At 64.0% G+C, this 55,782-nt stretch carries 55 protein-coding genes and 1 pseudogene (1 of these 56 only partly in view); 32 read left to right on the top strand and 24 right to left on the bottom strand.

Annotation, left to right across the window (positions count from 1 at the left end; genetic code table 11):
- Positions 1-533: 533 nt before the first annotated feature.
- Entirely contained in the window at positions 534-3,344 is a 2,811-nt protein-coding gene (locus tag AB4136_RS10880) for an Rne/Rng family ribonuclease (RefSeq protein ID WP_137900469.1), read from the top strand.
- A gap of 118 nt (positions 3,345-3,462) precedes the next feature.
- Here the strand turns inward: AB4136_RS10880 and AB4136_RS10875 are convergent, their stop codons facing one another.
- Together AB4136_RS10875 and AB4136_RS10870 are read right to left on the bottom strand one after the other, a co-directional pair.
- Entirely contained in the window at positions 3,463-3,690 is a 228-nt protein-coding gene (locus AB4136_RS10875; RefSeq protein WP_373426398.1) for a DUF378 domain-containing protein, read from the bottom strand.
- A 112-nt stretch (positions 3,691-3,802) separates the two neighbouring features.
- The gene (locus AB4136_RS10870) at positions 3,803-4,951 is read right to left on the bottom strand and encodes a pyridoxal phosphate-dependent aminotransferase (RefSeq protein WP_024926534.1); all 1,149 of its coding nucleotides are present in this window, start codon (positions 4,949-4,951) and stop codon (positions 3,803-3,805) included.
- 210 nt (positions 4,952-5,161) lie between these two features.
- Here AB4136_RS10870 and AB4136_RS10865 point away from each other — a divergent pair, with 210 nt between their 5' ends.
- From AB4136_RS10865 to AB4136_RS10835, 7 genes are all read left to right on the top strand, one after another.
- The gene (locus AB4136_RS10865; RefSeq protein WP_244431210.1) at positions 5,162-6,511 is read left to right on the top strand and encodes a M48 family metalloprotease; all 1,350 of its coding nucleotides are present in this window, start codon (positions 5,162-5,164) and stop codon (positions 6,509-6,511) included.
- 62 nt (positions 6,512-6,573) lie between these two features.
- Entirely contained in the window at positions 6,574-7,344 is a 771-nt protein-coding gene (locus AB4136_RS10860; protein WP_024926536.1) for a DsbA family protein, read from the top strand.
- 163 nt (positions 7,345-7,507) lie between these two features.
- Positions 7,508-7,942 carry a type II 3-dehydroquinate dehydratase gene (gene aroQ / locus AB4136_RS10855; protein ID WP_024926537.1) on the top strand — a complete coding sequence of 145 codons (435 nt, stop codon included), beginning with the start codon at positions 7,508-7,510 and terminating at the stop codon, positions 7,940-7,942.
- Positions 7,943-7,968: 26 nt separating this feature from the next.
- Positions 7,969-8,433, top strand: a complete 465-nt coding sequence (accB, locus tag AB4136_RS10850; RefSeq protein WP_024926538.1) for an acetyl-CoA carboxylase biotin carboxyl carrier protein — start codon at positions 7,969-7,971, stop codon at positions 8,431-8,433.
- Between the two features lie 18 nt (positions 8,434-8,451).
- Positions 8,452-9,798: an acetyl-CoA carboxylase biotin carboxylase subunit gene (gene accC, locus AB4136_RS10845; protein ID WP_024926539.1), complete on the top strand. Its 1,347-nt coding sequence runs from the start codon at positions 8,452-8,454 to the stop codon at positions 9,796-9,798.
- Positions 9,799-9,914: 116 nt separating this feature from the next.
- Positions 9,915-10,526, top strand: coding sequence for a leucyl/phenylalanyl-tRNA--protein transferase (aat, locus tag AB4136_RS10840; protein ID WP_137900468.1), 612 nt, complete (start codon positions 9,915-9,917; stop codon positions 10,524-10,526).
- 205 nt (positions 10,527-10,731) lie between these two features.
- Entirely contained in the window at positions 10,732-13,743 is a 3,012-nt protein-coding gene (locus AB4136_RS10835; RefSeq protein ID WP_137900467.1) for an autotransporter domain-containing protein, read from the top strand.
- Positions 13,744-13,844: 101 nt separating this feature from the next.
- Here AB4136_RS10835 and AB4136_RS10830 read toward each other — a convergent pair whose 3' ends face one another.
- Entirely contained in the window at positions 13,845-14,240 is a 396-nt protein-coding gene (locus AB4136_RS10830; protein WP_024926542.1) for a rhodanese-like domain-containing protein, read from the bottom strand.
- 82 nt (positions 14,241-14,322) lie between these two features.
- Between AB4136_RS10830 and ftrA the strand changes: the two genes are divergently transcribed.
- A complete protein-coding gene (gene ftrA, locus AB4136_RS10825; RefSeq protein WP_036253300.1) occupies positions 14,323-15,291 on the top strand; it encodes a transcriptional regulator FtrA in 969 nt (322 codons plus the stop codon).
- Positions 15,292-15,327: 36 nt separating this feature from the next.
- Here ftrA and AB4136_RS10820 read toward each other — a convergent pair.
- Positions 15,328-15,756 (bottom strand): annotated as a pseudogene (locus AB4136_RS10820) (DUF2155 domain-containing protein); the annotation flags it as partial.
- Positions 15,757-16,159: 403 nt separating this feature from the next.
- Positions 16,160-16,558 (bottom strand): NADH:ubiquinone oxidoreductase subunit NDUFA12, encoded by a 399-nt coding sequence (locus AB4136_RS10815; protein ID WP_024926545.1) that lies wholly within the window; start codon positions 16,556-16,558, stop codon positions 16,160-16,162.
- Between the two features lie 240 nt (positions 16,559-16,798).
- On the opposite strand from AB4136_RS10815, the gene panB reads away from it, so the two are divergent.
- Both panB and panC read left to right on the top strand, forming a co-directional pair.
- Positions 16,799-17,638, top strand: coding sequence for a 3-methyl-2-oxobutanoate hydroxymethyltransferase (gene panB, locus AB4136_RS10810; RefSeq protein ID WP_024926546.1), 840 nt, complete (start codon positions 16,799-16,801; stop codon positions 17,636-17,638).
- Positions 17,635-18,486, top strand: coding sequence for a pantoate--beta-alanine ligase (gene panC, locus AB4136_RS10805; RefSeq protein WP_024926547.1), 852 nt, complete (start codon positions 17,635-17,637; stop codon positions 18,484-18,486). Before panB ends, panC begins: the two co-directional genes overlap by 4 nt.
- 22 nt (positions 18,487-18,508) lie before the next feature.
- On the opposite strand, the gene AB4136_RS10800 is transcribed toward panC, so the two are convergent.
- A complete protein-coding gene (locus tag AB4136_RS10800; RefSeq protein ID WP_137900466.1) occupies positions 18,509-19,030 on the bottom strand; it encodes a hypothetical protein in 522 nt (173 codons plus the stop codon).
- 102 nt (positions 19,031-19,132) lie between these two features.
- Here AB4136_RS10800 and AB4136_RS10795 point away from each other — a divergent pair, with 102 nt between their 5' ends.
- A complete protein-coding gene (locus tag AB4136_RS10795; protein ID WP_051504842.1) occupies positions 19,133-19,756 on the top strand; it encodes a TetR/AcrR family transcriptional regulator in 624 nt (207 codons plus the stop codon).
- 54 nt (positions 19,757-19,810) lie between these two features.
- Here the strand turns inward: AB4136_RS10795 and AB4136_RS10790 are convergent, their stop codons facing one another.
- Both AB4136_RS10790 and gatB read right to left on the bottom strand, forming a co-directional pair.
- Entirely contained in the window at positions 19,811-20,293 is a 483-nt protein-coding gene (locus AB4136_RS10790; RefSeq protein ID WP_024926549.1) for a GNAT family N-acetyltransferase, read from the bottom strand.
- 5 nt (positions 20,294-20,298) lie between these two features.
- Entirely contained in the window at positions 20,299-21,801 is a 1,503-nt protein-coding gene (gene gatB, locus AB4136_RS10785; protein WP_024926550.1) for an Asp-tRNA(Asn)/Glu-tRNA(Gln) amidotransferase subunit GatB, read from the bottom strand.
- A 318-nt stretch (positions 21,802-22,119) separates the two neighbouring features.
- Here gatB and AB4136_RS10780 point away from each other — a divergent pair, with 318 nt between their 5' ends.
- The 4 genes from AB4136_RS10780 (at position 22,120) to AB4136_RS10765 (ending at position 25,388) form a co-directional block, all read left to right on the top strand.
- Positions 22,120-22,974, top strand: a complete 855-nt coding sequence (locus tag AB4136_RS10780) for a MetQ/NlpA family lipoprotein (RefSeq protein ID WP_137900465.1) — start codon at positions 22,120-22,122, stop codon at positions 22,972-22,974.
- Between the two features lie 119 nt (positions 22,975-23,093).
- A complete protein-coding gene (locus tag AB4136_RS10775) occupies positions 23,094-24,200 on the top strand; it encodes a methionine ABC transporter ATP-binding protein (protein WP_373426397.1) in 1,107 nt (368 codons plus the stop codon).
- A complete protein-coding gene (locus tag AB4136_RS10770) occupies positions 24,193-24,849 on the top strand; it encodes a methionine ABC transporter permease (RefSeq protein WP_024926553.1) in 657 nt (218 codons plus the stop codon). Before AB4136_RS10775 ends, AB4136_RS10770 begins: the two co-directional genes overlap by 8 nt.
- A 281-nt stretch (positions 24,850-25,130) precedes the next feature.
- Positions 25,131-25,388, top strand: coding sequence for a YjhX family toxin (locus AB4136_RS10765; protein ID WP_024926554.1), 258 nt, complete (start codon positions 25,131-25,133; stop codon positions 25,386-25,388).
- Positions 25,389-25,474: 86 nt separating this feature from the next.
- Here the strand turns inward: AB4136_RS10765 and AB4136_RS10760 are convergent, their stop codons facing one another.
- Together AB4136_RS10760 and AB4136_RS10755 are read right to left on the bottom strand one after the other, a co-directional pair.
- Positions 25,475-25,906, bottom strand: coding sequence for a CBS domain-containing protein (locus AB4136_RS10760; protein WP_024926555.1), 432 nt, complete (start codon positions 25,904-25,906; stop codon positions 25,475-25,477).
- Positions 25,907-26,010: 104 nt separating this feature from the next.
- Positions 26,011-26,733, bottom strand: coding sequence for a rhomboid family intramembrane serine protease (locus tag AB4136_RS10755; RefSeq protein ID WP_137900464.1), 723 nt, complete (start codon positions 26,731-26,733; stop codon positions 26,011-26,013).
- A gap of 395 nt (positions 26,734-27,128) precedes the next feature.
- On the opposite strand from AB4136_RS10755, the gene AB4136_RS10750 reads away from it, so the two are divergent.
- Together AB4136_RS10750 and AB4136_RS10745 are read left to right on the top strand one after the other, a co-directional pair.
- On the top strand, positions 27,129-27,770 hold the full coding sequence (locus AB4136_RS10750) for a PAS domain-containing protein (protein WP_137900463.1): 642 nt from the start codon (positions 27,129-27,131) through the stop codon (positions 27,768-27,770).
- 110 nt (positions 27,771-27,880) lie between these two features.
- Positions 27,881-28,498, top strand: a complete 618-nt coding sequence (locus AB4136_RS10745; RefSeq protein WP_024926558.1) for a PilZ domain-containing protein — start codon at positions 27,881-27,883, stop codon at positions 28,496-28,498.
- A gap of 94 nt (positions 28,499-28,592) precedes the next feature.
- Here the strand turns inward: AB4136_RS10745 and AB4136_RS10740 are convergent, their stop codons facing one another.
- Entirely contained in the window at positions 28,593-32,981 is a 4,389-nt protein-coding gene (locus tag AB4136_RS10740) for a PAS domain-containing protein (protein ID WP_137900462.1), read from the bottom strand.
- A gap of 434 nt (positions 32,982-33,415) precedes the next feature.
- Between AB4136_RS10740 and AB4136_RS10735 the strand changes: the two genes are divergently transcribed.
- Entirely contained in the window at positions 33,416-34,018 is a 603-nt protein-coding gene (locus tag AB4136_RS10735) for a transglutaminase-like cysteine peptidase (protein ID WP_024926560.1), read from the top strand.
- A 159-nt stretch (positions 34,019-34,177) separates the two neighbouring features.
- Here AB4136_RS10735 and AB4136_RS10730 read toward each other — a convergent pair whose 3' ends face one another.
- Entirely contained in the window at positions 34,178-34,705 is a 528-nt protein-coding gene (locus AB4136_RS10730; RefSeq protein ID WP_024926561.1) for a gamma carbonic anhydrase family protein, read from the bottom strand.
- A gap of 181 nt (positions 34,706-34,886) precedes the next feature.
- On the opposite strand from AB4136_RS10730, the gene AB4136_RS10725 reads away from it, so the two are divergent.
- Positions 34,887-35,627: a hypothetical protein gene (locus AB4136_RS10725; RefSeq protein WP_024926562.1), complete on the top strand. Its 741-nt coding sequence runs from the start codon at positions 34,887-34,889 to the stop codon at positions 35,625-35,627.
- A gap of 85 nt (positions 35,628-35,712) precedes the next feature.
- On the opposite strand, the gene AB4136_RS10720 is transcribed toward AB4136_RS10725, so the two are convergent.
- Complete coding sequence (locus tag AB4136_RS10720) at positions 35,713-35,916, bottom strand: DUF3126 family protein (RefSeq protein ID WP_024926563.1); 204 nt, start codon at positions 35,914-35,916, stop codon at positions 35,713-35,715.
- Between the two features lie 246 nt (positions 35,917-36,162).
- On the bottom strand, positions 36,163-37,011 hold the full coding sequence (gene cysE, locus AB4136_RS10715; protein WP_024926564.1) for a serine O-acetyltransferase: 849 nt from the start codon (positions 37,009-37,011) through the stop codon (positions 36,163-36,165).
- Positions 37,012-37,136: 125 nt separating this feature from the next.
- Here cysE and AB4136_RS10710 point away from each other — a divergent pair, with 125 nt between their 5' ends.
- Complete coding sequence (locus AB4136_RS10710) at positions 37,137-37,916, top strand: enoyl-CoA hydratase-related protein (RefSeq protein WP_024927652.1); 780 nt, start codon at positions 37,137-37,139, stop codon at positions 37,914-37,916.
- Positions 37,913-38,521: an HD domain-containing protein gene (locus AB4136_RS10705; RefSeq protein WP_024926566.1), complete on the top strand. Its 609-nt coding sequence runs from the start codon at positions 37,913-37,915 to the stop codon at positions 38,519-38,521. The genes AB4136_RS10710 and AB4136_RS10705 overlap by 4 nt, the downstream gene beginning before the upstream one ends.
- On the opposite strand, the gene AB4136_RS10700 is transcribed toward AB4136_RS10705, so the two are convergent.
- The 4 genes from AB4136_RS10700 to AB4136_RS10685 all read right to left on the bottom strand — a co-directional run bounded on the left by AB4136_RS10700 (position 38,518) and on the right by AB4136_RS10685 (position 41,351).
- Positions 38,518-39,018, bottom strand: coding sequence for a GNAT family N-acetyltransferase (locus tag AB4136_RS10700; protein ID WP_024926567.1), 501 nt, complete (start codon positions 39,016-39,018; stop codon positions 38,518-38,520). The two genes, AB4136_RS10705 and AB4136_RS10700, sit on opposite strands and share 4 nt — an antisense overlap.
- Before the next feature lie 16 nt (positions 39,019-39,034).
- Entirely contained in the window at positions 39,035-39,802 is a 768-nt protein-coding gene (locus AB4136_RS10695; RefSeq protein WP_024926568.1) for an alpha/beta fold hydrolase, read from the bottom strand.
- An 18-nt stretch (positions 39,803-39,820) separates the two neighbouring features.
- A complete protein-coding gene (locus AB4136_RS10690; protein WP_024926569.1) occupies positions 39,821-40,351 on the bottom strand; it encodes a DUF192 domain-containing protein in 531 nt (176 codons plus the stop codon).
- A gap of 103 nt (positions 40,352-40,454) precedes the next feature.
- Positions 40,455-41,351: a LysR family transcriptional regulator gene (locus tag AB4136_RS10685; protein WP_307419330.1), complete on the bottom strand. Its 897-nt coding sequence runs from the start codon at positions 41,349-41,351 to the stop codon at positions 40,455-40,457.
- Positions 41,352-41,490: 139 nt separating this feature from the next.
- Between AB4136_RS10685 and AB4136_RS10680 the strand changes: the two genes are divergently transcribed.
- On the top strand, positions 41,491-42,060 hold the full coding sequence (locus AB4136_RS10680) for a class I SAM-dependent methyltransferase (RefSeq protein WP_024926571.1): 570 nt from the start codon (positions 41,491-41,493) through the stop codon (positions 42,058-42,060).
- 237 nt (positions 42,061-42,297) lie between these two features.
- Positions 42,298-43,230, top strand: a complete 933-nt coding sequence (locus tag AB4136_RS10675) for an SDR family NAD(P)-dependent oxidoreductase (protein ID WP_024926572.1) — start codon at positions 42,298-42,300, stop codon at positions 43,228-43,230.
- A 63-nt stretch (positions 43,231-43,293) separates the two neighbouring features.
- Here AB4136_RS10675 and AB4136_RS10670 read toward each other — a convergent pair whose 3' ends face one another.
- Positions 43,294-43,890, bottom strand: coding sequence for a cold-shock protein (locus AB4136_RS10670; RefSeq protein WP_024926573.1), 597 nt, complete (start codon positions 43,888-43,890; stop codon positions 43,294-43,296).
- Positions 43,891-44,109: 219 nt separating this feature from the next.
- On the opposite strand from AB4136_RS10670, the gene gloA reads away from it, so the two are divergent.
- Positions 44,110-44,550, top strand: a complete 441-nt coding sequence (gloA, locus tag AB4136_RS10665; RefSeq protein WP_024926574.1) for a lactoylglutathione lyase — start codon at positions 44,110-44,112, stop codon at positions 44,548-44,550.
- 100 nt (positions 44,551-44,650) lie between these two features.
- Complete coding sequence (locus AB4136_RS10660; protein ID WP_024926575.1) at positions 44,651-44,941, top strand: DUF2218 domain-containing protein; 291 nt, start codon at positions 44,651-44,653, stop codon at positions 44,939-44,941.
- Positions 44,942-44,953: 12 nt separating this feature from the next.
- Here the strand turns inward: AB4136_RS10660 and AB4136_RS10655 are convergent, their stop codons facing one another.
- Both AB4136_RS10655 and ilvA read right to left on the bottom strand, forming a co-directional pair.
- The gene (locus tag AB4136_RS10655) at positions 44,954-45,505 is read right to left on the bottom strand and encodes a DUF1697 domain-containing protein (protein WP_024926576.1); all 552 of its coding nucleotides are present in this window, start codon (positions 45,503-45,505) and stop codon (positions 44,954-44,956) included.
- Entirely contained in the window at positions 45,502-46,758 is a 1,257-nt protein-coding gene (gene ilvA, locus AB4136_RS10650; protein WP_024926577.1) for a threonine ammonia-lyase IlvA, read from the bottom strand. Before ilvA ends, AB4136_RS10655 begins: the two co-directional genes overlap by 4 nt.
- A 199-nt stretch (positions 46,759-46,957) precedes the next feature.
- Between ilvA and AB4136_RS10645 the strand changes: the two genes are divergently transcribed.
- The 5 genes from AB4136_RS10645 to chrA all read left to right on the top strand — a co-directional run bounded on the left by AB4136_RS10645 (position 46,958) and on the right by chrA (position 52,190).
- Positions 46,958-48,034 (top strand): alpha/beta hydrolase, encoded by a 1,077-nt coding sequence (locus AB4136_RS10645; protein WP_024926578.1) that lies wholly within the window; start codon positions 46,958-46,960, stop codon positions 48,032-48,034.
- A 91-nt stretch (positions 48,035-48,125) separates the two neighbouring features.
- On the top strand, positions 48,126-49,289 hold the full coding sequence (locus tag AB4136_RS10640; protein WP_137900461.1) for an alpha/beta hydrolase: 1,164 nt from the start codon (positions 48,126-48,128) through the stop codon (positions 49,287-49,289).
- A 62-nt stretch (positions 49,290-49,351) separates the two neighbouring features.
- Positions 49,352-49,753 carry a VOC family protein gene (locus AB4136_RS10635; protein WP_137900460.1) on the top strand — a complete coding sequence of 134 codons (402 nt, stop codon included), beginning with the start codon at positions 49,352-49,354 and terminating at the stop codon, positions 49,751-49,753.
- A gap of 203 nt (positions 49,754-49,956) precedes the next feature.
- Positions 49,957-50,781: a sulfurtransferase/chromate resistance protein gene (locus AB4136_RS10630; protein ID WP_137900459.1), complete on the top strand. Its 825-nt coding sequence runs from the start codon at positions 49,957-49,959 to the stop codon at positions 50,779-50,781.
- Entirely contained in the window at positions 50,778-52,190 is a 1,413-nt protein-coding gene (gene chrA, locus AB4136_RS10625) for a chromate efflux transporter (RefSeq protein ID WP_137900458.1), read from the top strand. The genes AB4136_RS10630 and chrA overlap by 4 nt, the downstream gene beginning before the upstream one ends.
- A 143-nt stretch (positions 52,191-52,333) precedes the next feature.
- Here chrA and AB4136_RS10620 read toward each other — a convergent pair whose 3' ends face one another.
- Positions 52,334-52,984, bottom strand: a complete 651-nt coding sequence (locus AB4136_RS10620; protein WP_137900457.1) for a glutathione S-transferase family protein — start codon at positions 52,982-52,984, stop codon at positions 52,334-52,336.
- A gap of 45 nt (positions 52,985-53,029) precedes the next feature.
- Here AB4136_RS10620 and AB4136_RS10615 point away from each other — a divergent pair, with 45 nt between their 5' ends.
- Positions 53,030-53,914, top strand: coding sequence for an alpha/beta fold hydrolase (locus tag AB4136_RS10615; RefSeq protein ID WP_441931211.1), 885 nt, complete (start codon positions 53,030-53,032; stop codon positions 53,912-53,914).
- A 65-nt stretch (positions 53,915-53,979) separates the two neighbouring features.
- Here AB4136_RS10615 and plsY read toward each other — a convergent pair whose 3' ends face one another.
- Positions 53,980-54,642, bottom strand: coding sequence for a glycerol-3-phosphate 1-O-acyltransferase PlsY (gene plsY / locus AB4136_RS10610; protein ID WP_137900456.1), 663 nt, complete (start codon positions 54,640-54,642; stop codon positions 53,980-53,982).
- A 6-nt stretch (positions 54,643-54,648) separates the two neighbouring features.
- Positions 54,649-55,782, bottom strand: partial view of an adenine deaminase gene (ade, locus tag AB4136_RS10605; RefSeq protein ID WP_024926586.1) — the 3' portion only. Its footprint extends 678 nt past the window's final position; the window shows 1,134 of its 1,812 coding nt (coding positions 679-1,812); the start codon falls outside the window, past its right edge; its stop codon occupies positions 54,649-54,651.

Raw genomic sequence — 55,782 nt, 5'->3', positions numbered from 1 at the left:
CAAGCCTTTTCGCGGGCGTTTTCCGTTCCGCCCCGGCTTTTTGCCGGCATGGAAATCGGGGTTGCCTTCGACCGCTCCAAATCATAAAAGCGACAGTGGGTCTCTGCAATCCCGGAGCCTCCTCGCCGCGCAGCATTCCGCTGCAATCCACAGGCAGGATGGCTCTTTCGCTCAAAGCGACAGGATGGCAGTCGATCGCGACGATTTTCGCAGGTGCCCACCCAAGGCGGGGGAAGCAGCTGCGGCAGGAAAACGGCATGGGTTGTCCCGCGCCGGCTCGACATGAGCAAACAAGCTGGTCCGGTTTTCCGGGCTTTGGTTCAAAAAGGTCCGTTCGGTTTTGACGGTTTCAGGCACTATATTGGAAAGGTCCGCATTCAACCGCGCCATCATGGCTGCGGGCGGCACCGCCATCACCCTGAAGCGGCCCACTGCGGACGATCAAATATCCGGCACGCACGCAAACGCAGCATCACGGCAGTGGACATCGTTCCGCTCGCCGCCGCTGGCGGCTGCCGGGAGGAAACACAATAATGCCCAACAAGATGCTAATCGATGCCTCCCACCCGGAGGAAACACGCGTCGTCGTCATTCGCGGTAACCGCATTGAAGAATTTGACTTCGAATCGCAAGACAAGAAGCAGCTCAAAGGAAACATCTACCTCGCCCGCGTAACGCGTGTAGAGCCATCGCTTCAGGCGGCTTTCGTCGAATATGGCGGCAACCGCCACGGCTTCCTCGCCTTCTCCGAAATCCATCCCGACTATTACCAGATCCCGGTCGCCGACCGTCAGGCGCTGCTGCGCGCCGAGGCCGAGCAGGCCGAGGACGAGGAAGACGACGAGAATGGCGACGGCGACGAGCGCCAGGACCGCAACCGCGGACGTCGCGGCAGACGTCGCGGCCGCAACCGCGAGCGCGGCGAACGCAAGCGCGACGCCTCGACCGGCGAAAACGGTGAAAACGGCGACGACAGCGTCGCCGAGGCCTCTGATGACGCCCATGAAGGCGTCGAGACCAATGGCGACGGCGAGAACGAGAGCGCCAAGGGCGGCTCGATCGCGGCCAGCGTCGAAGTCGACGTGATTTCGGAAACCGTCGAGGTGGTGGAAACCATCGGCGACGAGGCCCATCACAGCGAAGAACACGCGACCGAAGACCACGCGCCCGCCGCCGATTCGGATCGCGGCATGCTGGAAGAGGTTCCGATCGCCCATTCCGACGAACACGAGATCGAATCGGTTGGTGCCGAGGATGCACTCGAGGAAATCCGCAACCGCCGCAAGCCGGTGCGCAAGCAGTACAAGATCCAGGAAGTCATCAAGCGCCGCCAGATCCTGCTGGTGCAGGTCGTCAAGGAAGAGCGCGGCAACAAGGGCGCGGCGCTGACCACCTATCTGTCGCTCGCCGGCCGCTACTCGGTGCTGATGCCGAATACGGCGCGTGGCGGCGGTATCTCGCGCAAGATCACCAACGCCCAGGACCGCAAGCGGCTGAAGGAAGTCGTCACCGACCTCGAAGTGCCGCAGGGCATGGGCGTCATCCTGCGCACCGCCGGCGAAAGCCGCACCAAGGCGGAGATCAAGCGCGACTACGAATATCTGATGCGGCTGTGGGAAAACGTCCGCAACCTGACCCTGCAGTCGACGGCCCCTGCCCTCGTCTATGAGGAAGGCTCGCTGATCAAGCGCTCGGTGCGCGACCTCTACAACAAGGAGATCGACGAGATCCTTGTGGCCGGCGAGGACGGCTATCGCGAGGCCAAGGACTTCATGCGCATGCTGATGCCCAGCCATGCCAAGATGGTCCAGCCCTATCGCGACACATCGCCGATTTTCGCCCGCAACGGCATCGAGGCGCAACTCGACAAGATGCTGCAGCCACAGGTGACGCTGAAGAGCGGCGGCTACATCATCATCAACCAGACCGAAGCTCTCGTCTCCATCGACGTGAACTCCGGCCGCTCGACGCGCGAACATTCCATCGAGGATACCGCGCTCCAGACCAATCTGGAGGCGGCCGATGAAGTGGCGCGCCAGCTCAGGCTGCGCGATCTCGCCGGCCTGATCGTCATCGACTTCATCGACATGGAAGAGAACCGGAACAACCGGGCCGTCGAAAAGAAGATCAAGGATTGCCTGAAGAACGACCGCGCGCGCATCCAGGTCGGACGCATCTCGCATTTCGGCCTTCTGGAAATGAGCCGCCAGCGCATTCGCGCCTCGGTTCTGGAATCGACCATGAAGCCGTGCCCGCATTGCGGCGGCACCGGCCATGTGCGGTCCGATTCGTCGGTGGCACTGCTGGTCGTGCGTGCGATCGAGGAATTCCTGCTCAAGGATTCGCGCAGCCACATTACCGTGCGCACCCCGGCGGCCACCGCGCTCTATGTTCTCAACCATAAACGCGCGACGCTGGTGGAGCTGGAAAGCCGCTTCGGCCTGACCATCACCGTCGAGGCCGACGAGACGGTCGGCTCACAGCATTACCAGATCACGCGCGGCGCGCTGGCCGAGAAGCCGGAAGGTTTCGTCGAAGTGCGCCAACAGCCGATCCCGATCGAGATCGAGGAGCCGGAAGACGACATCGTCGTCGAGGAAGAGGACGAAGCCGAGGCCGAGAGCGAACAGCCGCAGGCGAGCCAGCAGGCCCGCGACGGCGACAGCCAGCGCGACCGCAAGCGTCGTCGTCGCCGCCGGCGTCGTGGCGGCAAGGATCGCGATCACGCCGCACCGGCTTCGGCTGACGACGGAAACGCCGTCTCGGCTGATGGCGAAGACGAAGCCGACGACGAGGTTGAGGTCGTTGCGGCCGAGGCTGCGAGCGCCGATGCCGAGGCAAGCGCTGCTGCCGAGGCCGACGACGATGGCGCGGCTAAGAAGCGCCGGCGCGGCAAGCGCGGCGGCAAGCGCAACCGCAAGGAAGACGGCGAGGCCGGCGACGAGACGGCTGAAGCCGTAGCGGCCGACGAAAAGGCCGAGGCTGTCGCCGAGGCACCCGTGGCCGAGGTGGTCGCCGAACCAGCGCCCGTGGTCGAGGAAGCACCAGCCGAAAAGCCGAAGAAACCGCGCCGTACCGCGAAGTCGAAGAAGGCCGAGGCGGAAGCCGCAGCAGCTGAGGCGGCCGCCGCTGCCGAAGCGCCCGCCGCGATCGTCGTCGAGCCGGCGCCGGCAGCACCGGAAGCTCCGGCCGAAAAGAAGCCACGCGCGACGCGCCGCAAGGCGGCCGCCACCGAGGCTCCCGCCGCGCCGGTGGTTTCCTCGGTCGTCACGACCGAGACCGAAGGCGCGGGCGAGGAAAAGCCGAAGCGCGGCGGCTGGTGGCAGCGCAAGGGTTTCTTCTAGCCCCGGGCAAGGCTAGCGTGACGGAAGCCAGCCGCTTCCGTCGATCGCGGCTTTGAGACATGAACAGCAAAAGGGCGACGGCACGAATGCCGTCGCCCTTTTTCGTCGTCGCACACTGTCAGTGATGGCGGATATGGCGCTCCGCCGAAACCTCGCCCTCGCTGAAGGCCTGCACGAACGGCATCAGCTGCCACACGGCCGACAGGCCTACGATCACGTAAGCCAGACGGGCCGCAGCGCCGCCGCTACCTCCGAACAGCGTACCGAGAACGTCGTAGCCAACGACGCCCACGGCCAGCCAGTTCAGGCCGCCGAGAATGACCAGGATGAGGGTTATAAGGTTCATGGCGCGCATTTGTGCCTCCATGAGTTGTTGCCTGCATAACAACGCGCAAGTGCACCGGCCGTTCCCGCCCAGTCGCGAAATCGTGAACGAAGACGGCGAAGAGCCCCCTTGCCTATTTCAACCAGCGCTCTAGCCGACTGACCGCCTCGACGATCTCGTCATGGCTTCCCGCATAGGAAAAGCGCATGGTGCGGTGTCCCTGCAAGAGGTCGAAATCGCGGCCAGGCGTTGCGGCGACATGGGCCTCTCCCAGCATGCGCCCGGCGAACGCCATGCTGTCGTTGGTCAGCCGCGAGACATCGCAGAAGGCATAGAAGGCACCGTCCATGGGCGCCGCCAGCGCAAAGCCGAGTTCCGGCAGCCGCTTCATCAGCAATTCGCGGTTCCAGGCATAGCGGGCCTTGACCGCCTCCAGATCCGCCGTCGCCTTGAACGCCTCGATGGCGGCAACCTGCGACAGTTCGGGCGCCGAGATGTAGAGGCTCTGGGCGATGCGCTCGACCGGCCTGACCAGTGGCTGCGGCAGCACCATCCAGCCGATGCGCCAGCCGGTCATGCAATAATATTTGGAAAAGGAGTTGATCACGGTGACGTCGCGGCCGAATGCCAGCGCCGTGGTGTCGGGCGCATTATAGGCAAGCCGATGATAGATCTCGTCGGAAATTACCGCGATGCCGAGCGTGTCGGCCGTCTCGACCAGCTCCTTCAGCGCGTCGGCCGGGATGACGGCGCCGGTCGGGTTGGCCGGACTGGCGAACAGCACGCCTTTCAAGGGCTTGTCGGCGTGCGCGGCGCGCAGATGCTCGGCGTGCAGATAAGCGGCGCCCTCCAGCTCGATCTCCACCACCTCGATGCCGAGTGCCGCCATGATGTTGCGATAAGCCGGATAGCCAGGCGCGGCGATGGCGACGCGGTCGCCGGCATCGAACATCGCCAGGAATGCCAGGTTGAAGGCGGCCGAGGAACCGGTGGTGACGGCAATGCGTTCCGGCGCCACGTCGAGCCCGTAATGCTCACCATAATGCGCTGCGATCGCACGGCGCAGCGCGGCGAGGCCAAGCGCGTCGGTATAGCCGATGCGACCCGCTTTAAGGGCCGCGGCCGCCGCTTCGCGCACGATTGCCGGGGCGGGATCGGACGGTTGGCCGACAGCCATCGAGATGACATCCTTGCCCTGCGCGATCAGCCGATTGGCACCGGCGAGGACGTCCATGGCGTGGAAAGGCTCGACGTCACCGCGCCGCGAAAGCGAAACTACCATTGTTAACGACAACTCCCGGCGGCAGTCGCTGCAGTACACGTCGGACTGGCCGAGCGTACGCCGCACAATTGCCCGATTGATGGGGATCACAAGTTCGGTAAGTTTTCGCCCGCCGCCTTTTCATCGTCAACTGCCTCGTCTACCAGTGTACACATCATGCTGAGCCTTTCACGACCGGGACCGAGGATCGCCAGGACTGCGCGTGCCCTGATGACGCTGGCGCTCGGCACGGCGGTGGCCTTGACCGGCACCGTCTCCGCCTTCGCCCAGAACGTGCCGGTGGTGCGCGACGCCGAGATCGAAGCGCTGGTTCGCGACTATGCCAAGCCGATCTTCAAGGCGGCGGGGCTCTCCAATGCCGGCCTGCAGATCGTGCTGGTCAACGATCCGAGCTTCAACGCCTTCGTCGCCGGCCGCCGCGTCTTCATCAACACCGGCACGCTGATGCAGGCGGAGACGCCGAACGAGGTGATCGGCGTTCTGGCGCACGAAACTGGACACATCGCGGGCGGCCACCAGCAGCGGCTGCGCGACCAGCTCGAACGCGCCAAGACCATGGCGATTGTCGCCGGCCTGCTCGGCGCCGGCGCGCTGGTTGCCGGTGCCGCCACCGACAGCCGCGGCCTGGCGGGCGCCGGCATGGGCCTCGCCACCGGCGGCACCGAGATGGCGCAGCGTTCGCTGCTTGCCTATCAGCGCAGCGAGGAGATAACCGCCGACCGCTCCGCCATCACCTACCTCAACGCCACCGGCCAGTCCGGCGCCGGCATGCTGAAGACCTTCAAGCGCTTCCAGAGCGCGCTGTCGCTCTCCGGCGCGCGCGTCGACCCTTACCGCATCAGCCACCCGATGCCGCAGGAACGCATCGCCAACCTGCAGGAACTGGTCGCCAAGAGCCCCTATCTGGACAAGAAGGACGCGCCGGGCCTGCAGCAGCGTCATGACATGATGCGGGTCAAGATCGCCGCCTTCACCCAGGGCCAGGCAGCAACGTCGCGGCTTCTGCGCAAGAACCCGGACACGGTCGCCATCCAGTATGGCGACGCCATTACCACCTATCTGACCGGCAATCCGAATTCGGCTCTGTCGAAGACCGACGCCCTGCTCAAGGGCCAGCCGAAGAACCCGTATCTCTACGAATTGCGCGGCGACATATTGATGAAGGCCAACCGGGCGAAGGAAGCGGCGGCGGCCTATTCCAAGGCGGTCAGCCTCGACCCGGCTAAATCGGGCCTGCTGTCGGTCTCCTACGGCCAGGCGCTGCTTGCGCAACGCACGCCCGAAACCCTGAAACAGGCCGTCGCGCAGATTTCCAGCGGCCTCGAACGCGACCGCGAGAACGCCGCCGGCTACCGCTTCCTGGCGCAGGCCTATGGCGAGCTCGGCGAAGTGGGCCGGGCCGAACTGGCGACCGCCGAAGGCTATTATTACCAAGGCGCCAGCAAGGACGCCAAGATCTTCGCCATGCGAGCACAGAAGCTGCTCAAGCCCGGCGAACCGGCCTGGGTGCGTGCCCAGGACATCATCGGCGCCAAGGCGCTGCCAAAGGATTCCAACTGAAGCGCCCACCATATCCTGAACAGGACCGGCGCAAGCCAAGACAGGCGAGAGGAAAGACGACCATGAACAAGACCCATTTGCTCGGCACCGTCGGGGCGGTTGCCGCCTTCGCCGCCCTTGCCGTCGGCTTCACCGCCAGCGCCACCCGCCCGGCCCTTGCCGACACCAAACTCGACAAGGCTCAGGTCGAGGAGATCGTGCGCGACTACCTCCTGAAGAACCCGGAAATCCTGCTCGAAGTGCAGGACGCGCTGGAGGCCAAGCAGAAGGACGAGCAGAAGCTCGCGGCGCTCGGCGTCATCAAGGAAAACAAGGACGCGATCTTCAATTCGGCCTTCGACACCGTCGTCGGCAATCCGAAGGGCAAGGTGACGATCGTCGAGTTCTACGACTACAATTGCGGCTTCTGCAAACGCGCCATGTCCGACATGGCTGCGCTCACCAAGACCAATCCGGACCTGCGTTTCGTGCTCAAGGAATTCCCGATCCTCGGCCCGGATTCGCAGAAGGCGCACGTCGTTTCGCAGGCTTTCCAGAAGCTGATGCCGCAAAAGGCCGGCGAATTCCATTTGGAGCTGCTCGGCGGCCAGACCCGCGCCACCGAGGACGTCGCCATCAAGGTCGCGGTTTCGCTGGGCGCCGACGAGGCCAAGCTGCGCGAAGCGATGAAGGACCCGGCGATCATCGAGCGCTTCGCCAAGACCTATGATCTCGCCAACAAGCTGGCGATCACCGGCACGCCTTCCTATGTCATCGGCAACGAGGTCGTGTTCGGCGCGCTCGGTGCCGATGTTCTGGAGCAGAAGATCAAGACGGCCAAGCCGACGCTGTAGAGCGTCTCCGCGCCGTAGCCGGGCGGGCCAGTCCGTCCGGAAGCGGCGCGTTCGCGCTGTGGACAGGGCAAGAACGCACTTGCGCTCTTTTCGCGGCCGGTTATGCCCATTATAGAGGTCCGGCGCGCCGGCTACGTTCGGCGCGGGGAAAGGTGCCATTTTTTTGAAAACGGTTTTCGTCCTCAACGGTCCCAACCTCAACATGCTCGGCAAACGCGAGCCGTCCATCTATGGCGACAAGACACTGGACGACATCGCCGCCGATTGCGTGAAGGTAGGAACCGAACTCGGGCTGACCGTCGACTTCCGCCAGTCGAATCATGAAGGCCATCTGGTCGACTGGATCCAGGAAGCGGGCGAGCTTGCGGCCGGCGTCGTCATCAATGCCGGCGCCTACACTCACACCTCGATCGCCATCCACGACGCCATCAGGGGCGTTGCCCCGTTGCCCGTCGTGGAAGTGCATCTCTCGAACATCCACGCGCGCGAGCCGTTCCGGCATGTGTCCAGGATCGCCCCGCACGCCGTGGGCATGATCTGCGGCTTCGGGCCGCTTGGCTACACGCTGGCGCTGCAGGCGCTTGCCGCTCGCATATGAGCGGAAAGACAAAAGAAGGGTCGGACATGACGACGAAGAAAACCGGTGTTGATCAGCAACTGATCCGCGATCTCGCGGGCATCCTGAACGACACCAATCTAACCGAGATCGAAGTCGAGCTCGGCGATCTGAAGCTGCGCGTCTCGCGCCATGCACCGGCGGTTCACGCCATCGCGGCGCCGGCGCCCATGATTGCCCAGCAGGCCGCGGCAACCGCCGCTGCGCCGGCGGCAGCGGCAAGCCCGGCCGATGTTTCCAAGAACGCGGTCCCCTCGCCCATGGTCGGCACCGCCTATCTCGCCCCCTCGCCCGACGCCAAGCCCTTCGTCGAGATCGGCCAGAAGGTGAAGGAAGGCCAGACGCTGTTGATCATCGAAGCCATGAAGACCATGAACCAGATCCCGTCGCCGCGCGGCGGCACGGTGACGGCGATCCTGATCGAGGACGCGCAGCCGGTCGAATACGGAATGCCGCTCGTCGTGATCGAGTAAGGCGCGGGGACGGACGGAATGATCCAGAAGATCCTGATCGCCAATCGCGGCGAAATCGCACTGAGGGTCCTGCGCGCCTGCAAGGAACTCGGCATCCAGACCGTTGTCGTGCACTCCACTGCCGACGCCGACGCCATGCATGTGCGCCTTGCCGACGAGAGCGTGTGCATCGGCCCGCCGCCGTCGCGCGACAGCTACCTCAACATCCATCAGATCGTCGCCGCCTGCGAGATCACCGGTGCGGATGCCGTGCATCCGGGCTATGGCTTCCTGTCGGAGAACGCCAAGTTCGCCGACATCCTGGCGGCGCACAACATCACCTTCATCGGCCCCTCGGGCGACCATATCCGCATCATGGGCGACAAGATCGAGGCCAAGCGCACTGCCAAGCGCCTCGGCATCCCGGTCGTTCCAGGTTCGGAAGGCGCGGTCACCGACGAAAAGGAAGCCAAGCGCGTGGCCGCCGAGATCGGCTACCCGGTCATCATCAAGGCCTCAGCCGGCGGTGGTGGACGCGGCATGAAGGTGGCGCGCACGGAAGACGATCTGGAAGTGGCGCTTGCCACGGCCCGCTCGGAAGCCGGCGCCGCCTTCGGCGACGATGCGGTCTATATCGAGAAATATCTCGAGAAGCCGCGCCATATCGAATTGCAGGTGTTCGGCGACGGTTTTGGCAATGGCGTGCATTTCGGCGAGCGCGACTGTTCGCTGCAGCGCCGCCACCAGAAGGTCTGGGAAGAAGCGAACTCGCCGGCCCTCAACGAGGAAGCCCGCGCCCGCATCGGCGGCATCTGCGCCAAGGCGGTCGCCGATCTCGGCTATTCGGGTGCCGGCACCATCGAATTCCTCTACGAGAACGGCGAATTCTACTTCATCGAGATGAACACCCGCCTGCAGGTGGAGCATCCGGTAACGGAAGCGATCACCGGCATCGATCTCGTGCACGAGCAGATCCGCGTCGCTTCCGGCGGCGGGCTTTCGGTGCGGCAGGAGGACATCAAGTTCAACGGCCACGCCATCGAGTGCCGCATCAACGCCGAGGACCCGCGCACCTTCACGCCGTCGCCCGGCACGATCACGCATTTCCATACGCCCGGCGGCCTGGGCATCCGCGTCGATTCCGGCGTCTATTCGGGCTACAAGATCCCGCCCTACTACGACAGCCTGATCGGCAAGCTGATCGTGCACGGCCGCAACCGCGTCGAATGCATGATGCGTCTGCGGCGCGCGCTCGACGAATTCGTGGTCGACGGCATCAAGACGACGCTGCCGCTGTTCCGCGACCTGGTCGGCAATGCCGACATCGCCAATGGCGACTACGACATCCACTGGCTGGAAAAGTACCTGGCGGCCACCGCCGAGTAAAAAATGGCAAGCCCTTCTCCTTCACGGGAGAAGGGCACCTTGCTTCCGGCGAGACTGACGGCATCGCACTTTTCGACATCTCGAAGGCCATGCACCAGGCGCGCTATAAAGGCCCCATGACTCGCCCCTTTGCGCCCGGCTATCGCATCCCGACCGACCTTTTGCTCAAGGCGTATGCCTCGGGCGTCTTCCCGATGGCCGAGAGTGCCGACGATCCGGAGGTGTTCTGGGTGCGGCCGGAAACGCGCGGCATCATTCCGCTCGACGATTTCCATGTGCCGAAAAGCCTTGCCAAGACGATACGCAAGGCACCCTTCGACATCCGCTTCGACCACGACCTGGCCGCGACCATCGATGCCTGCGCCGAACAGCGCCAGGTGCGCCAATCGACCTGGATCAACGCGCCGATCCGCGAAGCCTATGTGAAACTGCACGAGATGGGGCATTGCCATTCGGTCGAGGCCTGGCAGGGAGACCGAATGGTCGGCGGGCTCTATGGCGTGTCGCTGGGACGCGTCTTCTTCGGCGAGAGCATGTTTTCGCGCGAGACCGACGCCTCGAAAATCTGCCTTGTCCATCTGGTGCAAAGGCTGAACGCGCGCGGTTTTGCCTTACTCGACACCCAGTTCACCACCGAGCACCTGAAGCGCTTCGGCGCCGTCGACGTGCCACGCGCCCGCTACGAGAAGATGCTGGCCGCCGCCTTGCAGGGTCGCGCCGACTTCTAGCACCTGGCATTTCGGCTGGTTCGATTGATGCCCCGATGTTGGACCAAATCAAAAAAGCCGGGCATTTCAAGCGGATGGGCTATCTTTTTAGCACATGCTTACCTATGGTCACGGGACTGGGTGGGTTTCAAACAACAATCGGAATTCGGGCGTCGGTGGATTGAATACACCGGCTGGTGACCCGTAAATTCCGGCAGGGGGCATTTTGCAGTACAAAGCATTTGGGCGATCAGGCCTGATCGCAACGGCGTCCGTTGTCGCCATTTCCACCGCCTTGTGGGCTTCCCAAGCAGCAGCACAATTCACGCTTTCAGTGCCGCGGACGGTGCCCATTCTGTTGTCCGGCCCGACCGGAACCCTCCACGTTACAAACAGCGGTTCCATCACTCTCAACAACAACAACGCCATCTGGACAGGCAGTGTCGCTCCGTTCGGCACATGGACAATCAACGTCGATGGCAGCCTGAAGGTTCTCCCCGGCGCCGACACGTACAACGCCATTCAGCTTCTCGGTGGCGGAACGGTCAACGTCTCGTCCACCGGCCAGGTCGAAGGCACGCAAACCGGAATAGAAATCCGGAGCAGCCTCGGCAATGTCCAGAATGACGGCATAATCCGTGGACAGAAAGGCGCCGCCATCTACATCGATGCGGGAGGTGTCGCCGAAAATCGAGGCACAATCGTAGGCGGCGTGGCCTTCGGCAACGCGCCCGGCACTTTTATCAACAAGAGCTCGATCTCAGGCAATGGTAACGACTACGGCTACCCGTACGGCATCACCATGAGCAAAGGCGGTTCCGCCAACAATTCCGGAACCATCGAATTCACCAATGTAGGCCAGACATTCTATAGCGCCGGAGATATCAACTTCATAAACTCCGGCACCTATAGCGCTGTCGGCGCCACGAGCCAGACTTCCTCCGTGATGATGGTGAACGGCGCAGTCGTCGCCGACAATTCGGGCCTCATCAAGGGGCGAGATCTCGGCATGTTCGTTTCCGGCGGAACCGCCGATGTCACCAACTCCGGCACGATACAAGGCACCACGCTTCACGCGGTTGCGTTGCATACGGGGACAGGCGTCGCCTCCTTCAAGCAGACTGCCGGCAAGCTCGAAGGTGGACGGCACGGCCTTTCGGTCCTGACCAAGGGCGATACCACCGTGGCCGTGAGCGGCGGCTCGATCACCGGCGGCATGACCGACGCCACCGGCGTCGGCGTCATATTCCGAGACAGTGGCAAGACCACCATGACGGTCAGCAACGCCACGATTTCGGGCCGCGCGGCCGCCATCCAGGGCGGCTCGGGAACATTCGACCTCAAGCTTGGCCAGGGCAGCAACATTCAGGGCGATATCAAGCTCGGCTCCGGCGATTCCAAACTCGAGATCGCGACGGGCGTGATCGTCAATGGCAAGATAGACGGCGAAGCGGGCGTCAACACCTTGCGGCTCACCGGTGCGGGCAGCAGCACGCTTTCCAGCGATATCCTCAACATTGCCGCGCTTGAGGTCGATTCCAGCGGTGGCGTCTGGAAACTGACGGGCAGCGGAACGTTTGCCGATGGCATAAAGATCGTCGCGGGCGAGCTTTCCGTGAATGGCAATTTCAACGCGGCGACCACCGTCGGCGCCGGCGCCTTGCTGGAAGGCAACGGCACGCTAGGCACCACCATCGTCACCAGCGGCGCGACCGTGGCACCCGGCAATTCCATCGGAACGCTACACGTAGCCGGCGATCTCACGCTGGGAAGCGGATCGGTCTATGCCGTCGAAATCGGCGGGGGCGGCGCAGCGGACCTGTTGAGCATCACCGGCAAGGCGATATTGCAGGGCGGCACCGTTTCCGTGACCGCGCTCGATCCCGAGGCCAGCTACCGGAATGGCCAGAGCTACACGATCCTGACCGCGGCAGGCGGCGTAGTCGGAACATTCGACCCGACGGTTCTGTCGAAATCCGCGTTTCTCCAGGCTGATCTCAACCACACCGCCAACGCCGTGGCCCTCGTGATCGCGACGAAAACACCTCCTGTCGTGGTAGTGCCGCCGATCGTCAAACCCAAGCCCGAGGCGCCGCCGCTTTTCACTACGGTGACGCAGACGCAGAACCAATACGCCACGGCAGGCGCCCTGGACAGGCTTGAGCAGAAGGGAGCCTCATTGGCGCTCTACAACCGCCTGCTGGTGCTGGATGCGGGTTCGGCGCGCAGCGCATTCGATCTCTTGTCCGGCGAGATGCACGCCTCGATCAAAGGCATGCTCCTGGAGGACAGCCACGCCATGCGTGACGCGGTGTTGGCCCGGCTGCGCGCAACATCCCGCGATGCAGGCTCGACCGCCTTGCCGATCATGTCTTTCGGCCCCGGTGGCACGGACATTGCCATTGAGGATCCCGACAAGCTCGCCCTCTGGGCGGACGCCTTCGGTTCCTGGGGACGATGGGACGGCGGCGCCAATGCAGCAAGGTTCGATCGCTCCACCGGAGGGCTGCTGATGGGCGGCGATGCCGCGATCGGCGATCATTGGCGCGCCGGCCTGGTTGCCGGCTTCAGCCACACCAGCTTCGACTTGGATGCCCGTGCATCGTCCGGTAATAGCGACAACTACCATCTCGGCGTCTTTGGCGGCGGCCAGTGGGGGGCGTTTGGCCTACGCGCCGGCGGCGCCTACACCTGGCATAAGCTGGAAACAGCCCGCACCGTCGACTTTAGCGGGTTCTCGGACGCCCTTGCCGCCGACTACGATGCCGCAACCGCGCAGGTCTTCGGCGAGGCCGGCTACCGCTTCGATACGGATGCGCTCCATTTCGAACCTTTTGTCGGCCTCGCTTATGTCAGCGTCAGAAACGACGGCTTTACCGAAAAAGGCAATGCCGCGGCACTCACCGCCAGCTCAGCCGCGTCCGATGTGACGTTCACCACCATTGGTTTGCGCGCCGAGACCGATTTCACGCTGGGCGACGTCAAGGCATCGGCACGCGGCATGATCGGCTGGCGTCATGCCTTCGGCGATATCGTTCCGCAGTCGGGGCTTGCTTTTGCCAATGGCGGCGCCTTCACGGTAACGGGCACGCCGATCGCCGAAGATGCCGCGGTGATCGACGCCGGCGTTGATTTTGCAGTATCGCCCGTTGCCACGCTCGGTGTCTCCTATAGCGGCCAGTTCGCCGGCAAGGCGCGCGACAATGGGTTCAGGTCGCAGCTGAAGATTTCATTCTAAGGAATGGACCGCTGAAGATCGGCCGCGGGGACGCGGCCGATCTTCCCCTGGTTACCTGCGCCCTGCTCCTGCCACAGGCGGCGTATTGGCTCAACGAACCGTCACGAACCGGCCGCCAGTTCGAAACCTTCATACCGCCAGCCGCTGATGCCGCCGCTCATGATCTTGACCGGCCTTCCGAGCTCGGCAAGGCGCAAGGCGCCGCGCGCAGCGCCGTTGCAATGCGGCCCTGAGCAATAGGCGACGAAGATGGTCTCCTCGTCCCACGCCTCCATCTTCGACCTTACGATCTTGCCGTGCGGCAGGTTGATCGCGCCGGGAACGTGCCCCTTCGCAAACATGGCCGGGCTGCGCACATCGAGCAGTACGAAATCAGCACCTTTCGACAGCGATTCGTGAACATCCCAGCAGTCGGTTTCAAACTCGAATTCGGCGACGAAATGCGCGCGGGCGCGGTCGCTTGGCGCCGGCTTCACGGCGGTTACATAGCTCGGCATGGCGTCTCTCCTTTGGTCCGCCCCTTGTCATCTCCTGCGCGCCGGCTTGCAAATGGCGTGAATGACAATATACGTAAAGATCATGCCAAACCCTTCCGAACCGCTCGTCGTTGCGCTGTTGTATGACGGCCTGTGCACGTTCGAATTCGGCATCGTCGCCGAAATCTTCGGCCTGGCACGGCCCGAAATGGGCCCGAACTGGTATCGCTTCGCGAGTTGCCCGGTCGATGAGGGCCCGATGCGCGCCCATGGCGGCCTCAGGCTGGTGGCCGACGGCGCGCCCGAACTGATCGAGCAGGCGGACATCATTGTCGTTCCGGGCTGGCGCGGCGCCGATGCTCCGGTGCCCGAGGAGTTGTGCCGGCGACTTCGCGATGCCCATTCCAGGGGCGCACGCCTAGCGTCGATCTGTTCGGGCGCCTTCGTGCTGGCGGCGACAGGATTGCTGGATGGCGGCACGGCCACAACGCATTGGCGTTATGCCGAACCGTTTCGGCGCCGTTTTCCCGGCATTACCGTCGACGAAACCTCGCTCTACCGCGAGCACGACCGCATCCTGACTTCCGCCGGCAGCGCGGCGGGCATAGACCTGATGATCGAGATCGTGCGGCAGGATTTTGGCGCCGTCGCCGCGAACTCGGTTGCGCGGCGGCTGGTAATGCCCGCGCACCGCGCCGGCGGACAGGCGCAGTTTCTGGAACGACCGGTGCCTCACCGCAAGGGCTCGGAGATCGCCCCGCTGCTCGACACGCTTCGCGCCAATCTGCAGTCGCGCTGGACCGTCGAGGCCATGGCCGCCGAATGCCGGATGAGCGCCCGAACCTTCGTGCGCCGATTCGCCGACGCGACCGGAACCTCGCCCGGCGATTGGCTCGTCGAAGAACGCATCGCATGGGCAAAGCAGTTGTTGTGCCGGCGGCCCCTCAGCATCGACGACGTCGCCGAAGCCGTCGGCTTTGGCAGCGCCTACACGCTTCGGCACCATTTCCGCAGGCATGTCGGCATCAGCCCGACCGAATACCGCGCGCGCTTCATGGCGGAGCTGACCTGATCATGCGACGCGTCGGTAGCGGCAGGCCGCCGCCAGCTACTTCTTGGCGTTGACCTTGGCCGGAGCGCCGGACGACGGCGTGTTGGGCGCCTGCGGCGCAGGCACGTCGGACTTCTGCTTGCAGCCCTTCAGCCAGACGTCATAAACGGCGTGCTCGACGGCATTCAAGCCGGGGCTTTCGGCGAACATCCAGCCGGTGAAGATGCGGCGGATCTTGCGGTCCAGCGTGATCTCATCCACCTCGACGAAGGAATCGGTCTTCGGCGCATCGGCGCCCGGGCGCGAATAGCAAACGCGCGGGGTGACCTGCAGCGCGCCGAACTGCACCGTCTCGTCGATATAGACGTCGAACGAAATGATGCGGCCGGTGATCTTGTCGATGCCGGAGAATTCAGCGACCGGATTGGCGACGCGCTCGACCGCCGGCGTGTGGGAAGGTTGTTCCTTGGCCGCCTTGTTCTGGGCAGGCTTGCTTTGGGCGGGTTGGTTTTGGCCGGGCTGGTTCTGGGCAGGTTGCGGCTTGACTGTCTGACCCGGAGCGGCTTGTTCAGCCGGCTGGCCTTGGTCAGGCTGCTCCTGCATGGGCTGACCGAGATTCGGGTCCGGCTGGACCTGGAACGGCACATTGGACGGCGTTTCGTTCGCCGGCGGGTCCCAGGGCATCTGCTGCGAATTCGCATGAAGCGGGTGAGCAACCGCCAGCATCGCTGCCAAGGCACCGGTCGAAAGGCGGCTGAAAGATTTCATACGGACGACCCGTCTTTGGGCAATTGATTCTCGACGCCCAAAGGTAGAGCGTTCCGGCGAAGCGAACCAGCTAAACGGCAAATGTGGCGAGAACCCGAATATAGCGAGAGCCCAAACCGGCTCAGGAACCCGGCGTCCAGGCGTCGTAGTCGCCCGTCACCTGGGGACGATGCTGCGTGCCGAGAATGGAACCCTTCGGCCGGTAGGCGGCGGGGCTGCCGGTCAAGTTCGGTTGATACGGCTTCTGCCATTCGCGCGGCTTGTAGGTCTCGTTGACCGGCGCAACGTCGACGCGGTGATGGATCCAGCCGTGCCAGCCGGGCGGGATCGCCGAAGCTTCCGACTTTCCGGCATAGATCACCCAACGACGGGTCAGGCCGTCCGAATTGATGCCGCCTTCGTAATAGACGTTGCCGAACTCGTCCTGGCCGACCTTCTTGCCGTGGCGCCAGGTGTGGAAACGCGTGCCCAGCGTCTGGCCGTTCCACCAGGTGAAAAACTGCGTCAGAAAGCCTGCCATGCTGGTCCTCGCGGGCGTATGCGGTTGCCTGCTTATGGCGCTCCACTCGGCGGAAGGCAAGGGTTTAGATGGTTGCTGCTTCTCCTTCTCCCCTTGCGGGAGAAGGCAAGCGTCTATCTTTTCGCAATTGCTCAATAATTATCTCGCACTTGCAAAAAACTTAGCCGCTCCGTATCCCTAGCAGGTCCGGTCCGCCGGGCTCTCGGACAGGCCCCGCCCGTCCGTCGAGGGAGGAGAAAGATGGCTTCCGACGCGACTGCGGCCACGCCCCGCATCACGCCTGCCGAGCTTATGGCCCGCAAGGGCGGCACGCCCATCGTTTGCCTGACCGCCTACACCTATCCGATCGCCCGGCTGCTCGATCCGCATGTCGATCTTCTCCTGGTCGGCGACAGCGTCGCCATGGTGTTGCACGGCCACAAGACGACGCTCGGTGCCACCATGGAGATGATGATCCTGCACGGCCAGGCGGTGATGCGTGGTTCGTCCCATGCCTGCGTGGTGCTCGACATGCCGGCCGGCAGTTACGAGCACTCCTCCGCCGAAGCGCTGGCCTCCGCCCGGCGGCTGATCGCCGAAACCGGCTGCGACGCGGTCAAGCTGGAAGGCGGCGTCGACATGGAGGCGCAGATTGCCGCGATCACCAGCGCCGGCATCCCGGTGATGGGCCATATCGGGCTGCAGCCGCAGTCGGTGGAGAAGGACGGCGGCTACAAGATCAAGGGCGGCACCGACGACGCCATTGCCGCGCTGCTTGCCGATGCACAGGCGGTCGAGCGCGCCGGTGCCTTCTCAATGGTCATCGAAGGCACGATGGAACCGGTGGCCGCCGAAATCACCCGCCGGTCCGCCATTCCCACCATCGGCATCGGCGCGAGTGCGGTCTGCAACGGGCAGATCCTGGTCATAGATGACGCCATCGGGCTGACCGTCGACCGCGTGCCGAAATTCGTCAAGGAATATGCCGTGCTGCGCGACATCGTGGCCGAGGCGGCCGCACGCTATGGCTCGGAGGTGCGCGCCCGCAGCTTCCCCGGCCCCGAACATGTCTTCCAGCCCAAGGGCAAGGCAGAATCATGAAACAGCCACAAGTCATTGAAACTGTTTCCGATCTTCGCGCCGTGGTGCGGGATTGGCGCAGCCAGGGCCTGAGCGTCGCTATGGTGCCGACCATGGGCGCCCTGCATGACGGCCATGTCTCGCTGATGCGCATCGCGCTGGAACGTGCCGATCGCTGCGTGGTGTCGATCTTCGTCAATCCGACGCAGTTCGCGCCGACCGAAGACCTCGACAAATATCCGCGCCAGCTTGCCGCCGACCTCGAGCGGCTGGCGCACGCCGGCGTGCAACTCGCCTTCACGCCGACGGCGGCGGAAATGTATCCGCACGGTTTTGCCGCCAAAATTGCCATTGGCGGCCCCTCGGCCGGGCTCGAGACGGACTTCCGCCCGACCTTTTTCGACGGCGTCGCCACCGTTGTGGCCAAGCTCTTCCTGCAGGCGCTGCCAGACTGCGCGATCTTCGGCGAGAAGGACTACCAGCAGCTCTGCGTGGTGAAGAAGCTCTGCCGCGACCTCGATATCCCTGTCGAAGTGATCGGCGCGCCGACCGTGCGCGATGCGCAGGGGTTGGCCATGTCCTCGCGCAACGCCTACCTCTCGCCGGCGGAACTGGCGGTTGGCCGGCAGCTCAACACCATCCTGCGCCACGCCGCATCGGCGCTTCAGCTGGGCGCCGATCCTGGAGAAACGCTCGAAACCGCCCGGCTGCATATCCTGGAGGCCGGTTTCGGCCGCGTCGACTATGTCGAAGCGCGCGAGAGCGACACGCTTGCGCCTTGGCGCCGCGACCGCGCCGGGCGCATCTTAGCCGCGGCTTGGCTCGGCACGACACGGCTCATCGACAATATCGAGGTGACGGGGATTTGAGGGCTCTGCCCAATCCGGAGCGTCAGGACGCCAACCCTCCGGCGATGATCTCAGCCGTCTTGGGCTGCGGCCGGGCCAGCAGATAGAATGCCAGCACGTGGGTGATCATCAAGGCCGGTACATAGAGGATCGGAACCCAATAGGCAGCAGCCAGTGCGCCAGCCCGATCCGGAAGCCCCAGCTGCACGCCGTGATAATAGTTGATGATGAGATCGGCCGTTCCCACCACGTTGAAGGCGACGACGAACAGCCAGAACAGCGGCCGCACCCGGACCGCCAGCAGCGCAACCATGGCCAGCACCCCGGTGATGAAATCGCCATAGGCAGCGGATGGCGCAAATCCTGCGGGCAAATCCGGACCGACGACGCCGGGAAGGATGAAGACCAGCCCGAAAAAGCGGAAACTATGCAGCGTGGCGATGGCGCGCTGCACCTGGAAATGGTCCATCGACTTCAGTTTCGGCAACACATAGGTGCCTAATATCAGCAACCATGGCACATAGCCGAGGACGAGTTGGATTGTGAAAATAGTCGCCGGCGACATAAACATCTCCCGTCGGGACCGCCCGATCAGCATGAGTGATGGAATGCGACAACATCGGCCGCTATGATGGTACCCATCGGTACCAAAGTCAAGGAGGACGCCGTGGCAACAGCATCCGAGACCTCGCCGCCGGATGATGCGGACCGGAAGCCGGCGCGGGCGCGCATCATCGACGCCGCCTTCGCGGCCTTTGGCGTGCACGGCTATGCTCAGACAAGCATGCTGGAGATCGCAACCCGCGCCAAAGTCTCCAAGCGCGAGCTCTACGCGCTGGTCGGCAACAAGCACGACATGCTGGTCGCCTGCATATCGGAGCGCGCCGGCCGCATGCGCCCTTTGGCCGGCACGCCTGAGCTTGATGATCGCGAAAGTCTCGCCGACGTTTTGTCGGCATTCGGCGAGCGACTGCTTCGCGAGATCAGTGACCCGGTTGTGCTGGGCGTCTTTCGCCTGGCGATCGCCGAGGCCGAACGGGCACCGGAGATCGCGCGGGCGTTGGATTCGATTGGCCGGGCGGCGGCGCGCAATGAGTTGACGGCGATCCTGGAACAGGCGCGGTCGCGCGGCCTGCTGGTCGGAGACACTGTCGATTTGACGGAGCTGTTCCTGGCGTTGCTGTGGGGCGACCTGTTGATGAAGCTGCTGCTCGGCCTTGCCGAACCGCCTGAGCCGGGAAAGATCAGGCAGCGCGCCCGCGGCGCCGCGTCGGCCTTCCTGCACCTGTAGCTGACAGGTCCACAGGCGCGCCGCGCTCCCGCGAGAAAAACGCAGGGCGCGCCTTCACCCCAACCGCTTTTCCATACTCACAATCATGGCGTCGACCCATTGAGTGGCGGGGCGCCTGCCAAATTCGACGAAGCCGTTTGCCCGGTAGAAGTCCCGCGCGCGCTGGTTCTTTTCCTCGACCTCCAGCCGCATCAGCCTGCATTCAGGAAAAGAATCTTCCAGTTCGGCCAGCAGCAGGCCACCAACGCCCCTGCCCTGCATTGACGGGCGCACGTCGAGTTCCGTCACTTCGACCAGTTCGTCTTCCTTCATCACCGCATGAGCCACGCCGGCAAGCTCGGCACCGGTGTCAGCAACGATGAATTCCGAACGCGGTTGCCTCAAAAGCTGTTTGAGCCAAGTCACGGAGTGCCAGTGTTCGGAAATCGCCGTCACGCCCTCCACGCCATAAATGGCGTCGTAGGTGGCATGCCATGTCTCGGCGAGCAGCGCCCTGATCGTCTCAAGGTCGCGCTCGCCCGCCGTGCGCACGAACATGGCGACTATTCCGTGATGCCGAGCTTGGCCTTGACCAGGTCGTTCACCGCCTGCGGGTTGGCCTTGCCGCCGGTCGCCTTCATGACCTGTCCGACGAACCAGCCCGCCATGGTCGGCTTGGCGCGCGCCTGCTCGACCTTGTCGGGGTTGGCCGCGATCACATCGTCCACTGCCTTTTCGATGGCGCCGGTGTCGGTGACCTGCTTCATGCCACGCTTCTCGACGATCTCCTTCGGGTCGCCGCCCTCGGCCCAGACGATCTCGAACAGGTCCTTGGCGATCTTGCCGGAAATGGTGCCTTCCTTGATGAGGTCGATGACACCGCCGAGTTGAGCCGGCGAAACCGGAGTCTCTTCAATGGCTTTGCCAGACTTGTTCAAGGCGCCCAGCAGGTCGTTGATGACCCAGTTCGCCACCGTCTTGCCGTCGCGGCCCGCCGCCACCTGCTCGAAATAGTCGGCAATCGCCTTTTCCGAGACCAGGATCGAGGCGTCATAGGCGGAGAGGCCGAGCTTCTCGACCAGCCGCGTCTTCTTGTCGTCCGGCAGTTCTGGCAGGTCCTTGGCCAAGGCATCGACATAGGCCTGGTCGAATTCCAGCGGCAAAAGGTCCGGGTCGGGGAAATAGCGGTAGTCATGCGCTTCTTCCTTGGAGCGCATGGAGCGGGTCTCGCCCTTCACCGCGTCGAACAGGCGGGTTTCCTGATCGATCTTGCCGCCGTCCTCCAGAATGGCGATCTGGCGGCGCGCCTCATATTCGATGGCCTGGCCGATGAAGCGGATGGAGTTCATGTTCTTGATCTCGCAGCGCGTGCCGAAACCCTCGCCCGGCCGGCGCACCGAGACGTTGACGTCGGCGCGCAGCGAACCCTCGTCCATGTTGCCGTCGCAGGTGCCGAGATAACGCACGATGGTGCGCAGCTTGGTGATGTAGGCCTTGGCCTCTTCGGAGGAACGAATGTCGGGCTTCGACACGATCTCCATCAGCGCCACGCCGGAGCGGTTCAGATCGACATAGGACATGGTCGGATGCTGGTCGTGCATCGACTTGCCGGCGTCCTGTTCGAGATGCAGGCGCTCGATGCCGACCTCGATATCCTCGAACTCGCCCTTCTTGTCCGGGCCTACGGAGACGATGACCGTGCCCTCGCCGACGATCGGCTGCTTGAACTGCGAGATCTGGTAGCCCTGCGGCAGGTCCGGGTAGAAGTAGTTCTTCCGGTCGAACACCGACTTGTGGTTGATCTCGGCCTTCAGCCCGAGGCCGGTGCGAATGGCCTGGCGCACGCATTCTTCGTTGATGACCGGCAGCATGCCGGGCATGGCGGCATCGACCAGCGACACATTGGCATTGGGCGCGGCACCGAAGGCGGTCGAGGCGCCGGAGAACAGTTTCGCTTCCGAAGTCACCTGGGCATGGACCTCCATGCCGATGATCACTTCCCAATCGCCGGTGGCGCCGGGGATCAGGCGTTTCGCGTCGGGCGTGCGGGTGTCGATGAGGGCCATGGGAACCTGTATTCGGGAAGCTGAGAAAATCGTCGGTTTGGGCTAGCGCAACCAGCCGCATGAGGCAAGACGCCGAAAGCTCCGCCTCGCTTCACCTCTTGTAGGAAAAACTTTGCACCTCGTCATCTCGCAACTGCGAAGGCGAGGTTCGTTCTGCTCCGATCGCCGGAATCTTTGAGACGATATTCCGCACATACCATGCGCCGGGCAAAGCGGTCCTTTGAACGGAAAGCCGGCTTTGTGAACGATAAAGACAGGCTTCGCATTCCGCGCCGCCACCCTTTTCGCCTCCCAAGGCTTTTTCGATTGAGGACCGCCATGACCATCACTTTGAAAAACCAATCCGGCCCGCTGTCTGCCAGGATCACCCGCCGCGCCGGCCTTGCGGCGCTGCTTGCCTCGGCTGTCGCCCTCGTCACTTTCGCGGCACCTTCATCCGCCTATGCGGAAGACAAGAAGGCGGTGAAGGTCGGCATCATTTCCGGCGAGGACGAGGATGTCTGGCGCGTCGTCACCGCCGAGGCGGCGAAGTCCGGCCTCATCATCCAGACCGTTGTCTTCAACGACTACACCCAGCCGAACGAGGCGCTGGAGCGCGGCGAGATCGACGCCAACGCCTTCCAGCACCAGCCTTATCTCGACAACCAGATCAAGACGCAGGGCTATCACATTGTGCGGGTGGGCTATACCGGCGTCTGGCCGATCGGCCTATATTCGAAGAAACACGCCAAGGTGGCCGATCTGGCCAAGGGCGCGGTGATCGGCGTGCCGAACGATCCTTCCAATGAAGGCCGGGCCCTGCGCGTGCTTGAAGGCGCCAAGCTGATCAAGCTGAAGGATGGCACCGGCATTCTGGCCACCACAGCCGACATCGCCGAAAACCCCGGCGGCATCACCATCAAGGAACTCGACGCCGGCATCGTCGGCCGCTCGGTGGAGGATCTCGACGCCGCTGTCGTCAACACCGACTGGGCACTGAAAAGCGGGCTGACGCCGGAAAACCGCATCGCCCAGGAGCCGATCGCCGACAACCCCTACCGCAACTTCATCGCGGTCAAGCAGGGCAATGAAACCGCGCCATGGGTGAAGACGCTGGTCGCCGCCTACCAGAACCCGACCGTGAAGGCCGAGTTCGACCGCGTCTACAAGGGCACCGGCATCAGCGCCTACTAAGCGCGATGCACCCCTATCTGGAACGGCATGCAGCCCGCGGCCCCTGGGGTGGCGGGCTGTCCGACATGGAGCCGCTCGATGCGGCGCCGCGGGAAGTCGTGGAGCTGAAAGGATATCCCGTGAACCAGCACGTCCTGGCGGAAATACCCGATCCGGCTGAGCTGTCGGACGACGACGTCCGGCCGGCCCAGCCCGCCCCTGCAGCCGGCGAAGAGGTCGTGCGCCTGGTCGACCTCAAGCGCCGCTTCGGCGAGACGCCGGCGCTGGAAGGCGTTTCGCTGACCGTGCGCAAGGGCGAAATCCTCGGCATCATCGGCCGCAGCGGCGCCGGCAAGTCGACGCTGATCCGCTGCCTCAACGGGCTGGAGCGGCCGGATTCCGGCGAGGTCCATGTCGAGGGCCGCGAGATCAGCCGCCTCTCCGAGGGCGAACTGCAGCCGCTCAGGCGGCGCATCGGCATGATCTTCCAGCATTTCAACCTCCTGTCGGCCAAGACAGTGGAAGACAATGTCGCCCTGCCGCTGAAGATCGAGGGCCGGCCGAAAGCGGAGCGCCGGGCGCGCGCTGCAGAACTGCTCGAGCTCGTCGGCCTTTCCGCCAAGGCCAAAGCCTATCCTTCGTCACTGTCGGGCGGCCAGAAACAGCGCGTCGGCATTGCCCGAGCGCTCGCTGCCGGGCCGGCGCTGCTGTTGTCGGACGAGGCCACCTCGGCGCTTGACCCCGAGACGACGCGCTCCATCCTGGCCCTGCTCAAGGACATCAACCAGCGCTTCGGCCTGACCATCCTGCTGATCACCCACGAGATGGAAGTGATCCGCTCCATCGCCGACCGCGTCGCGGTGATCGACGCCGGTCGCATTGTCGAGGAAGGGCCGGTCTGGTCGGTCTTTTCCGATCCGCAATCCGAGATCACCCAGAGCCTGCTTGGCGGCATCCGCCCGCAGCTTCCCGCCGCGATCGCCGAAAGGCTTTCGCCCGTTCCCGGCAGGGAGGCGATCCTGCGCGTCGACGTAGCCGGCGATGCCGCGCGGCGTCCGCTGCTGGCCGAGCTAGGTGCGGCCGTTCCCGGCCGCTTCCGCCTCATCCATGGCGGCATCGACCATGTCCAGGGCGAGCCCATCGGCAGCCTGTTCCTCGGCATTGCCGCCAAAGACGGCCAGGTCGCCAAATCACTCGATTTCCTGACCGCCCGGGGCGCCCGGGCAAAGGTGCTCGGTTATGTCTGAAATCATGTTTCAGCTTCTGCTGCGCTCGCTTTGGGAGACGATTGTGATGACGGCCGCCTCCGGCCTCATCTCGCTCGTCGCCGGCCTGCCGCTCGGATTGGCGCTGATCGCCACCGAGCGCGGCGGCATCGCCGAGAACCTTGCCCTGAACCGCGTTCTCGGTGCCATCATCAACGGCTTCCGTTCGGTACCGTTCATCATCCTGCTGGTCGCGCTGATCCCGGTGACGCGGCTGATCGTCGGCACCTCGATCGGCACATGGGCGGCGATCGTGCCGCTGTCGATCGCGGCGACGCCCTATTATGCCCGCATCGCTGAAGTGTCGCTGCGTGAGGTCGACCGCGGTCTGATCGAGGCGGCGCGCGCCATGGGCGGCAACCGCTGGACCATCATCCGCGAAGTGCTGGTGCCAGAGGCCCTGCCCGGTATCGTCGCCGGCTTCACGGTGACGCTGGTGACGCTGGTCGGCGCATCCGCCATGGCAGGCGCCATCGGTGCCGGCGGGCTCGGCGACCTTGCCATCCGCTATGGCTACCAGCGCTTCGAGACCAGCGTCATGATCGCGGTGGTAGCGGTGCTGATCGTGCTGGTCTGCGGCATTCAGTGGCTGGGCGACCGGCTGGTGGCGCGGCTCGATCATCGGGGCTGATTTCGTCCGCGTTTGATAGGCTCGCTCCGGCCAGCTTGGTTTTTTGCCGGACTTCGCCTATATGCCCTCCATCCCATGGAGTGTGGATGTTTACTTCGTCTGAGTCCCGCTAAGGCCCCGACCTTCCTCTGAAGGCGGGGCGTGAAAACCTGAAACCCCGTGCCGCGTTCGCGTGGCTGCGGTTTTTGTTGTTGGCCGTCCAGAGTTTGCGCATCGCGCTTGCCGAAACCGGTTCCGGTTTCGGGCCGACGCGCCGGCCAGGTTTTCCGGGAATTTTCCAAATGAACGTATCGCGCTTGGAACAGCGCATCCTGCACCTGCTCGCGCGGGGCGGACGCATCGACGTCGAAAAAGACGACAACGGCAAGATCGAGCTCGCACATTGCATCACCCGCGAAGGGTGGCGCTATCCGGACTTCGATCTCACCCTGTTCAAGAAACTGAAAAGCAAACGTGCCGTCGCATCCAGCAATGGCGGGCCTTATCGCATCACGCGTGAGGGTCTGAGGCTGGTTCGCGCGCAGCTCGACAATCGTTGATATCCAACGAAAACGCCTCCCCACGCGGCCTGTCGCCGGYGTGGGGAGGCGCCAGTCGCCAAGTCCCTCTTGGGGAGGGACAGAAATCAGGCCGTCGCGATATAGGCCTTGATCTGCTCGGCCTCGCGTTCCACCGTCTCGATGCGCCGCTTGACCACGTCGCCGATCGAGATGATGCCGTCGAGCAAGCCGTCCTTTTCCACCGGCAGATGGCGGAAGCGGCCATTGGTCATGATTTCCATGACCTCGTTGACGGTGTGGTTGGCGTTGCAGATCTTGACCTTCGGCGTCATCACGGCGCGCACCGGAAGTTCCAGCGCCGCCGCGCCTTCCTTGGCCACGACCCGCACCACATCGCGCTCGGAGAGAATGCCAACGATCTTGCGATCGCCATTGGTGATCACCAGAGCGCCGATGCGGCGGTCGGCCAAAAGTTGGATCGCTTCGGCCAGTTTCGCGTTGGGGCCGAGCGTGACGACCGCATGGCCCTTTGCCTCAAGAATTGCCTTAACAGTCATGGCGTCCTCCTCTGCATGATCCGCCTGCCCCTCACAGTCGGGCGGACAACGACGTCAAGCAGGGACATGGTGCGCCGTGATCGACCGCTTTTCAAGTATTCCGATCAAGCCTGCCGGGCTTGCCGGCGATCGAACAAGCGCAGGCAGAGGAAGCCGGCGAGAAACCCGCCAATATGCGCTTCCCAGGCGATCTGGCTGTCGTTGCCCGGCACGAAACCGACGACGCCGGTGACGATGTTGATGACCATCCAGACGGCGAGGAAGCTCAGCGTGGCGCGCGAGCGCAGCACGGCGCTGAACGGCAATGGCGCACCGCCAAATGCGCCCTTGCCGGTGGAGCGATCGATGCTGAAGGCGAAACGCGCGGCCGCTCCCATCATGCCCGAGATCGAGCCCGAGGCGCCGACCAGCGGCGCCTGCATGGTCGGATGGATGGCGAAGAAGAAGAATGCCGCGGCAAGACCGGTGAACGCGAAGAACAGGATAAAGCGCATCGCGCCGATGCGGTTGGCGAGCGGCGACCCGAACGCCACCAACCAAACCATATTGACGATCAGATGCGCCCAGCCGCCATGCAGGAATGTATAGGTGAACGGGCTCGAAAAGGCATAAAAATCAAGATCGTATTGCCCGGAATAACGAACCGGAATGAAGGCGGTGCGGATGAGAAGCTCGATATCCTGCTGCTGGGTCAGCAGATAGAGGCGTACCAGATGCACACCGAAGCAGACGGCGACGATCGCGATGATGACAGCCGGCAGGTTGAAGACGGGCTCGCGCGGCAAGGCCTCGTCCTGCGTTGGCTCGGCCTGTCCTGCCTCGTTCATCGCGTTCTTCCCGTTTCGGTCCGCGAGCATGTAAGGCAAGGCGCGTTATTTCACAAATGGAGATCGGCGCCGAATCGAGGCCTGCGAATCAAAGAAAACCGCCCGAAGTTTCCCTCGGGCGGTCGGTCGAGCCCCCTTGCTCCCCTGAAAGTCTTTGCCTGCTGCACCGCCGCCTGGAACGAGGCGGCAGCGAAAACTGGAGTGATTTCAATCTTGCACGACCAAGTTTGAGCGGCAATCTAAACCTTTCGTTAACCTTAACGTCCCCGACCGGTTAACAAACGCCCGGCAAGCTGGCACGCATCCTGCTCCGCGTCCCATGTAGGTCATCGGAAGACGCACTCCTGTTCCCCGATGGCACATCCGGTGAAAGGGCAGCGCGGAGCATATCGAAAATGAACCTGAACGGATCGATCGCACTGTTCCAATATTGGAATCGGCTGCGCGCCGGCCGCCCGGCCCCCCGGCGGACCGAAGTCGAGCCAGCCGACATCAAGGCTCTGCTCGCCGATACCTTTATCCTGGAGAAGGATACGCGTGGCGAGGCTGTGTTTCGGCTGGCGGGCACGAGGCTGTGCGCGACGCATGGGCGCGAGTTGAAAGGCTTCTCCTTTCCTTCGCTGTGGCGCGAAAAGGACCAGCGGCTGGTGTCGCGCCTCATTCACGGCGTCTTCGACCAGCGCTCGGTGGTCCTGATCACCTATGAAGGGATCAGCCGCAGCGGCCGGCCTTGCAAGTTCGAGCTTTTGGCGCTGCCGCTCGACGGTGGCGTCGAACACCCGCGCTGCCTGGGCATCGTCTCGGTGGCGGAAAGGCCATTCTGGCTCGGCTCCGATCCGATCGTCGACGCGCTGATCGAATCGATCCGCATCGTCGATCCCGACAAGGAGATGGCAGCCTTGGCCAGCCGGACCGCGATCACCCCACCGTCGCTGGCGCCGACCGACCTCGACCGGCGCGACGGTCTCGGCCCTCTCGGACGCGGACGTAAGGTACGTCATCTCGTCGTGCTGGAGGGCGGGCGTGAAGAAGAGTAAACGCAGCTAAGCTGACGTTAACATTTTCTGATTTTTTAACTTCTCATGCTGTAGCGTTCCCCCGAAATTCCTCGCAACGGCGTAGGAATGCCAACGAGGTACGGGTGGTGATGAGGTCAGCGGCGATCGAGCACGCGCCGGCGGCAGCTGAAAGACGCAACTTTCAGCGTGTCCGCGTGAAGATTTATGGCCGCTTCATGCTGGAAGACCGCAGCGAGCATCCCTGCCAGGTGATCGACATGTCGCCCGGCAACGTAGCCCTGCGCGCCGATCGCACCGGCGAACCCGGCGAAAAGATCATCGCCTATCTCGACCATATCGGCCGTATCGAAGGCGTGATGACGCGTCGCCTGCAGGACGGTTTCGCCATGACCGTGGTTGCCTCGGAGCGCAAGCGCGACAAGCTGGCCGCGCAATTGACGTGGCTGGCCAACAAGCATGAGCTGGACCTGCCGGAAGACCGCCGCCACGAGCGCGTGGCGCCGCGCAACCCGATGAGCGTGCTGCATCTTTCCGACGGCCGCCAGTATCAGTGCCGCATCATCGACCTGTCGCTTTCGGGTGCGGCGATCGAGATCGACGTCAAGCCGGCGATCGGCGTGCAGGTGGTGCTGGGCACGATGCGCGGCCAGGTGGTGCGCCATTTCGAGGAAGGCATCGCCATCGAGTTCGCCGTCGTGCAGCGTCCCGAAACGCTCGATTCCGAGTTCAACCGGCCGAGGGCCTAGCCTCCTCTCCTGTTCGCCGCCGAAATCTCGCCTGTTTCGGCACAGGCTTGCCTGGCGGATCGCGTCGACCGCCAGCCTTGGTTATCTTCGACGCTCAGAAGATCGTTTCCAGCGGCTGCGGCAGCGCGATGGCAAAGCCCTGCGCCTGGTCGATGCCCATCTCGCGCACCAGTTCCAGCGTCTTTTCGTCCTCGACCTGCTCCGCCACGGTGACGGCGCCCAGCCGGTGGCCGACGGCGTTGATCGATTCCACGATCGCCCTGTCGAGATCGTTCTCGGTCATCTGGCGGATGAAGCCGCCGTCGATCTTCAGGCCGTTGACCGGAAACTGCCGCAGATAGGTGAAGGAACTGAGGCCCGTGCCAAAATCGTCCAGCATCACGCCGCAGCCCGCCGTGCGCGCCTTGGACAGGAATTGCTTGGCGGCGGTCAGGTTGTTGATGACCGCCGTCTCTGTAATCTCGAAATGCAGCCGGCGCGGCGACAATCCTGAGCGATCGAGTTCTTCCTGCAGGAACGGCCACAGGAAGGGGTCGTTGAGCGAATTGGCCGAGAGGTTGATGGCGAAGGACAGGTTGGTCGCCTCGGCGAGGCGCGGACCGTAGTCCTGGAAGGTGGTGCGGATCACCCAGCGATCAATATTGCCCATCAGGTCGTAATGTTCCGACGCCGGGATAAAGGCGGCCGGTTCGACGATGCTGCCGTCATCGCCCAGCATTCTGAGCAAAATCTCGTAGTGGCGGCCGCCGTTCATCTTCCCGTTCAGGTGCCGCACTTCCTGCGCGAACAAACGGAAGCGGTTTGCCTCGATGGCGTTGCGGATACCAGCGGCGACCTGCGCCTGGCGGTGGTTGCGATGCGCCTCGCTACCGGCGCCGCCATAGACGGCGATCTGATTGCGGCCAGCGGTTTTGGCCGTGTAGCAGGCGATGTCGGCCTGGCTCATCAACTCGTCGATGCGCAGCCCCTGGCTGTCTATCGCCGTCAGGCCGACCGATGCGCCGACCTGGTAGGTCCGCTCATCCCAGGCGAATTTGAGCGCCGCCAACTGACGCAGAAGCTGCTGGACGATCTTCTGGCCGTGTTCGACGGTGCAATCATAAAGCAGCAGGCCGAACTCGTCGCCGCCGAGCCGAGCGGCGATGTCGTCGGTGCGGCAGATACGGCGCAACGCATTGGCCACTTCGCGCAGCAGCGCATCGCCAGCAGCGTGCCCGGCGGTGTCGTTCACCAGCTTGAAGCGGTCGAGGTCCATGAAGCACAACACATGTTCGCGGCGCTGCATGCGCGCCTCTTCATTGGCAACGCGCAATTCGCGTTCGAATGCGGCGCGGTTCGGCAGACCGGTCAGGCTGTCGTGGTTGGCGGAGTGCTCCAGCGCCTGCTGCAGGGTGCGTGCCTTGGTCACGTCCTGGAACACCAGCACCGCACCGATGACCTCGCCGGTCGCCGTGCGCACGGGGGCGGCGGAATCGCGAACGCTGCGGCGCTCGCCATTGCGGGCGATCAGGATCGCGCCGTCGCTCAGATAGAAGGGCTGCATCCGGTCGAGGCAGGTCTCGACCGGGTCCGGGATAGCGTCGCCGGTCTGCTCGTCGACGATCCTGAACACATCGCGCAGCGGCTTGCCGGCGGCTTCGCTGGCCAGCCAGCCGGTCATTTCCTCGGCGATCGGGTTCATGAAGGTGATGCGCGCCTGCGCGTCCGTCGAGATCACCGAGTCGCCGATGGAATGCAGCGTGATGCGCAGCCGCTCCTTCTCCTCGAACAGCGCCTCCGTCAGCTCGACATGATCGGTGATGTCCCAGTTCATGCCGACGGCGCGCAGCGGCGCGCCATTGTCGTCTCGTGTCAGCTTGGCAAGCGAGCGGATGTGGCGCATGGCACCCGAGCGCTGCTGCCTGATGCGTAGATCCATTGAGAAAACCGACGTTTCCTGGACGCCGACTTCGTAGCGACGAAGCACTTCGGGCACATCGTCGGGATGGATGAAGGTCATCCAATGGTCGAGCGTGCCGTCGAATCCGTCGCGCGACAGTTCGTACAGCTCGTACATGCGCTCGTCCCAGGTAAACTGCCCGGTGGCGAAGTCGAGATCGAAAATACCCGCCTCCGAGGCCTCGACGGCCAATTGCAAACGCTGGTTCAGCGCTAGGATCGCCGCCTCCACGCGCTTGCGCTCGGTAACGTCGGTATGCGTACCGATGCAGCGCAGCGGCTTGCCGTCGTCGCTACGTTCGATCACCTTGCCGCGATCGTAGATCCAGCGCCAGGAACCATCCTTGGCGCGCATGCGATGCTCGAGCGCGAAATCCGGCGTCTCGCCGCGGAAATGCTTCTCGATGATCGCGAGGCAACCGGGCAGGTCTTCCGGATGCACGCGGTCGGACCATTCGTTGACTGTCGAACCGATTTCATCGCCCTCGTAACCCAGCATCGCCTTCCAGCGCTGCGAGAAAAAGACCTGATCGGTTTCCCGGTTCCAGTCCCAGATGCCGTCGCCAGCGCCGTCGACGGCGAACTGCCAGCGCATTTCGCTTCTGCGCAAGGCTGCCGCGGCGGCCTTCATTTCGGTCACGTCGCGCGCGATGCCGATTATGCCGACGATCTCGCCCTTCTCGTTGCGTCGCGGCGCCTTAGTCGTCGAGAAGACACGCCGGACGCCCTCGTTGATCGGCGTTTCCTCGAATGTGCTGGCGACGCCGCTTTCCATCACCTGCCGGTCGTTGGCGGTAATCTGTTGCGCGACTTCGGCGGTGTAGAGGTCCTGCGCCGTCTTGCCGATGAGGTCGGAGCCCGACCGACCGACCAGCTTTTCGTACGATTTGTTCGCGACGAGGTAGCGGCCATCAAGATCCTTGGCGAAGATCAGGTCGGGCGTACCGCGCATGACGGTTTCCAAGAGGGTCAGCGTGTCGTGGAGCTGCTTCGTGCGCTGGACCTGCTCGGTGACATCCCAGCAGACGCCGACAAAGCGGTGGACGGTGCCATCGGGTTTGCGGATGGCCTTGGTCGCGGCGCGAATGTGATGAACCTCGCCCGAGCGCGGATGAACGACCCGGTATTCGATCCACTGGAACATGTCCCCGGATGCCGCGAACGTGCTCAAGCTCTGTCGAAGCCGTTGCAGATCGTCCGGGTGGATGACGCGATGATAGGCTTCCCGCGAGCCATCGAACTCGCCGGCCGTCACGCCATGGAGCGCCAATGTGCGCTCGTCCCAGCTGCGCAGACCCGTGGTGTGGTCGACATCGTAGGTGCCCACCTCACCTGCCTCCAGGGCAAGCTGCAGCCGCTCCGTCACGCTTGCAAGTTGCGCCAACGTATCGCGCAGTTCCGCGTTGCGCTCGACATCCTGGGTGACATCCCAGCACGCGCCGATCGCGCGTTCGACAGTGCCATTCGAGCGACGGATCAGCCGCACCGAAACGCGGATGTGTCTGTAGGCCTTCTTTCGCGGCAGGAATATGCGGTAGTCGAGCTGGTAGCCGGACTTGCCCGCCTTGAAGGCCGCTTCGCGGGTACGTTTGGTCTTGGCGGCGTCCTCGGGACTGAGCAGCGCGTTGAACGCTTCGACCGACCCATCGAATGTCTGCGGCGTTACCCCGTGCAATTCATGGGTGCGCGCGTCCCAGTGACGGTTGCCGCTCGGATAATCGACATGGAAGATGCCGATGCCGCCAACCTCAAGCGCCACCTCCAGCAATTCGGAGGCCGTCGCAAGCTGGGCCTCCATCTCCTTCTGGTGCGTGATGTCGGTGACGGTGCCGACGAAGCGCAGCGCCTTGCCTTCGGCCGAACGCCGCACCACCTTGCCGCGCGCATGAATCCAGACCGCCTGCCCGTTCTCGTGCCGGAGCCGATAAACTTCCTCGAATGTGGATGACCGGCCGGTAACGATGTTCTTGACCGCGTCATGCACGCGATCGCGATCGTCGGGATATATTCTTTGCGCCCATTCGGCTTCGTCGATCTCGACGTCGCCGGGCTCGAGACCGATCATCGTCCTGATCTGGGGCGATATCCATATCCGTCCGGTGAGGACGTCGGTGTCCCAAACCGCCTGCTCGGAGCCCAGCAGCGCATTGTTCCAGCGCCATTCGTTTTCGGCGAGCTGCAGTTCGGCCTGCTTCTGGGCTTCGATGTCGACGATCTGCAAAACGAAACGGAACGGCGTGCCGGCGGCCGCCTCGCCCAAGGCCGAGATGCTGGTGAGGCCGTGGAAAGCGGTGCCGTCCTTGCGAACATAGCGCCGTTCGATACCTTCGCCCGCCTCCACAGACGAGCCCAGCTTGCCGCGATCATCAGGATGGGTGATGGCCGCAAGCGTTTGGTCGATACTTTCTTGCGTTTCGAAACCGAAAAGCGCGCCAAAAGCGCTGTTGGCATAGAGGCAATGTCCAGCCTCGTCGAGTAGCGCCATGCCGACCGCGGCCCGGTCCAAAACACTGCGCAGGAGGCCATCGCCTTGCAGAACAGCCATTATCTCACCGGAACCAGACCGTTGTTAGGCTTTGTCCTTCATTTGCCAATATTCGACCTTAGTCGAACCGACCGCAAGTGGTAAAAACTTGGCGACGGCAAATCAAAACTTGCAATGTTGCTGATGAAGTCGCCCCAGCCTGGCAGGCTGACGTGCCACGTTTGGCGGATTTCAACATCGCGGCTCTGACCCGCGACGGTGAGCAGACGGCGTCCATTATCGCGGATTGCGCGCCAAACGCCCCTTCAACGGAAGCACGGTTTCCGCGAGCTTCACATGGTTAACAATTTCCAACAAAAATCGTAACTATTTTATACTTATTCAATTCAATGTTGAATTCAATTCATTCTATGTTTTACTCAATATCTACTCCCCGATTTTGCGTCAAATAAATTCGACCCTGTCATTATCCTCGCAAACGGGGAGACTGCAAAATGACGGGACTGACGGGCAAACTGCTTCTGGCGGCGGCGCTTCTGTTCGGCGCTCTGGGCACTGCCGAGGCCGGTGCCAAGTTCATGCCGACCAGCGATCGTACCACGCAGCCGGTTGGCCACTACGACCTTTGCCAGCGCCTGCCACAGGAATGCAACGAGCGCACGCCAAAGGGCGCGCCGATTGAGCTCAGCCGTCCGCTGTGGGCCGAGATCATCCAGGTCAACAATTCGGTCAACACCCGCATCAAGCCGCGCACCGATCTCGAGAACTACGGTGTCGAGGAATATTGGTCCTACCCGGACAACGGCTACGGCGACTGCGAGGACTATGCGATGGAGAAGCGCCGCGAGCTGATGGCGATGGGCGTGCCGGCCGGCGACCTCTTGATCACCGTTGCCCGCCAGCCGAATGGCGACGGCCATGCCGTGCTTACCGTGCGTACCTCGATGGGCGACTTCGTGCTCGACAATCTGCAGCCCAAGGTCAAGCTGTGGAGCGAGACCCCCTACACCTATCTCAAGCGCCAGTCCGAAGTGAATTCGGGCGTTTGGGTGACGATCACCGACGGCCGCGCCGACGCGGTCGCCAGCGTCCGCTGAGGCACAGGGAGGCCACAACAAGGCCTCCCATCGCTTCGTGGAGCAGCGAATACCCGGTCGAGTCCCTACCCTCCCCGTCCCCGAAGACCGGGTAAAGGAGCCGGCCCAGTCCCCGGGCCGGCTCCGCCTTTTTTGAGGCTGGCACGGGAACGTGCCCGCTCAAAGCTGTTTCAGGCCATCCTTGAAGCGCTTGCCGTTGGCGACATAGTGTGCGGCCGAGCCGCGCAGCCCGGCGACTGCGCCGTCATCCAGGCTGCGCACCACGCGGGCGGGCGAACCGACGATCAGCGAATTGTCTGGAAACTCTTTGCCTTCGGTCACCAGGGCGCCGGCGCCGACCAGGCAGTTCTTGCCGATCCTGGCGCCGTTGAGAACGATGGCACCCATGCCGATCAGGCTGTTGTCGCCGATCGTGCAGCCATGCAGCATGGCCCGGTGGCCGATGGTGCAACCGGCGCCGATGGTCAGCGGAAAACCGATATCGGTGTGCATGACGGTGTGTTCCTGCACATTGGTGTCGTCGCCGATCGTGATCGGCTCGTTGTCTCCCCGGATGACCACGCCGAACCAGATGCCGGCGTTGCGACCGAGGCGGACATCGCCGATCACCGTGGCATCCGGCGCGACCCAATTGCTGTCGGCATCGACGAAGCGCGGCGCCTTTCCGTCCAGTGCATAGAGCGGCATTGTTCTTCCTGAGCTTTCCATTCGGATCGGGCGGACAGTAGAGGAACGCCGGCTTCGATGACAAGCATCGGCGCCGCCCTTTACGGTCCATTTACCATAATTCCGCACAGTCCAACCGGATACTCAGCCTGCCGGAATCGCGCGTCGCGACCATCCGAAACCCGCAATCGTCGAGCCCCGCATGAGCAAGCCCGTCGCCGACAGTCATGAATTCACGGTTGTCGATTCGACGCTGATGATGAAGGTTCTCTACGGCTTCGCCATTGTCGCGCTGTTGTCGGCCACCATCAGCGTCGCTGGAAAATGGTACGGCCGCTCCATCGCCATGGGTGGCTATTCCGATGCGACGACGGTGCACGAAATCGTCATCGGCAACAATGTGCTGGCCATGCCCGACAATGTCATCCGCTTCGACAAGGCACGGCGCAACGGCGTGGCCGAGCGGCTCGATCTTTATGTGCGTTATCCCAGGATGGACGGCTACAGCGCCGCCGCCCGCGACGAATTCAACAATGCCAGCGGCAACAGGACCATCCTGTTCCTCACCTTCGAGGAACAGTCGATGTCGCGCGACATGAGCGGCCGCTTCGGGCCGATCTACAGTTCGCTGATCGCCAAGCCAGGAACGCCGGGCCCGGGCGGCATCACGCTTTACGGCTTCAACGAAAAATCGGGCTATCTGAATGAAATGCTGGCGGTGGCCGAGCGGCCGGGCAAGGACCCGTTCGTCGCGCGCTGCCTTGTCGGGCCGAGCGCCGAACAGTCGCTGGCGCCTTGCGAGCGGGACGTGCTCGTCGGCGAGAGGCTCAGCCTCACCTACCGTTTTCCGAAGGAGTTCCTGGCCGACTGGCAGGCGCTGGACGCCGCCGTTCTGGCCTTTGCGGCGCATGGCCTGAAAACGGGCGTCGCGCCGAAGAAGTAGGTGGCGGCGCACAGCTTCAAAAACATTTAGAGCGCCGCGCGTCCCTTTGGACGTGCGGCGCTCCAAAGATAGTGCGATGCCCTGATCAGGCGAGATCGATGTCGAGGATCGCCATCGAGAAATTGTAGTCGCCTTCTTCCTCATCCTTGTAGACGAGGCCGAGGAACTCGTCGCCGAGATAGAGTTCAGCCGAATCTTCCTTGCGCGGACGCGCCTTCACTTCCAGCCTTGGGTTCTGGAAGACACGCTTGAAATAGGCGTCGAGTTTTCTGATTTCGTCGGGTTTCAACGGCTTTCTCCGCTAGGAAATGGCTGCCTGGCACCATCCGGCGCACACGGCGTCCAGCGCTTCTGACATGGCAAGGATGGCGATGTAAAGGCAATCGGGTCGACGCTGTCTTCCTTCTCCCTGTTTACGGGGAGAAGGTGGCCCGAAGGGCCGGATGAGGGGCTGCGCAAGTCTTCGGCGATTGTTCCCGCCCCTCACCTGCCTGCCGGCATCCTCTCCCCGTAAACGGGGAGAGGAGAAAACACTTCAGATGTCGAACGAAACGACATGCTCCATCGACTGCGACGGCAGCAGCTGGTCCATCTGGCGCGAAGGCTGGTCGCAGCCGGTCTCGCCGACGACACGGGCCGGAACGCCGGCGACCGTCTTGTTGTGGGGCACCGCCGACAGCACGACCGAACCGGCCGCCACCTTCGAGCAATGGCCGATCTCGATATTGCCGAGGATCTTGGCACCGGCGCCGATGAGCACGCCGTGGCGGATCTTGGGGTGACGGTCACCGCCGGCCTTGCCGGTGCCGCCCAGCGTCACGGCGTGCAGGATCGAGACGTCGTCCTCGATCACCGCCGTCTCGCCAACGACGAAGCCGGTGGCGTGGTCGAGGAAGATGCCCTTGCCGATGCGGGCGGCCGGGTTGATATCGGTCTGGAACACCGAGGAGGAGCGGCTCTGCAGATAGAGCGCGAAATCCTTGCGGCCATGGTTCCATAGCCAGTGCGCCAGCCGGTGCGTCTGGATGGCGTGGAAGCCCTTGAAATAAAGCACAGGCATGATGAAGCGGTCGCAGGCCGGATCGCGGTCGAAATAGGCCTGGATGTCGACCCGCACGACGCTCGACCACGAGGGATCGTCGGTCAGCATCGCCTTGAAGGTCTGGCGGATCAGGTCAGCGCCGACATCCTGATGGGCAAGCCGTTCGGCCAGCCGATGGATCACCGCATCCTCCAGGCTGTCCTGGTTGAGGATGGTGGAATAGAGGAATGCGGCCAGCAGCGGGTCGCGGTTCACAGCCTCCATGGCCTCGTCGCGGATCGCCCGCCAGATCGGATCGACAGGCTGCAAGGCGCTCGGACGGGCGATGCTGATGCTGTTCATGGATAGTCTCCAAGGGCAGGCTTGTCTTATCCGGCCGCTGCTATAAGCCATATCATAGCACGGGTGAACTCAATTTTCCTTAGTGCATCTTCAATTGGATTTGGCACGCGGATTTTCAACCGGCGATGGAAAACGAACCCTTGATCGTGAAGGTCGCCGACAACGTGGCCTCTGTGCGCATCAACCGCCCGCGGAAGAAGAACGCCATCACCTTCGCCATGTGGCAAGCGCTGGCCGCCACCTTCGAGGCGCTGTCGGCCGATGCATCGGTGCGGGCCATTATCCTGAGCAGCGAAGGCGCTGATTTTTCCGCCGGTGCCGACATCGCCGAATTCGACACGCTGCGCGGCGGCGACAATGCCCGTCACTACGAGGCGGCCAATTCGGCCGCCTTCGCGGCGGTGCGCAATGCCCGCCCGCCGGTGATCGCGGCGCTCAAGGGCGTGTGTTTCGGCGGCGGCTTCGGCCTTGCCGCGGCCGCCGATCTCAGGGTAGCAGCGCCCGATGCGCTCTTCGCCGTGCCGGCGGCGAAGCTCGGTCTCGCCTATCCGCAGGATGCCATGCGCGACATTGTCGGCGCGGCCGGCCAGCAGATGGCCCGCTATCTTGCCTTCACCGGCGAGCGCATCGATGCGCGCGCAGCACTTGAGGCCGGCTTGCTGCTCGAAATCGTCGCCGCCGACGAGCTTGAACCACGCGCGATGGCCATTGCCACGACGATCGCCGCCAACGCGCCGCTTTCCGTGCAGGCCTCGAAACTGGCGATCAACGCCGAGTTGAGCGGCGACCTTGCGGACGCAGAACGCGCCCGCGCGGCCGGAGACCTTACCTTCGCCAGCACCGACTATGCCGAAGGTCGCGCCGCCTTCAAGGCACGGCGCCGGCCGGAGTTCACCGGACAATGAAACCGCCGCTTCTCACGCATGAGATGAAGGCCGAGCTCTCGGCCCTCTACCGCACCGCCGACCGCCACTATCACGGCATCGCCCATATCGAGGCGCTGCTGCGGCTGCTTGACGAACACCGGGCTGCATTCTCCGATCCCGAGGCGGTCGAAGCGGCGATCTGGTTCCATGACGCGATCTATGACAGCCGCGCCAAGGACAACGAGGCGCAAAGTGCCGTGCTCGCCGCCGAGAAACTGGACGGGCGAACCAACGCGCAGCGCATCGGCCGCATCGTCGCAATGATCGAGGCGACAGCTACCCATACGGTTCCGGCTCTCGACCCCGCGCCCGCCCGGCGCGACGCGGCGCTGCTGCTCGACATGGACCTGTCGATCCTGGGAGCTGCGCCGCCCGTGTTCGATGCCTATGAGGCGGCGGTGCGGCGCGAATATGCCTGGGTGGATGAGCCGCTTTGGGTGGCGGGCCGCGGCGCGGTGCTGAAGACCTTCGTCGAGCGCGACCATATCTTCCACACCGAGATTTTCCGCGATCGCCTCGAGCGCCAGGCGCGGGAAAATCTGAAGCGCTCGATCGAGGCGTTGAGGCTTGGCCCTCGCCCCTAATCGGGGAAATTTTCCATCCGCCGTTCGCGGACGGTAAAACCCGCTCGCTGGTAGACCGACAGCGCCTTCGGATGATCGTTGGTGTCGGTGTGCAGCCACACGCGCTGCGGCCGCGTCGCCCATACGGCGCGCAACGAACTGTCTAGCAGATAGGGTCCGAGCCGCCTGCCCTGGAAGGCCGCGACCAGGCCGAAGTGAACCAGCTCCACGACCGGTTCGCCGACGCCGTTGAATTCGCAGAAGCCGGCGGCGGTGCCATCGACGCGCAGGACATTGAGCCATGTCGACGGATGGGCAAGCAGGGCCGAGAGTTCGGCGGCCGGCATGCGCAGCCGCTGGTCCCAATCCAGAGGTTCGCCGACGGCGCGATAAAGATCGAGATAGGCAGCCAGCGAGAGGTTTTCGCGGCCGATCGTGGCCGTGGCAACAGGACTGGCCAGCGCTGGCCCCGATGGCGGCGCCGTCATGTCGAGATAGGTGACGAGGAGTTCGACCATCGCGCTGCTGAAGAGCTCAGAGCGGATGTTCGGAATAGAATTCCAGCACGCGCTTCTTGAAGGTGCGGTCGCCGACTGAAAGCATGTGGTCGCGGCCTTCGATGTGGAAAGCCGTGGCGTTGGGCATGAGTGCGGCCAGTTCGTCCGGCGAGCCGGCGATGTCGTCGGTGGTGCCGACGGCGATCAGCGTCGGCTGGGCGATGCGCGCCACCTGGTCCTCCGACAATTCGTCACGCGAGCCGATGATGCAGGCGGCAAGGGCCTCACGGTCGCTTTTGGTCTGGTCGGCGAAGGCGCGGAACATGCGGCCGCGCGCATGGGTGATAGCTGCTGCTTCGTCTGCGAGCAGCGCCTCGGCGATCGGGTCCCAGTCGCCGACACCGTCGACCAGCCCGATGCCCAGCCCGCCAAGTACCAGCGTCGCCACCTTGCCAGGTTCCGACAGCGCCAGGAAGGCTGACACCCGCGCGCCCATCGAATAGCCCATCACATGGGCGCGCTCGATGCCGAGATGGTCGAGCAGCGCCGCCGCGTCCGACGCCATCTTGTCGGGCGTGTAATCGGCGCCGTCATAAGTCTTGGTCGACGCGCCATGGCCGCGATGATCGAAGGCGATGGCGCGGTAGCCGGCATCGTTGAGCGTCTTGAACCAGCCCGGCGCCACCCAGTTCACATAATGGCTGGAGGCGAAACCGTGGATCATCAGCACCGGGTCGCCGCTGCCCGAGGCGGGCTGGCGGTCGAGGAAAGCAAGGTCGAAGCCTTCATGGCTGAAGGATTGCATGGCGTGGTCCCGCTCTCTTCACTTGGTGCCGGAAACGGCCTGGACGGCCGGGTGCTTGATCAGGTCGCCCTCGGCGATGCCTTGGCGAGCCGCGGTACCGGCTTTCAGCTCGAGCACGAAACGCACGGGGGCGTCAGGGGCGATGACGGCCTCCGACTGCGGCTCGCCCTTGCGGATGGCGCTGATGCGGCCATCCTCGCCGATGAAGATCAGGTCGAGCGGCATCGGCGTGTTCTTCATCCAGAAACCGACGCCCTCGGTCTGATCGAACACGAACAACATGCCGCGGTCGTCCGGCATGGTCTGCCGGAACATCAGTCCCGCCTCGCGTTCGTCCTCGGTGTCGGCGATCTCGATCTGGAAGGCGCGGTCGCCCTTGGCGGTGACCGCGACCAAAGGCGCTGCATCGACCGGCAGCATCATCGCCTGGTTCTCGGCGGTGGCCGGCGAGAGCACGAACAGGCTGAGGCAGATGGCGACCAGCGCCGCCAACATGGCAACGGCGGCAAGCGAAGGTCTGGCTTCCTTCACGGCATTCAATCGAACCATCGCGGCCTCACATCAGCTTCGCCCATCGACCCATGCAAAGCGGCCGGAATCGTGACGACGCCTGTTGGAGCATGCCGAACAGGCAAAGCCAAGCCGGCAACCGTCATGCCATCAATCTCGCGAAACGGGCACGCACGCGCTCGCGCGCAAAGTCGACGAAGGCGCGCAGCTTGGGCAGCATCTGGGAGCGGCTGGGGTAATAAAGGAACAATCCAGGTGAATCGGGCGCGTATTTTTCGAGGACCACTTCAAGCTCCCCCTTGCGCACCAGCGGCATGACGAGCGGCTCCGGCGCATAGGCCAGTCCAAGCCCCTTGATGGCGGCGGCGATGTTCAAGTCCCCATCATTGACGATCAGCGGACCGTCGACCGAGACCTCGATGTCGCGGCCATCCTCGATGAACTCCCAGCGATAGATCGCGCGTCGCGAGGCGCGGCGCGAACGGATGCAGCGGTGAAGCTGCAGGTCGGCCGGTCGCTGCGGCCGGCCGTGGCGGGCAAAATAGTGCGGAGCGCCGACAACGACGAAGCGGAAGGAAGGCGTCAGCCGCATCGCCACCATGTCGGCCTCGACAAGCTCACCCAGCCGCACGCCCGCATCAAAACCCTCGCCGACGATATCGGTCAGCGCGTTCTCGGCGAACAGTTCGACTTCCAGCGCCGGATAGCGGCCGCAGAATTCCGACAGCAACTCGTCGGCCAGCAACGGCAATAGCGGGCGCGGCACGGTGATGCGCAGCAGGCCGGTCACTTCGGCGCCCAGCGCCTGCGCGGCCTCGAAACCCAACATCAGCCGGTCCAGCGCCGGGCGGGCGTGATCGACGAAGCGCTCTCCTGCTTCGGTGAGCCCGACACTGCGGGTGGTGCGCGTCAAAAGCGTTACGCCGATGCGGGCCTCCAGCGCGCGCACGATCTGGCTCAGCGCCGATGGCGAAAGGCTGAGTTCCTGCGCGGCGGCGCGAAAGGAACGCAATTCGGCGACGCGCAGGAACGCAACCACACCGTCCAGCTGATCGCGAGTAATTATGAAGCCTGAATGCATAGTACATGTAGTTTATGTCGTATTCTCGGACAGTTTCAAGAGACCTACCTTCGGGTTTGCCGCGCGTTGGGCGCCGGCACACTACCGGAGATCAGCCATGTCGGCCGACGCACTCGCCTTCTTTCTCGCCTGGATATCGGCTCCCTTGCGGGTGGCTTCGGTGACGCCGTCCAGCCAGGCATTGGCCGATCTGATCACCAGCGAGATCTCCGGCGCGACGGGACCGGTGCTGGAACTCGGGCCCGGCACCGGCGTCTTCACCCGCGCACTCATCAGGCGGCAGGTGGTCGAAAGCGACCTCACCCTCGTCGAGCTCGGCGGGGATTTCGCCAGATTGCTGCGGCTGCGTTTCCCAGATGCAAGGGTGCTGGAAATCGATGCCGCCGCGATCGGCCAGTCACCGCTGTTCGACGCCGCGATGGCTGGCGCCGCGATAAGCGGGTTGCCGCTCCTGTCGATGCCGCCGCCCAAGGTGACGGCGATCCTCGCCGGTTCGTTCCGGTGGCTACGACCCGAGGCGGCCTTCTACCAGTTCACCTACGGACCGCGCTGCCCGGTTGCGCCGTCCGTACTTGAGCAGCTCAACCTCAAGGCCGAGCGGGTCGGCAGGACCCTGCGCAACGTGCCGCCGGCCGCCGTCTACCGCATCACGCGCCAAGCCGGATGAGGGGTGTTGGAAGAAACGACGCGATGCGGGTCGGACACCTTGATCTCAGGGGAGGCATTGGCACGGGCGCACTCCGTCCAGCACCCCTCGTCCGACCTCGCTTACGGCGGCTGCGCCGCCGCGCTCGGCCACCTTCTCCCGCAAGGGGAGAAGGGAGATTGCACCATGATCGCCGCCGATGAACGGCCACACATGCGCTGAACGAACTTACGTCAGCGCCCGCAAAAGGAGAAAACAATGACGCAAGACACCGGCAAACCCTCGCGACGGCGCATATTGGGCACGGCGGCAGTGGGCGTGGGCGCCGGGCTGGCGCTCGGCCTGTCCGGCGGCGTGGTGCTTGGCCAATCGTCCAGCCCGCCGCCTCCGCCACGCATCGAAGGCCGGCGCTTCGAAGGCAAGGTCGTCGTCGTCACCGGCGCCACATCGGGCATCGGCCGCTCCGCCGCGATCGCCTTTGCGCGCGAGGGCGGCAAGGTCGGCTTCTGCGGCCGGCGCCAGCATCTCGGCCAACAGGTCGAAGACGAGATCAAGGCGGCCGGCGGCGATGCATTTTATGTGCCCGCCGACGTGCTGAAGGAAGAGGACGTGAGCGCCTTCATCGCCAAGGTCGTCGACCGCTACGGCCGCCTCGACGTGGCGTTCAACAATGCCGGCATCACGCTGGAAAAGACGCTGCACGAATATAGCGCCGACGAATGGGACCGGGTGGTGAACACCAATCTGCGCGGTGTGTTCCTGGCCATGAAATACCAGCTCCCGCATATGATGGCGGTGGGCGGCGGTACCATCGTCGTGACCTCGTCGTCCAACGCCATCGCCACCAGCGCGAAGCGTGCCGCCTACACAGCCAGCAAGCGCGCGCTGGTCGGGCTGGTCCAGGCCGCCGCGCTCGACTATGCCGCCCACAACATCCGGGTGAACGCGCTGCTGCCGGGCACGACCGACACCGAACTGGTGCGGCGCGTCGCCGGCATGGAGGCAATTCCCGACGCCGCCTGGAAAGTCGCGGCCGCGCAATGGGCGAAGTCGAACGTGCCCGGCCTTGGCCGCATGGCCACCGCCGACGAGATCGCGGCATTCGCGCTGGTGCTTGCCTCGAACGACCACCCCTACATGACCGGTGCCTCGCTCGTCATCGACGGCGGGAAAACGGCGCATGGCGGATAAACACATGGGCGGATAAACAAAAGGCCGCCTTCCGGCGGCCATCGCTTTGGGAATGCGGTGCGCTTAATGCGCTACCGGCAGGGTTCCCACATCGGGATGGACTTCGGCGGCCATCAGCCCCTTGTCGCCCCGGCCATAGCGCACCAGAACCACCTGGCCCGGCCGCAATTCGGTGACACCGTAGCGGCGCAACGTCTCCATATGGATGAAGATGTCCTCGGTGCCTTCGCCGCGCGTCAGGAAGCCAAATCCCTTGGTGCGGTTGAACCACTTGACCAGGGCCCGCTCCAGCCCGCTCTCGGGCGTAACCGCGACATGGGTGCGCTGTTCCTGCATCTCCGCAGGATGCACCGCCGTCGAGATATCCATCGACAGGACGCGGAACGCCTGCAGTCCGCGATCGCCCTGCTTGACCAGGCAGACCACCCGCGCGCCTTCGAGCGCGGTCTGGAAACCGTCGCGGCGCAGGCAGGTCACATGCAGGAGGATATCGCCGGAATCGCCTTCGTCGGGAAGAATGAAGCCATAACCCTTGGCAACGTCGAACCATTTGATGGCGCCGGAGACCTCCAAAAGGTCCGCCGTTTCACCGATCTCGTCGAGCCCGGCGGTGTCGCCTAGAAGCGCACCCCGCCCGATCAGAGAGGCTTTTTCCCCCATCAGAACGCCCCCTTTCTCCGAAACTGCATCAACTGATTCTTTACATGAGATTAACACTGCGGCTTCCGGGGTGTGCAAGAGCTGACGTGCCTTTTTTCACCGGCTCATTCAATCTCCACCACAAACGTTGTTTGCCGACTGCCGTCGCGTTGTTTTTCTACGTTGCGGGGTATCCTCACGACCCCTATGGTGCGCCACACCCCAAGCTTGGAGACGAATATGCGCTATCTGCACACGATGGTCCGTGTGGCCAATGTCGAACAATCCCTCGACTTCTACTGCAACAAGCTGGGTTTGAAGGAAGTGCGCCGCTACGAAAACGAGCAGGGCCGCTTCACGCTGATCTTCCTGGCGGCATCCGAAGACGAGGCAAGCGGCGTCGAGGCGCGCGCGCCATTGGTCGAGCTGACCTACAATTGGGATCCCGAAGACTACAAGGGCGGCCGCAACTTCGGCCATCTCGCCTACGAGGTCGACGACATCTACGCCACCTGCCAGCAGCTGATGGACAAGGGCGTGACCATCAATCGCCCGCCGCGCGACGGCAACATGGCCTTCATCAAGTCGCCCGACGGCATCTCGATCGAGTTGCTGCAGAAGGGGCCGGCCAAGGGCAAGGCCGAACCCTGGGCCTCGATGCCGAACACCGGTACCTGGTAACAAGATACCTGACTTCCGGCGGGTCCGACCTATTTCAGGTCAGGCCCGCCTCACCCAGCCAGCGTGACGCCAGCCAGGACAATCGAAAACGGAGAATTCCATGTCCAACAGTCATGCCGACGTCGCCACCGAACATGCCAGCCGCTATCTGCAGCAGCTCTGCAAACATTGGGCGCACAAGTTTCCGGTCTCTTTCGACCCGAACCATGGCGAGATCGAGCTGACCATCGGCCGCACCGTGATGGACGCCGGCGACACCGCGCTGCGCATCGCGCTGACCGCCGCCGATGCGGCATCGCTGGAGCGCCTGGAGAGCGTGGTCGAGGACCACATCAAGCGTTTTGCCTTCCGCGAGGAACTGGCCTTCGCCTGGCAACGCCAGGCTGCCTGATCCTTCGCCGCCTCAGCGCGGCGCCGGCGAAACCATCTCGGCCAGCGCAAGCACCGAACGCCAGTTGCGCGTGGTACCGGGCACCTTCAGCGTGCGCGGCAGGATTTCGGCGAATTTCGACCTGCCGAGCCCGTCCGGCGCGTGAAGGTAGAGCACGTCGCCCTTAACCGCGAAACGCTCCGGTCCCGTGCATTTTTCGGCGAGCCGGCCGATTTCCTCGGCCGTCGGCTCCCGCTCCAGCGCCATCGCGTGCAGTTTGGTCGGGTCCTCCGCGACTTCCGGATAAGGATTGTCCGCCACCAGCCGCTCGAACCAGGCGGCGTCGCGCACCATGATGCGCGAATAGAAGCCCCAGCGCTTCTCGAACGCCGCCTCGATCGTCCTGGTCAGCGCCACCGCATCCGCCTTGGCCGCGCGGAACACGACATTGCCGCTTTGCACGTAGCTGGCGACATTGGTGAAGCCGAGCTCCTCGAAGAAAGCGCGCAGCTCCGCCATTTTCACGATGCGGTTGCCGCCGACATTGATGCCGGAAAACAGCGCGACGAAACCAATCTCGCTCATATGATGAAGCCCGCCAGCGTCTCGTTTTCGGTGATGTCCTGATATTGCACGCCATGTGTGTCGAAATTGGCGAGCAGCAGATCGAAATTGCGGCGATCCTTGGTCTCGATGCCGATCAGCACCGAGCCGAAATTGCGCGCCGACTTCTTCAGATATTCGAAGCGGGCGATGTCGTCGTCAGGTCCCAGCATTTCGAGGAAATCGCGCAGCGCGCCCGGCCGCTGCGGAAACCGGATGATGAAGTATTTCTTCAAGCCTTCGAAGCGTAGCGCCCGCTCCTTGACGTCGGGCAGGCGCTCGAAATCGAAATTGCCGCCCGAGACGACGGCGACGACGGTCTTGCCCTTGATCTCCTTGCGCGGAAAATCCTTGAGCGCGTCGATGGCGAGCGCTCCCGCCGGTTCCAGCACGACACCCTCGACATTCAGCATCTCGATCATGGTGGCGCAGAGCCGGTTTTCGGGCACCAGCCGCACGTCATCCTGCGAAAAGCCTTTCAGGTGCCGGAACGGCTCGCGGCCGATCTCGGCCACCGCCGCGCCGTCGACGAAATTGTCGACCTTGGCGAGTTTGACGCGCTTGTCGGCGGCGAGGCTTTCCTTGAGGCTCGGCGCGCCGGCCGGTTCGCAGAAGACGAAACGCGGCACCCTGCCCCGCTCGGCGAAATAATGCGACACGCCGGCGGCCAGCCCGCCGCCGCCGACCGGCAGCAGCACGATGTCGGGCACGCGCGCGCCGGGCATCTGGTCGGCGATCTCATAAGCGACGGTGGCCTGTCCCTCGATGATATCCTTGTGGTCGAAGGGCGGCACCATATGGGCGCCGCTCTGCTCGGTGAATTCGAAGGCGGCGCGATAGCATTCGTCGAAGAAATCGCCCACCAGCCTGATCTCGACGTATTCGGCGCCGAACAGCCTTGTCTTGTCGATCTTCTGCTGCGGTGTCGTCACCGGCATGAAGACCACGCCCCTGCGGCCGAAATGGCGGCAAACGAAGGCGAAGCCCTGGGCGTGGTTGCCGGCCGACGCGCATACGAACAACTCTGCCTCGTTGCCCTCGGCCAGCGCCTTGCGGAAGAAGTTGAAGGCGCCGCGGATCTTGTAGGAGCGCACCGGCGTCAAATCCTCGCGCTTCAGGAGCACCCGCGCGCCGAATTTGCGTGACAGGTAGTCGTTCTCCTGCAGGGGCGTCTCGGGGAAGATCTGGCGTACCGCGGCGGCGGCATTGGCGACGCGGTCGGCGAAGCTGGTCATCGGACAAGCCCTTGTTGCGATTGTTGTAACCGTTCCTGACGCCATTTTGGCTTTGGTGCAACAGTTGGCTCTCGACAGATCGCCGTGGGCATGGTTTTCGCGGCCCTGGACTTACTTTGGCCGCACTTCGCTTGTCCGGAGGCTGCTTCCATCTAACCGAGAACCGGCGGGAGCCGGCATTAGCAGGGCTGGACGTATCGTGCGTTTGAGAAGGTTCCTGATCATTGCGGCGGCGCTCCTTGCCGCCGGCTGCGCCACGCAGTCGTCGCAGGAGGTGCTGGGCAGTGCGGCTGTCACGGCGTCGGTCTCCGACATCGTCGGCAATCATGCCATCTTCATCGCCACGACCCGCAAGCGCGCCGACGATCCGAACCAGGGCTTCGACGGCGATCGCTCGGCCTCGCTGAACTATGCGCGCGTCAACGTCACGGTGCCGAAGGAGCACCAGGTCGGCCAGATCGAGCGCAAGAGCCGCGGCACCTCCGACGATCCGTCGAAATATTTCATGGCCTCGCAGATGGTCGGCTACGACGCGTCGCCAAAATTCCAGACCGCGCTCAACGCCGATATCGCCGCGCGCGGCGGCCGCGTCATCGTGTTCGTGCACGGCTACAACACCTCGTTCGACGACGCTGTCTATCGCCTCGCCCAGATCGTCAACGATTCCAACTATCCCGGCACGCCGGTCCTGTTCTCGTGGGCTTCGGGCGCCTCGACCACCAGCTATGTCTATGACCGCGAGAGCGCCAGCGTCGCCCGCGACCAGCTGGAGGTGACGCTGCGCATGCTGGCGCAGACCGGCGCCCGCCGCATCGACATCGTGGCCCACTCCATGGGCACCTGGGTGACGATGGAAACGCTGCGGCAGCTGGCCATCACCGGCGACCGCAATCTCGGCGGCAAGCTGGGCGATGTCGTTTTGGCCTCGCCCGACATCGACGTGGACGTGTTCAAGAGCCAGATGCGCCGCTACGGCAAGCCGGACAAGCCGTTCATCGTGCTTTTGTCCGACGACGACCGGGCGCTGCGCCTGTCGGGAATCCTGGCCGGTTCGCGGCCGCGGCTCGGCGACTACAAGAACGCCGACGACCTGGCACAGTACGGCGTTTCGGTGGTCGATCTGTCGTCCAAGCAAGGCACCGACGCGTTCAACCACAACAAGTTCGCCGACAATCCCGAGATGGTCAGGCTGCTCGGACAGCGGTTGCGCGAGGACGACGGCTTCGCCAGCGACCGCCAGGTCACCGACCGTATCCGCCAGCTCGGCATGATGTAGACAAAGCCGGATTGCGCTGGACTGGGCTCGGTTCAGCCACTATTCGAGGATGGACGCCAGGCTCCGGCGTGAAGACATCGGGAACGGCATCATGCGCTGGAAGGCATTGTTCGTCGTCGCCATCGCGCTTGCAGCCTCCGGCTGCGCCGGCTCGAACACGCACGATCTCCTGAACAAGACCGCTGTCGAAGCGCCGGCTTCCGCCATCGCGGCCACGCACGACATCTATGTCGCCACCACCCGCAAGCCCGCGAAGACCGAGCCCAGGCAGGTGTTCAGCAGCGACCGTTCGCTGCACACGCAATATGCACGCGTCGACGTCTCCGTGCCGAAGATCCATGAAGTCGGCAAGATCGAGCGGGCAAGAGGCCGCGGGCAGAGCGACCCCGCCAAGCATTTCACCGCCCAGCGCGCCGTGCTGTACGGCAACGCCAAGGAATTCGAACAGGCGGTCGGCGCCGACATCGCCCGCGCCGACGGACGCGTGCTGGTGTTCGTGCATGGCTACAACAACGGTTTCGACGACGGCGTCTTCCGGCTGACGCAGATCGTGCAGGACACTAATTATCCCGGCACGCCGGTGCTGTTTTCCTGGGCCTCGGCCGGCAAGACCACCGGCTACATCTATGACAAGGAAAGCGCCAACGCCGCCCGCGACGATCTTGAGGCGACGCTGAGGATGCTGGCGAAGACCAAGGCCAAGAGCATCGACATCATCGCCCATTCCATGGGCAACTGGGTGGCGATGGAAGCGTTGCGCCAGCTGGCGATCACCGGCGACCGCGACCTTTCGGGCAAGCTGGGCTACGTCGTTCTGGCCTCTCCCGATATCGACGTCGACGTCTTCAAGAAGCAGATGCTGCGCTACGGCAAGCCGAAGCGGCCCTTCACCGTGCTGCTTTCGGCCGACGATCGCGCCCTGCAGCTTTCCACCTTCATTTCCGGCGACAAGCCGCGCGTCGGCGACTATGGCAATGCCGCCGATCTCGCCCAGTATGGCGTGGTGGTGGCCGACCTCACCAAGACCCAGAGCGGCGACAGCCTCAACCACGCCAAATTCGCCGACAACCCGCTCCTGGTGCAGTTGCTGGGCAAACAGTTGCGCACGCCGGCAGCGCTCGCCTCGGCCGAGCCCGGCGGCGACCAGCCGCTCGAAAACCTCGGCAGCGGTCTCGGCCGCGCCGTCGGCTCGGTCGCGGAAATCGTCGTGACCACGCCGTTCAAGGTGCTGACGGTGGTGACCGGGGGGCAGTAGGTGGTGGTGCGCGGCCGCAGCGCCGGCTCGCCATGACGACCTGAAGCTGCGAAGGGAGCCCAATGCGCTTCATCAATCCGATCCCCTTCGTCAGCGACATCGGCCGCTCCAGGGAATTCTACCAAAAGACACTTGGCCTGAAGATCGTGGAGGATTTTGGAAGCTTCGTGCTGTTCGAGACCGGATTCGCGATCCACGAGGGCCAAGCCCTCGAACAGACTGTCTGGGGCAAGGTATCCCAGGCGACGGAACCCTACGGGCGGCGGAACCTGCTCCTCTATTTCGAGCATGAGGATGTCGACGCGGCTTTCGAGGCCATCACGCCGCATGTGAAGCTGATCCATCCCGTCGAGCGTCAAGCCTGGGGACAACGCGTGTTCCGCTTCTATGACCCCGACGGACATGCGGTCGAGATCGGAGAGCCGCAAAACCTCGGCGCTCCAGGCAATTCGACCGGGTCCTGAGGCCGGCCATTTCGTGAGAGCGCCCGGGGATCGTGCCCCTCGGAAAAGGCGATCCGTTGCGCACTTTCGCAGGCCACAATCAAGCCACCGCTTGACTTGTCGCGGCGGCGGGCAAATGATCGCCATTATGGGGATTGCGATCTCCCCACGAGGCTACGGCCCAAGAATCGCGTCCAGAAACCCGGTAAACGGAAGGACGCGTCATGCCATCCCCAACGACCATATCCATCGACAAGCTCGCCCGCCTGATCGGCACGCCGCATTGCCCGGCGCTGATCGATGTACGCAACGACGAGGACTTCGCTCTCGACCCGCGCCTCGTGCCCGGCTCGCTCAGGCGACCATATCAGGACGTTCAAATCTGGCATTCGGCAATCAGCCAGACTTCGGCGGTGGTGATTTGCCAAAGCGGCAAGAAGCTCAGCGAAGGTTGCGCAGCCTGGCTGCGTCAGCTCGGGCTGCCGGCCGATTCGCTCGAAGGCGGTATCGAGGCCTGGTTCGCCGCTGGCTTGCCGGCGGTGCCCGCCAACAAGGTGCCGCCACGCGATGCGACAGGCCGCACCGTCTGGGTGACGCGGGCACGGCCGAAGATCGACCGCATCGCCTGTCCCTGGCTGATCCGGCGTTTTGTCGATCCGGCCGCTGCCTTTCTGTTCGTAGCACCGCAGGAGGTGGCGGGCGTGGCTGAACGCTTCCATGCCACGCCGTTCGACGTGGAGGGCGTGTTCTGGAGCCATCGCGGCGACACATGCAGCTTCGACACCATGGTCGAGGAATTCGGGCTCGCCAGCGATCCCTTGCTTCGGCTTGCAACCATTGTGCGCGGTGCCGATACCGCGCGTCTCGACCTCGCCCCCGAGGCAGCCGGGCTGCTTGCGGCATCGCTCGGCCTTTCGCGCATGTATTCCGACGACCTTGCCCAACTGGAAGCCGGCATCGCGCTTTACGATGCCTTCTATCGTTGGTGCCGCGACGCGACCGACGAGACGCACAATTGGCCGAACGTCAGGCCGGGAGCCGCGCAATGACTGTCACAGTTCCGAACGCGGCGACCACCACACCGGACCGTCATGCAGCGCATGGCATCAGCTTCGGCGAAGCGATCAAGGTATGGGCCAGGATTGCCGCGCTGAGCTTTGGCGGCCCGGCCGGGCAAATCGCCGTCATGCACCGCATCCTCGTCGAGGAAAAGCGCTGGATCGGCGAGACCCGGTTCCTGCATGCCCTGAACTACTGCATGCTTTTGCCCGGCCCGGAAGCGCAGCAGCTGGCGATCTATATCGGCTGGCTGCTGCACCGGACGAAAGGCGGGCTGGTGGCGGGCATCCTGTTCGTGCTGCCCGGCCTCGTCGCCATCATGGCGCTGAGCTGGATCTATGCGATCTTCGGCAATGTCGGGGTCGTGCAGGCGCTGTTCTTCGGCCTCAAGGCGGCCGTGCTGGCGATCGTGCTGGAAGCGGTCGCCCGCATCGGCAAGCGCGCGTTGCGCAACAAGGTGATGGTGGCATTGGCAGCCGCCGCCTTCGTCGCCATCTTCGTCTTCCGGGTGCCGTTTCCGTTGATCGTGCTCTCCGCCGCGCTGATCGGCTATTTCGGTGGCCGGGCCGGCTGGGCAGCCTTCGCCGCTGCCAATGGCCACGGCAAGATGGGTAAGAACCAAGTCGCCGATGCCGACACCGCGCTTGGCGATGATATTCCGGCCCATGCCCGCAATGCGACGGCCTGGTCGCTCAGGATGGCGGCCATTCTTTTGGTGCTCTGGCTGACGCCTGTCGCGGCCCTGCTTCTGTTGAAGGGGCCGGGAAACGTCTTTGCCGAGATCGCCATGTTCTTCTCGAAGATGGCCGTGGTCACCTTCGGCGGCGCCTATGCCGTGCTCGCCTATGTCGCCCAGCAAGCCGTCGGCACCTATGGCTGGCTGAAGCCCGGCGAAATGCTGGATGGGCTGGGCATGGCCGAGACCACGCCCGGTCCGCTCATCATGGTGACCCAGTTCGTCGGCTTCATGGGGGCCTTCCGTTCGCCGGGTGCGATGCCGCCCTTGCTGGCCGGCACCCTGGGCGGTCTGCTCACCACCTGGGTGACATTCACGCCCTGCTTCCTGTGGATTTTCCTCGGCGCGCCCTACATCGAGACGCTGCGCTCGAACAAGGCACTCTCGGCGGCGCTGGCCACGATCACCGCCGCTGTCGTCGGCGTGATCCTCAACCTCGCGGTCTGGTTCGCGCTGCATGTTCTGTTCGGCGAACTGCGCGAAATCCATGTGGCAGGCGCGACCCTCGACATCCCGGTGCTGACCAGCGTGAACCCGGCGGCGCTCGGCCTTTCCATCATCGCCCTGCTCGCCGTGTTCCGCTTCAAGCTTGGCATGCTTTGGGTGTTGGGCGGCTGTTCGCTGCTGGGCGTGATCCATGGTCTGGCGAGCGGCGCCATCTAGCGAGATCGAGGCTCCCGCTCACGCGAGCGGGTCGGCCGCCTCGAAGGTCCCCACGTCGACCGATCCGACTTTGAGAAGGCGCGCCAGATCACAGCCAGCGGCGGCGGCACGTGCTGCTTGTAGGCCTTATCATGCAGCCTTGATCAACCGGCCGACGCGGCGGTGAAAACCGCCAACTGGGCAGCGAAGGCGCGCCTGAAGGCCGGTCGCGCCTCGGCGCGGGCGACATAGGCGGCGATGTTGGGAAATTCGTCCAGCATCCCCGATGTGATCAACCTGCGCAGCACCCCGACCATGACCAGGTCGCCGGCGCTGAACGCGCCGTCCAGCCAATCGGCGTCGCCGAGGTGGTCGGAGAGCGCGCGCAGCCGGTGGCGGATGCGGTCCTCGACCCGAGGCAGACGCTCGGCGTGCCAGGGCGCGTCGCGCTCGAGGAGGACGGCGGCCTCGCGTTCCAGGACCGGCGGCTCGATCGTGCTCAGCGCGGCGAACATCCAGGTGATGGCGCGCGCCCGGGCATTTGCCTCGTCGGGCAAGAGGCCGCGATGGCGCTCGGCGATATGGAACACGATCGCGCCTGACTCGAACAGAGTGAGATCACCCGCTTCATAGGTCGGAATCTGCCCGAAAGGATTCAGCGCGCGATGCGCGCCTTCCCTCATCGCGCTGAACGAAACAAGGCGAACGTCGTAAGGCTGCCCCACTTCCTCAAGCGCCCAGCGAACACGCATGTCGCGCGCCTGTCCCCTGCCGCGGTCTGGCGACCGTTCAAAAGCGGTGATGGTGGGGATCATTGGATCGCTCCTGGCGATGGGGTGATGCTGGCGAGACCAGTGCGCATGATTGCGGCAATCCTTCCCATGGCCAGCGATCCAGTTCCCGCGCTTTGCCTCCAAAGGACGAACGACCGGCGCAGTTCCCGACACCTCGGCTCATTTTTCATGAGATTTCGCGGCGAGAGCAATCCGTCCGGGGCGTTGCCAGTCGAGCTCCGCCTCGACCTTGCTTTTGCTCCGTTCGTGATTGAGCCTAGGTGCATCCCCTATTGCCAGACAAACGATCGGTGCCAAATGACGACTTTTATCCTCATTCCGGGTGGATGGCGCGGTGGCTGGACTTTTGATCCGGTCGCGGATCTGTTGACCGCATCGGGACACAAGGTACTCGCGCTCACCCTCCCCGGCCTCGGTGATGTTCCGGCGCCGGCGGCCAATCTCTCCAGTCACATAGAGGCAGCCGTTCAAGTCGCGGAAGATTGCGCTGACGAATTGATCCTGGTCGGTCATTCTTATGGCGGCATGGTCGTGAGCGGCGTTGCCGACAGGGCACGCGCCAAAATCCGGGCCCTGGTCTATGTCGATGCCTATGTTCCCGAAACCGGCGAGTCCGTCTGGTCGCTGACCAGCCCCGATTTTCGCGACATCTTCATCGCCGGATCGCAAGCCGACGGGCTGACCTGCGTGCCGCCCTCCAACCGCGAGCCGCGATGCCGCCCGCATCCGATGGCGACTTTTCTCCAGGCGATCATCCTGACCGGGCAATGGCGCGACGTTCCGCGCAAGGTCTATGTCGGCGCGCATGGGTGGGAGGGCAGTCCGTTTCGCGACCTCCATGAACGCTTGAGCAATGACCCGGACTGGCAAACCTACGCCCTGAACTGCGGACACAACGTGCCGCAGCTCGAACCCGAAGCCCTCGCGGAAATACTGCTGAAACAAGCCTGAGCCTCACACGGCCGCGATGTCCGCAACTTGGCCAGTGTCGACATCGCGCCCCGGCACGGCGTCCCTCACGCGCCGCTTCGCCCCAGCCGTGGTTCCGACCCGGACAGGAGCCGTTGGATGTTGGCGCGATGGCGCAGGATCACATAGAGGCCGCCGGCGATCACCAGCAGCCGGTAGGGCAGCGGCTGCTCGAAGGCGAAGACCAGTATGATCGCCGTTAGCGCGGCGAGGATCGAGCTGAGCGAGACGATGCGGGAGACGGCGAGCGCCACGCCCCAGACCGCGAACGCGCCCAGTCCCACGGGCCAGGACATCGCCAGCAAAACGCCGAGCCCCGTGGCGGCGGACTTCCCGCCGGTGAAGTTCAGCCAGATCGAGCGGCCGTGCCCGAGCAGAACCGCCAGCCCCGACAGGCAGACGGCCCAGGGCACCAGGGCCTGGAGATCGATCGCCGCCGGCGGCGCGAAGGACGGCAGCGTCGCGAGCCAGGAATAAAACCAGCGCGCGAAGACGATGGCGGCTATACCCTTCAGCACATCGACGAGAAGCACGACCAGCGCCGGTCCCTTGCCCAGCGTTCTGAGTACATTCGTCGCCCCGGTGGATCGGGAGCCATGCTCGCGGATATCGATGCCCCGCAGCAGTTTCCCCGCCAGGTACCCGGTGGGCGTGGCCCCCAGCAGGTAGGCGACCACCAATCCAACGGCACTTGCCAGCCAGAACGCCATAAAACCTCACACGAACAGGTCGACCTTCTCGAAGGTGCGTACATCGACCAGCCCGACATCCGAGATGCGCAGCTCGGGGATCACCACCAGCGCCAGCAGCGAGTGCTGCATGTAGGCGTTGTTCAGCGAGCAGCCCACCTGGCGCATCGCCTCAGTCAACTTCTCGGCCTTGGCTGCAACGATTTCGGCGCGCTCGTCCGACATCAGGCCGGCGATCGGCATTTCGACCAGCGCCAGTTCCTTGCCCTTCGAATAGAGCACGACGCCGCCACCGACCTCGGCCAGGCGGTTGGCGGCCAGCGCCATATCCTCCTTGTTGGTACCAACGACGATGATGTGATGGCTGTCATGCGCCACCGACGAGGCCATGGCGCAATCCTCGCCATAGCCGAAACCCGAGACGAAAGCGTTGGTGACGCCGCCGGTGCCGCGATGGCGCTCCACCAGCGCGATCTGGCAGACGTCATTGCGCCGGTCCATGGCGACCAGACCGTCCTCGACGGCGAGGTCCGCCTCCAGCGCGCGGGTCGGCGCCTGGTTCTCGATGACGCCGATGACGCGGGCGCGCACCTTGTTGGCGCCTTCCGGCGCCTTGATGTCGAAGTCGTGTGCGGCAAGGCGCTTGCCGAGCTTCACCGTATTCTTGGCGCTGGCCGGATAGTCGTAGGCGGGGATATCGGCCTCCAGCCTGCCGGCGGCGGCGAGGCGAACGCCACGGCCATAGACCTCGTCGATCGCCATTTCGGCGAGGTTCGAGACGATCAGGAAATCGGCCAGCCGCCCCGGCGCGATCGAACCGATCTCGCGCTCCAGCCTGAAATGCTGGGCGGTGTTGATGGTCGCCATCTGGATCGCCGTCACCGGCTTCAGGCCCTGTTGGATCGCATGGCGCACGACGCGGTCCATATGGCCGTCATTGACCAGCGTGCCGGAATGGCTGTCGTCGGTGCACAGGATGAAGTTGCGCGGGTCAATGCCTTGTTCCGTCACGGCTTTGATCTGTTCGGCGACGTCGTACCATGCCGAACCGAGACGCAGCATCGCCTTCATGCCCTGGCGTACGCGGGCGATCGCATCGTCGGCGCGGGTGCCTTCATGGTCGTCTTCCGGACCGCCGGCGACATAGCCGTGGAACGGCAG

Source organism: Mesorhizobium sp. 2RAF21 (genome assembly GCF_052115345.1).
Lineage (GTDB): Bacteria > Pseudomonadota > Alphaproteobacteria > Rhizobiales > Rhizobiaceae > Mesorhizobium > Mesorhizobium terrae.
This window is presented reverse-complemented; position numbering and strand designations above follow the sequence as displayed.

Excerpts from the sequence above, each read along its gene's own strand:
- AB4136_RS10790 (WP_024926549.1), bottom strand. The coding sequence starts at position 20,293 with ATGTTCGTGCGCACGGCGGGCGAGCGCGACCTTGAGACGATCAGGGCG.
- AB4136_RS10635 (WP_137900460.1), top strand. The coding sequence starts at position 49,352 with ATGCGCTTCATCAATCCGATCCCCTTCGTCAGCGACATCGGCCGCTCC.
- AB4136_RS10860 (WP_024926536.1), top strand. The coding sequence starts at position 6,574 with ATGAACAAGACCCATTTGCTCGGCACCGTCGGGGCGGTTGCCGCCTTC.
- aat (WP_137900468.1), top strand. The coding sequence starts at position 9,915 with ATGACTCGCCCCTTTGCGCCCGGCTATCGCATCCCGACCGACCTTTTG.
- gatB (WP_024926550.1), bottom strand. The coding sequence starts at position 21,801 with ATGGCCCTCATCGACACCCGCACGCCCGACGCGAAACGCCTGATCCCC.
- AB4136_RS10760 (WP_024926555.1), bottom strand. The coding sequence starts at position 25,906 with ATGACTGTTAAGGCAATTCTTGAGGCAAAGGGCCATGCGGTCGTCACG.
- AB4136_RS10770 (WP_024926553.1), top strand. The coding sequence starts at position 24,193 with ATGTCTGAAATCATGTTTCAGCTTCTGCTGCGCTCGCTTTGGGAGACG.
- gloA (WP_024926574.1), top strand. The coding sequence starts at position 44,110 with ATGCGCTATCTGCACACGATGGTCCGTGTGGCCAATGTCGAACAATCC.
- AB4136_RS10725 (WP_024926562.1), top strand. The coding sequence starts at position 34,887 with ATGAGCAAGCCCGTCGCCGACAGTCATGAATTCACGGTTGTCGATTCG.
- AB4136_RS10640 (WP_137900461.1), top strand. The coding sequence starts at position 48,126 with ATGCGCTGGAAGGCATTGTTCGTCGTCGCCATCGCGCTTGCAGCCTCC.
- AB4136_RS10660 (WP_024926575.1), top strand. The coding sequence starts at position 44,651 with ATGTCCAACAGTCATGCCGACGTCGCCACCGAACATGCCAGCCGCTAT.
- AB4136_RS10710 (WP_024927652.1), top strand. The coding sequence starts at position 37,137 with ATGGAAAACGAACCCTTGATCGTGAAGGTCGCCGACAACGTGGCCTCT.
- AB4136_RS10630 (WP_137900459.1), top strand. The coding sequence starts at position 49,957 with ATGCCATCCCCAACGACCATATCCATCGACAAGCTCGCCCGCCTGATC.
- AB4136_RS10870 (WP_024926534.1), bottom strand. The coding sequence starts at position 4,951 with ATGGTAGTTTCGCTTTCGCGGCGCGGTGACGTCGAGCCTTTCCACGCC.
- panB (WP_024926546.1), top strand. The coding sequence starts at position 16,799 with ATGGCTTCCGACGCGACTGCGGCCACGCCCCGCATCACGCCTGCCGAG.
- ilvA (WP_024926577.1), bottom strand. The coding sequence starts at position 46,758 with ATGACCAGCTTCGCCGACCGCGTCGCCAATGCCGCCGCCGCGGTACGC.
- AB4136_RS10675 (WP_024926572.1), top strand. The coding sequence starts at position 42,298 with ATGACGCAAGACACCGGCAAACCCTCGCGACGGCGCATATTGGGCACG.
- accC (WP_024926539.1), top strand. The coding sequence starts at position 8,452 with ATGATCCAGAAGATCCTGATCGCCAATCGCGGCGAAATCGCACTGAGG.
- AB4136_RS10655 (WP_024926576.1), bottom strand. The coding sequence starts at position 45,505 with ATGAGCGAGATTGGTTTCGTCGCGCTGTTTTCCGGCATCAATGTCGGC.
- accB (WP_024926538.1), top strand. The coding sequence starts at position 7,969 with ATGACGACGAAGAAAACCGGTGTTGATCAGCAACTGATCCGCGATCTC.
- AB4136_RS10815 (WP_024926545.1), bottom strand. The coding sequence starts at position 16,558 with ATGGCAGGCTTTCTGACGCAGTTTTTCACCTGGTGGAACGGCCAGACG.
- AB4136_RS10740 (WP_137900462.1), bottom strand. The coding sequence starts at position 32,981 with ATGGCTGTTCTGCAAGGCGATGGCCTCCTGCGCAGTGTTTTGGACCGG.
- AB4136_RS10735 (WP_024926560.1), top strand. The coding sequence starts at position 33,416 with ATGACGGGACTGACGGGCAAACTGCTTCTGGCGGCGGCGCTTCTGTTC.
- AB4136_RS10875 (WP_373426398.1), bottom strand. The coding sequence starts at position 3,690 with ATGAACCTTATAACCCTCATCCTGGTCATTCTCGGCGGCCTGAACTGG.
- AB4136_RS10700 (WP_024926567.1), bottom strand. The coding sequence starts at position 39,018 with ATGGTCGAACTCCTCGTCACCTATCTCGACATGACGGCGCCGCCATCG.
- AB4136_RS10615 (WP_441931211.1), top strand. The coding sequence starts at position 53,030 with ATGATTGCGGCAATCCTTCCCATGGCCAGCGATCCAGTTCCCGCGCTT.
- AB4136_RS10750 (WP_137900463.1), top strand. The coding sequence starts at position 27,129 with ATGAACCTGAACGGATCGATCGCACTGTTCCAATATTGGAATCGGCTG.
- ftrA (WP_036253300.1), top strand. The coding sequence starts at position 14,323 with ATGCCAAACCCTTCCGAACCGCTCGTCGTTGCGCTGTTGTATGACGGC.
- AB4136_RS10800 (WP_137900466.1), bottom strand. The coding sequence starts at position 19,030 with ATGTCGCCGGCGACTATTTTCACAATCCAACTCGTCCTCGGCTATGTG.
- cysE (WP_024926564.1), bottom strand. The coding sequence starts at position 37,011 with ATGAACAGCATCAGCATCGCCCGTCCGAGCGCCTTGCAGCCTGTCGAT.
- AB4136_RS10620 (WP_137900457.1), bottom strand. The coding sequence starts at position 52,984 with ATGATCCCCACCATCACCGCTTTTGAACGGTCGCCAGACCGCGGCAGG.
- AB4136_RS10755 (WP_137900464.1), bottom strand. The coding sequence starts at position 26,733 with ATGAACGAGGCAGGACAGGCCGAGCCAACGCAGGACGAGGCCTTGCCG.
- AB4136_RS10745 (WP_024926558.1), top strand. The coding sequence starts at position 27,881 with ATGAGGTCAGCGGCGATCGAGCACGCGCCGGCGGCAGCTGAAAGACGC.
- AB4136_RS10730 (WP_024926561.1), bottom strand. The coding sequence starts at position 34,705 with ATGCCGCTCTATGCACTGGACGGAAAGGCGCCGCGCTTCGTCGATGCC.
- AB4136_RS10880 (WP_137900469.1), top strand. The coding sequence starts at position 534 with ATGCCCAACAAGATGCTAATCGATGCCTCCCACCCGGAGGAAACACGC.
- AB4136_RS10690 (WP_024926569.1), bottom strand. The coding sequence starts at position 40,351 with ATGGTTCGATTGAATGCCGTGAAGGAAGCCAGACCTTCGCTTGCCGCC.
- plsY (WP_137900456.1), bottom strand. The coding sequence starts at position 54,642 with ATGGCGTTCTGGCTGGCAAGTGCCGTTGGATTGGTGGTCGCCTACCTG.
- panC (WP_024926547.1), top strand. The coding sequence starts at position 17,635 with ATGAAACAGCCACAAGTCATTGAAACTGTTTCCGATCTTCGCGCCGTG.
- AB4136_RS10705 (WP_024926566.1), top strand. The coding sequence starts at position 37,913 with ATGAAACCGCCGCTTCTCACGCATGAGATGAAGGCCGAGCTCTCGGCC.
- chrA (WP_137900458.1), top strand. The coding sequence starts at position 50,778 with ATGACTGTCACAGTTCCGAACGCGGCGACCACCACACCGGACCGTCAT.
- AB4136_RS10695 (WP_024926568.1), bottom strand. The coding sequence starts at position 39,802 with ATGCAATCCTTCAGCCATGAAGGCTTCGACCTTGCTTTCCTCGACCGC.
- AB4136_RS10680 (WP_024926571.1), top strand. The coding sequence starts at position 41,491 with ATGTCGGCCGACGCACTCGCCTTCTTTCTCGCCTGGATATCGGCTCCC.
- AB4136_RS10765 (WP_024926554.1), top strand. The coding sequence starts at position 25,131 with ATGAACGTATCGCGCTTGGAACAGCGCATCCTGCACCTGCTCGCGCGG.
- AB4136_RS10670 (WP_024926573.1), bottom strand. The coding sequence starts at position 43,890 with ATGGGGGAAAAAGCCTCTCTGATCGGGCGGGGTGCGCTTCTAGGCGAC.
- AB4136_RS10780 (WP_137900465.1), top strand. The coding sequence starts at position 22,120 with ATGACCATCACTTTGAAAAACCAATCCGGCCCGCTGTCTGCCAGGATC.
- AB4136_RS10865 (WP_244431210.1), top strand. The coding sequence starts at position 5,162 with ATGACGCTGGCGCTCGGCACGGCGGTGGCCTTGACCGGCACCGTCTCC.
- AB4136_RS10830 (WP_024926542.1), bottom strand. The coding sequence starts at position 14,240 with ATGCCGAGCTATGTAACCGCCGTGAAGCCGGCGCCAAGCGACCGCGCC.